General features: G+C 71.7%; 42 protein-coding genes, 1 tRNA gene and 1 pseudogene (1 of these 44 running past the window's edge). 19 read left to right on the top strand and 25 right to left on the bottom strand.

Features of this window, described 5'->3' with window-relative positions:
- Positions 1-45: 45 nt before the first annotated feature.
- A tRNA-Tyr gene (locus tag ABH937_RS29780) sits at positions 46-127 on the bottom strand.
- Between the two features lie 192 nt (positions 128-319).
- On the opposite strand from ABH937_RS29780, the gene ABH937_RS29775 reads away from it, so the two are divergent.
- From ABH937_RS29775 to ABH937_RS29755, 5 genes are all read left to right on the top strand, one after another.
- The gene (locus ABH937_RS29775; RefSeq protein WP_280693280.1) at positions 320-808 is read left to right on the top strand and encodes a YajQ family cyclic di-GMP-binding protein; all 489 of its coding nucleotides are present in this window, start codon (positions 320-322) and stop codon (positions 806-808) included.
- 312 nt (positions 809-1,120) lie between these two features.
- Complete coding sequence (locus ABH937_RS29770; RefSeq protein ID WP_370220051.1) at positions 1,121-2,377, top strand: phosphatase PAP2 family protein; 1,257 nt, start codon at positions 1,121-1,123, stop codon at positions 2,375-2,377.
- A gap of 42 nt (positions 2,378-2,419) precedes the next feature.
- The gene (gene mug / locus ABH937_RS29765) at positions 2,420-2,989 is read left to right on the top strand and encodes a G/U mismatch-specific DNA glycosylase (RefSeq protein WP_280693282.1); all 570 of its coding nucleotides are present in this window, start codon (positions 2,420-2,422) and stop codon (positions 2,987-2,989) included.
- 98 nt (positions 2,990-3,087) lie between these two features.
- Complete coding sequence (locus tag ABH937_RS29760; RefSeq protein WP_280693283.1) at positions 3,088-4,209, top strand: aminopeptidase P family protein; 1,122 nt, start codon at positions 3,088-3,090, stop codon at positions 4,207-4,209.
- Between the two features lie 137 nt (positions 4,210-4,346).
- Entirely contained in the window at positions 4,347-5,348 is a 1,002-nt protein-coding gene (locus tag ABH937_RS29755) for an NADP-dependent oxidoreductase (protein ID WP_280693284.1), read from the top strand.
- Between the two features lie 23 nt (positions 5,349-5,371).
- Here ABH937_RS29755 and ABH937_RS29750 read toward each other — a convergent pair whose 3' ends face one another.
- Positions 5,372-6,616, bottom strand: coding sequence for a citrate synthase (locus ABH937_RS29750; protein ID WP_280693285.1), 1,245 nt, complete (start codon positions 6,614-6,616; stop codon positions 5,372-5,374).
- 116 nt (positions 6,617-6,732) lie between these two features.
- Here ABH937_RS29750 and ABH937_RS29745 point away from each other — a divergent pair, with 116 nt between their 5' ends.
- Positions 6,733-7,914 (top strand): citrate/2-methylcitrate synthase, encoded by a 1,182-nt coding sequence (locus ABH937_RS29745; protein WP_370220050.1) that lies wholly within the window; start codon positions 6,733-6,735, stop codon positions 7,912-7,914.
- Positions 7,915-7,989: 75 nt separating this feature from the next.
- Here ABH937_RS29745 and ABH937_RS29740 read toward each other — a convergent pair whose 3' ends face one another.
- Positions 7,990-8,394: a YccF domain-containing protein gene (locus tag ABH937_RS29740; protein WP_280693287.1), complete on the bottom strand. Its 405-nt coding sequence runs from the start codon at positions 8,392-8,394 to the stop codon at positions 7,990-7,992.
- A 101-nt stretch (positions 8,395-8,495) separates the two neighbouring features.
- Positions 8,496-9,020: a DUF4142 domain-containing protein gene (locus ABH937_RS29735; protein ID WP_280693288.1), complete on the bottom strand. Its 525-nt coding sequence runs from the start codon at positions 9,018-9,020 to the stop codon at positions 8,496-8,498.
- Positions 9,021-9,286: 266 nt separating this feature from the next.
- Between ABH937_RS29735 and ABH937_RS29730 the strand changes: the two genes are divergently transcribed.
- From ABH937_RS29730 to ABH937_RS29705, 6 genes are all read left to right on the top strand, one after another.
- A complete protein-coding gene (locus ABH937_RS29730; protein WP_280693289.1) occupies positions 9,287-11,023 on the top strand; it encodes an ABC transporter permease subunit in 1,737 nt (578 codons plus the stop codon).
- A gap of 11 nt (positions 11,024-11,034) precedes the next feature.
- A complete protein-coding gene (locus ABH937_RS29725) occupies positions 11,035-12,363 on the top strand; it encodes a nitrate/sulfonate/bicarbonate ABC transporter ATP-binding protein (protein WP_280693290.1) in 1,329 nt (442 codons plus the stop codon).
- A gap of 108 nt (positions 12,364-12,471) precedes the next feature.
- Complete coding sequence (locus ABH937_RS29720) at positions 12,472-12,936, top strand: DUF6542 domain-containing protein (protein ID WP_370220049.1); 465 nt, start codon at positions 12,472-12,474, stop codon at positions 12,934-12,936.
- Positions 12,929-14,545 carry an LCP family protein gene (locus ABH937_RS29715; RefSeq protein ID WP_370220048.1) on the top strand — a complete coding sequence of 539 codons (1,617 nt, stop codon included), beginning with the start codon at positions 12,929-12,931 and terminating at the stop codon, positions 14,543-14,545. Before ABH937_RS29720 ends, ABH937_RS29715 begins: the two co-directional genes overlap by 8 nt.
- A 111-nt stretch (positions 14,546-14,656) precedes the next feature.
- Positions 14,657-15,490 (top strand): PP2C family protein-serine/threonine phosphatase, encoded by an 834-nt coding sequence (locus ABH937_RS29710; protein WP_280693293.1) that lies wholly within the window; start codon positions 14,657-14,659, stop codon positions 15,488-15,490.
- Positions 15,491-15,538: 48 nt separating this feature from the next.
- Positions 15,539-16,552 (top strand): MASE1 domain-containing protein, encoded by a 1,014-nt coding sequence (locus ABH937_RS29705; RefSeq protein ID WP_370220047.1) that lies wholly within the window; start codon positions 15,539-15,541, stop codon positions 16,550-16,552.
- Positions 16,553-16,568: 16 nt separating this feature from the next.
- On the opposite strand, the pseudogene ABH937_RS29700 reads toward ABH937_RS29705, so the two are convergent.
- A pseudogene (locus ABH937_RS29700) lies at positions 16,569-17,687 on the bottom strand (CehA/McbA family metallohydrolase); the annotation flags it as partial.
- A gap of 153 nt (positions 17,688-17,840) precedes the next feature.
- Here ABH937_RS29700 and ABH937_RS29695 point away from each other — a divergent pair.
- Together ABH937_RS29695 and ABH937_RS29690 are read left to right on the top strand one after the other, a co-directional pair.
- On the top strand, positions 17,841-19,271 hold the full coding sequence (locus ABH937_RS29695) for a recombinase family protein (protein ID WP_370220046.1): 1,431 nt from the start codon (positions 17,841-17,843) through the stop codon (positions 19,269-19,271).
- 362 nt (positions 19,272-19,633) lie between these two features.
- Entirely contained in the window at positions 19,634-20,362 is a 729-nt protein-coding gene (locus ABH937_RS29690) for a hypothetical protein (RefSeq protein WP_370220045.1), read from the top strand.
- A 61-nt stretch (positions 20,363-20,423) separates the two neighbouring features.
- On the opposite strand, the gene ABH937_RS29685 is transcribed toward ABH937_RS29690, so the two are convergent.
- The gene (locus ABH937_RS29685; protein ID WP_370220044.1) at positions 20,424-21,260 is read right to left on the bottom strand and encodes a recombinase family protein; all 837 of its coding nucleotides are present in this window, start codon (positions 21,258-21,260) and stop codon (positions 20,424-20,426) included.
- A 460-nt stretch (positions 21,261-21,720) separates the two neighbouring features.
- Between ABH937_RS29685 and ABH937_RS29680 the strand changes: the two genes are divergently transcribed.
- The 3 genes from ABH937_RS29680 to ABH937_RS29670 all read left to right on the top strand — a co-directional run bounded on the left by ABH937_RS29680 (position 21,721) and on the right by ABH937_RS29670 (position 23,644).
- Positions 21,721-22,941 (top strand): helix-turn-helix domain-containing protein, encoded by a 1,221-nt coding sequence (locus tag ABH937_RS29680; RefSeq protein WP_370220043.1) that lies wholly within the window; start codon positions 21,721-21,723, stop codon positions 22,939-22,941.
- A 293-nt stretch (positions 22,942-23,234) separates the two neighbouring features.
- A complete protein-coding gene (locus ABH937_RS29675) occupies positions 23,235-23,450 on the top strand; it encodes a hypothetical protein (RefSeq protein ID WP_370220042.1) in 216 nt (71 codons plus the stop codon).
- The gene (locus ABH937_RS29670) at positions 23,447-23,644 is read left to right on the top strand and encodes a hypothetical protein (RefSeq protein ID WP_370220041.1); all 198 of its coding nucleotides are present in this window, start codon (positions 23,447-23,449) and stop codon (positions 23,642-23,644) included. The genes ABH937_RS29675 and ABH937_RS29670 overlap by 4 nt, the downstream gene beginning before the upstream one ends.
- 233 nt (positions 23,645-23,877) lie before the next feature.
- Here the strand turns inward: ABH937_RS29670 and ABH937_RS29665 are convergent, their stop codons facing one another.
- The 13 genes from ABH937_RS29665 to ABH937_RS29605 all read right to left on the bottom strand — a co-directional run bounded on the left by ABH937_RS29665 (position 23,878) and on the right by ABH937_RS29605 (position 35,519).
- The gene (locus ABH937_RS29665; protein ID WP_370220040.1) at positions 23,878-24,396 is read right to left on the bottom strand and encodes a hypothetical protein; all 519 of its coding nucleotides are present in this window, start codon (positions 24,394-24,396) and stop codon (positions 23,878-23,880) included.
- Positions 24,397-24,513: 117 nt separating this feature from the next.
- The gene (locus tag ABH937_RS29660; RefSeq protein WP_280693295.1) at positions 24,514-24,810 is read right to left on the bottom strand and encodes a YciI family protein; all 297 of its coding nucleotides are present in this window, start codon (positions 24,808-24,810) and stop codon (positions 24,514-24,516) included.
- A gap of 40 nt (positions 24,811-24,850) precedes the next feature.
- Complete coding sequence (gene htpX, locus ABH937_RS29655; RefSeq protein WP_280693296.1) at positions 24,851-25,708, bottom strand: zinc metalloprotease HtpX; 858 nt, start codon at positions 25,706-25,708, stop codon at positions 24,851-24,853.
- Between the two features lie 150 nt (positions 25,709-25,858).
- Positions 25,859-27,415: an NADH-quinone oxidoreductase subunit N gene (locus tag ABH937_RS29650; protein WP_370220038.1), complete on the bottom strand. Its 1,557-nt coding sequence runs from the start codon at positions 27,413-27,415 to the stop codon at positions 25,859-25,861.
- A 3-nt stretch (positions 27,416-27,418) separates the two neighbouring features.
- Complete coding sequence (locus ABH937_RS29645) at positions 27,419-28,978, bottom strand: NADH-quinone oxidoreductase subunit M (protein ID WP_280693298.1); 1,560 nt, start codon at positions 28,976-28,978, stop codon at positions 27,419-27,421.
- A 58-nt stretch (positions 28,979-29,036) separates the two neighbouring features.
- Positions 29,037-31,040: an NADH-quinone oxidoreductase subunit L gene (locus ABH937_RS29640; RefSeq protein WP_280693299.1), complete on the bottom strand. Its 2,004-nt coding sequence runs from the start codon at positions 31,038-31,040 to the stop codon at positions 29,037-29,039.
- On the bottom strand, positions 31,037-31,414 hold the full coding sequence (gene nuoK, locus ABH937_RS29635; RefSeq protein WP_370220037.1) for an NADH-quinone oxidoreductase subunit NuoK: 378 nt from the start codon (positions 31,412-31,414) through the stop codon (positions 31,037-31,039). The genes ABH937_RS29640 and nuoK overlap by 4 nt, the downstream gene beginning before the upstream one ends.
- Before the next feature lie 6 nt (positions 31,415-31,420).
- Positions 31,421-32,062 carry an NADH-quinone oxidoreductase subunit J gene (locus ABH937_RS29630; RefSeq protein ID WP_280693301.1) on the bottom strand — a complete coding sequence of 214 codons (642 nt, stop codon included), beginning with the start codon at positions 32,060-32,062 and terminating at the stop codon, positions 31,421-31,423.
- Entirely contained in the window at positions 32,059-32,544 is a 486-nt protein-coding gene (locus ABH937_RS29625) for a 4Fe-4S binding protein (RefSeq protein WP_280693352.1), read from the bottom strand. Before ABH937_RS29625 ends, ABH937_RS29630 begins: the two co-directional genes overlap by 4 nt.
- Before the next feature lie 50 nt (positions 32,545-32,594).
- A complete protein-coding gene (locus ABH937_RS29620) occupies positions 32,595-33,551 on the bottom strand; it encodes an NADH-quinone oxidoreductase subunit H (protein WP_280693353.1) in 957 nt (318 codons plus the stop codon).
- 2 nt (positions 33,552-33,553) lie between these two features.
- Positions 33,554-34,489, bottom strand: coding sequence for an NADH-quinone oxidoreductase subunit C (locus ABH937_RS29615; protein WP_370220036.1), 936 nt, complete (start codon positions 34,487-34,489; stop codon positions 33,554-33,556).
- Positions 34,486-35,112, bottom strand: a complete 627-nt coding sequence (locus ABH937_RS29610; protein ID WP_280693302.1) for an NADH-quinone oxidoreductase subunit B family protein — start codon at positions 35,110-35,112, stop codon at positions 34,486-34,488. The genes ABH937_RS29615 and ABH937_RS29610 overlap by 4 nt, the downstream gene beginning before the upstream one ends.
- The gene (locus ABH937_RS29605) at positions 35,103-35,519 is read right to left on the bottom strand and encodes an NADH-quinone oxidoreductase subunit A (protein ID WP_280693303.1); all 417 of its coding nucleotides are present in this window, start codon (positions 35,517-35,519) and stop codon (positions 35,103-35,105) included. The genes ABH937_RS29610 and ABH937_RS29605 overlap by 10 nt, the downstream gene beginning before the upstream one ends.
- Positions 35,520-35,749: 230 nt before the next feature.
- Between ABH937_RS29605 and ABH937_RS29600 the strand changes: the two genes are divergently transcribed.
- Positions 35,750-36,961: a sensor histidine kinase gene (locus ABH937_RS29600; RefSeq protein ID WP_280693304.1), complete on the top strand. Its 1,212-nt coding sequence runs from the start codon at positions 35,750-35,752 to the stop codon at positions 36,959-36,961.
- Between the two features lie 34 nt (positions 36,962-36,995).
- On the opposite strand, the gene ABH937_RS29595 is transcribed toward ABH937_RS29600, so the two are convergent.
- On the bottom strand, positions 36,996-38,051 hold the full coding sequence (locus ABH937_RS29595) for a S1C family serine protease (protein ID WP_370146734.1): 1,056 nt from the start codon (positions 38,049-38,051) through the stop codon (positions 36,996-36,998).
- Positions 38,052-38,254: 203 nt separating this feature from the next.
- On the bottom strand, positions 38,255-40,774 hold the full coding sequence (locus tag ABH937_RS29590) for a PQQ-binding-like beta-propeller repeat protein (protein WP_370220035.1): 2,520 nt from the start codon (positions 40,772-40,774) through the stop codon (positions 38,255-38,257).
- 426 nt (positions 40,775-41,200) lie between these two features.
- Here ABH937_RS29590 and ABH937_RS29585 point away from each other — a divergent pair, with 426 nt between their 5' ends.
- On the top strand, positions 41,201-41,848 hold the full coding sequence (locus tag ABH937_RS29585; protein ID WP_266296667.1) for a TetR family transcriptional regulator: 648 nt from the start codon (positions 41,201-41,203) through the stop codon (positions 41,846-41,848).
- A 186-nt stretch (positions 41,849-42,034) separates the two neighbouring features.
- Here ABH937_RS29585 and ABH937_RS29580 read toward each other — a convergent pair whose 3' ends face one another.
- The 4 genes from ABH937_RS29580 to ABH937_RS29565 form a co-directional block, all read right to left on the bottom strand.
- Positions 42,035-42,979 (bottom strand): beta-ketoacyl-ACP synthase III, encoded by a 945-nt coding sequence (locus tag ABH937_RS29580; protein ID WP_280693306.1) that lies wholly within the window; start codon positions 42,977-42,979, stop codon positions 42,035-42,037.
- Between the two features lie 184 nt (positions 42,980-43,163).
- Entirely contained in the window at positions 43,164-44,120 is a 957-nt protein-coding gene (locus tag ABH937_RS29575; protein WP_370220034.1) for a L,D-transpeptidase family protein, read from the bottom strand.
- A 139-nt stretch (positions 44,121-44,259) separates the two neighbouring features.
- Entirely contained in the window at positions 44,260-45,423 is a 1,164-nt protein-coding gene (gene mqnE, locus ABH937_RS29570) for an aminofutalosine synthase MqnE (RefSeq protein WP_280693307.1), read from the bottom strand.
- Between the two features lie 158 nt (positions 45,424-45,581).
- A protein-coding gene (locus tag ABH937_RS29565) for a threonine/serine dehydratase (protein WP_370220033.1) crosses the window boundary here: on the bottom strand, positions 45,582-45,664 show its 3' end. It continues 874 nt past the right edge of the window; the window shows 83 of its 957 coding nt (coding positions 875-957); the start codon falls outside the window, past its right edge — the gene reads right to left on this strand; it ends in the stop codon at positions 45,582-45,584.

Genomic DNA, 45,664 nt, shown 5'->3' with positions numbered 1-45,664 from the left:
CCCCTGACCTACGTTTTCGCAGGTCAGGGGCCTTCTTTTATCCTGTGGCTGGTGTAGGGTTCGAACCTACGTAGGCATAGCCGGCAGATTTACAGTCTGCTCCCTTTGGCCGCTCGGGCAACCAGCCAGGATGTTCGTCTCGCGGGGCTGCGCCCCGTTCGACTGGATAAACCTTACCTGATGGCAGGGGGTGCTCCGCCACTTGATTGGTCACGTGATGATCAAGGGGGTCGGGCGGGGTGGCGCTGGATAGGCTGGGGGCGTGAGTGCCCCGCTTGGGTGGGGCTGTGCTGCCGACATCGCAAGGAGACCACCACAGATGGCCGACTCCAGTTTCGACATCGTCTCGCAGGTCGAGAAGCAGGAGGTCGACAACGCGATCAACCAGACCTCGCGTGAGATCGCCACCCGCTACGACTTCAAGAACGTCGGCGCGACCATCGGCTGGTCCGGCGAGCGGATCGAGATGAAGGCTGACGGCGAGGAGCGGGTGAAGGCCATCCTCGACGTGCTGCAGAGCAAGCTGATCGCGCGCAAGATCTCGCTGAAGGCGCTGGAAGCGGACGAGCCGCAGCTGTCCGGCAAGGAGTACAAGATCTTCGCGACGATCAAGGAGGGCATCTCCCAGGAGAACGCCAAGAAGATCTCCAAGATCATCCGCGACGAGGGTCCGAAGGGTGTGAAGGCGCAGGTCCAGGGCGAGGAGCTGCGGGTCTCCTCGAAGAGCCGGGACGACCTGCAGGCCGTTCAGGCGCTGCTCAAGGGCAAGGACCTGGACTTCGCGATCCAGTACGTCAACTACCGCTGACCCAACCGGTCGAGGGTGACACCCGAGGGGCTCCGCGCAAGCGGGGCCCCTCGGGCGTTCCGGTCGCGAGTGGAGAAGTTTCCTGAGAATTTGATGTATGTCCGCTGGACGTAGGTGCACCTCCGCAAAGAGGTGATAACCGGTCCAGTCCAAGCTTGGCGGCACCGGGGGGGGTATGCGCGATGCCATGCGCCGGGGCAGGATCGGGGGCGCGCGGGCCACAGGCCCGCGCCCGGGCTCAGCAATTCTTAAAAGTTGAGCATTACGTTGACCCGGCTTGCCCCACCAGAACTCTCGAAGGGGACGCCACCGGTGACCAGCCCGCTCCACCTCGTCCGTCCCGCCGCCGACACGAGCCGTTCGGCGCCGGTCCGCACCCCGTCGACCGCCCAGACCTCGAATGCGAGCCCGACCCTACGCCCGAGCGAGAACACGGGTTCGGGAACGGGCGCGGATGCGGGCGCGGGCGCCGACGAGAGCACGGGGCCGCGCGGCGCCTCCGGGCTCAGCGGGAAGAGGCAGGGACCCCCCAGCGGCTGGCGTGATCGGCTCGCCGCGACCTGGGACGGCCTCGCGGGGGTGCGGCGCAGAGCCCGGTACGTGCGGCTGCTGGCCTGGCCGGTGTACTTCCTGCTGCTCTGGCGGTACATCGCGGACAACGGGCTGCCCTACCAGAACGACGTGGTCTTCTGCTGGCTGATCGGCGCGCTGATCGCCGCTGCCGTGCAGAGCGGCCACCGGTTCGGCTGGCTGCGGGTGCTGCGCGACTGGCTCCCGGTGATGGGCGCCGTCTACGCCTACTCGCTGCTGCGCGGCTACGGCGCGCACACGCCCTGGGCCGTGCACTGGCGGCCGCAGCTGGAGATCGACAAGGTGCTCGGGTTCGGGCAGGTCTGGAGCGTGCGGCTGCAGCACTGGCTGTACACGCCGGGGCACCCGCACTGGTACGACTACCTGTTCACCGTCGTCTACATGTCGCACTTCTTCGCGATCTTCATCGTGCTGGCCGCGCTCTGGCAGCGGCGGCACGACCGCTTCACCCGGCTGCTGGTGTTCTACCTGGCGCTCACCTTCGCGGGCTTCGCGACCTACATGCTCTACCCGGCCGACCCGCCGTGGCTGGCCGCGCAGAACGGGCACCTGCCGGGCCTGACCCGGGTGGTCTCGGACGTGCTGGCCCAGAGCCACCTGCCGGAGGCCGGATCGATCTTCGAGAACGGCAGCCAGTTCGACAACGACGTGGCGGCGATGCCCTCGCTGCACGCCTCCTACCCGATGCTGCTGGCGCTCTTCTTCTGGCCGACCGCCGGACGCAAGATGCGGGTGCTGCTGGCCGCCTATCCGCTGCTGATGGCCTTCACCCTGGTCTACGGCGCCGAGCACTTCGTGATCGACGTGCTGATGGGCTGGCTCTACACCGCCGCCGTGTACTACGGCCTCGGGCGGCTGCTGGACCGGCGGGCGGCGAAGCGGGCGACCCGGCTGGCCGACCGGGAACTGGCCCTGGCACAGGAGTCGCAGCGGGACCCGGCACTCGAGCCCGTCGGCGCCACCGCGATGACCGCGTAACGCGGGTACCTACGGGGAACGGCAGGACGGCAGACTGGCCCCGTGCCGAACTCCCCCGCCACCCCCGCCCCGTTCCGCCCGAACGCCGCGCAGCTCGCCGCGGCCCAGGACGTGACCATCCCCGATGTGTCAGGCCCCGGGCTGCGGGTGCTGTTCTGCGGGATCAATCCCGGGCTCTGGTCCGGCGCCACCGGCCACCACTTCGCCCGCCCGGGCAACCGGTTCTGGCCGGCCCTGCACCGCTCCGGCTTCACGCCCCGGCTGCTGCGCCCGGACGAGCAGGGCGAGCTGCTCGCGCTGGGCCTGGGCATCACCAATGTGGTGGCCCGGGCCAGCGCGAAGGCCGATGAGCTGACCCGCGCCGAGCTGAAGGAGGGCGGCGCGGCCCTGGTCGAGCGGGTGGACCGGCTGCGCCCCAGGGTGCTGGCGGTGCTCGGGATCGGCGCGTACCGCACGGCTTTCGGCCACCCGCGCGCTGCGGTCGGGCGGCAGCCCGAGGGGGTGGGCGCAACGGAGGTCTGGGTGCTGCCCAATCCGAGCGGCCTGAACGCGCACTACTCGCTGGACGCGCTGGCGGCGGAGTTCCGCACCTTGCGCGAGGCTCTGGGCTGACAGCGAGGTTCTGGGCTGACAGCACGCCGCCCGGGCCCCCACCGCACTAGGCTCGCCCCACCAACGCGCGGCGACTCCCGGAAGCAGGTGGCTCACCCATGCCCCGTCCGTTCACCAGTGAGCAGTACGCGACCCGGATGGCCCAGGCCGTCGAGGCGGCTTCCGCCGCGGGCCTGGCCGGGCTGGTGATCGCGCCGGGCCCGGACCTGGTGCACCTGTGCGGCTACCGCCCGACGGCCGCCACCGAGCGGCTCACCGCGCTGGTGCTGGCCCCGGAGCGGGAGCCGGCCCTGGTGGTCCCCCGCCTGGAGCGCCCGGACGCGGCGGCGGCCCCGGGAGCGAGCGCGCTGCGCCTGGTGGACTGGGTGGACGGCGTGGACCCGTACGCCGTCACCGCGCCGCTGCTGGGCCCGGCCGACGGACGGTACGGGATCTCCGACTCCGCCTGGGCGATGCACCTGCTGGGCCTCCAGCAGGCGCTGCCCGGCGCCGCCTTCGGGTCGCTGACCGCCGTGCTGCCGATGCTGCGCGGGGTCAAGGACGCCGAGGAGCTGGCCCGGCTGGCCGCCGCCGGGGCCGCCGCCGACGCCACGTACCAGGAGATCCTCCAGGTCGCCTTCGCCGGGCGCCGCGAGCGCGAGGTGGCCGCTGATCTGGCCGCGCTGCTGCGGGCGCACGGGCACGAGCAGGTGGACTTCACCGTGGTCGGCTCCGGCCCGAACGGCGCCAACCCGCACCACGAGGCGGGCGAGCGGACGATCGAGGTCGGCGACACGGTGGTGCTGGACTTCGGCGGCCTGAAGGACGGCTACGGCTCGGACACCACCCGCACCGTGCACGTCGGGCAGTCGGCGCCGGCCGAGGTGCGCGAGGTGCACGAGGTGGTGCGGCTGGCGCAGCAGGCGGCCTTCGAGGCGGTCCGGCCCGGGGTTGCCTGCCAGGAGATCGACCGGGTGGCCCGCCGGGTGATCACCGAGGCGGGGTACGGCGAGTACTTCATCCACCGCACAGGGCACGGGATCGGCACCACCACCCACGAGCCGCCGTACATGATCGAGGGCGAGGAGCTCCCGCTGGTGCCCGGGATGTGCTTCTCGATCGAGCCGGGCATCTACCTGCCGGGGCGGTTCGGGGTGCGGATCGAGGACATCGTCACGGTGACCGCGACGGGCGGCGAGCGGTTCAACAGCACCTCGCGGGAGCTGGCCACGGTGGCCTGAGGCGGCATGAGTGGGCGAGTGGGATCCATGAGCGGCATTCATGGCTGCCCCCGTTCCATCGACCGCGGCCCCTGCTTCCGGCCGCCCCCGACTCCTAGCGTGATCAGCACACCCACCGATCACGCCAGGAGCAGTCGATGTCCCGTCAGTACCAGGCCGTCCACCAGGTCTCCCGCCCCACCGGGCGCGCCGTCGCGGAGAACTTCGCCTTCGTCGAGGGCGAGTTCCCGCCGCCGGCCGCCGGCACCGCGCTGGTCGAGAACGTCTACCTCTCGGTCGACCCCTATATGCGCGAGGCGATGGACGAAGGGCACTGGGAGCTGAACGCCCCGCTGGAGGGCCGTGCGATCGGGCGGGTGATCGAGTCCAGGACGCCCGAACTCGCGGTCGGCGACCTGGTCTTCCACCGGCACGCCTGGCGCACCCACGCGGTGCTCACCCCGTCCGAGGCCCGACTGCTGCCGGCCATCGACGGCGTGCCGCTGAGCACCCACCTGAGCCTGCTCGGTGGCACCGGCCTGAGCGCGTACGTCGGCCTGACCCGGGTGCTGCGGCTGCAGCCCGGCGAGTCGATCTTCATCTCGGCCGCGGCCGGCGGAGTCGGCAGCGCGGCCGGGCAGTTCGCCCGGCTGCTCGGCGCCGGGCGGATCATCGGCAGCGCCGGCTCGGCGGCCAAGGTCGCCCACCTCACCGAACGGGCCGGCTTCGACGCCGCCTTCGACTACCACGACGGGCCGGTGGCCGAACTGCTGGGCGCGGCCGCACCGGAGGGGATCGACACCTTCCTCGACAACGTCGGCGGCGACCACCTCGAAGGCGCCCTGGAGGTGCTGCGCGACCACGGCCGGATCGCCTGGTGCGGCGCGATCGCCCAGTACAGCACCGAGCCGCCCCCCGCCCCGCGCAACCTCTACAACGTGGTACACAAGGCGCTCCGGATGGAGGGCTTCCTGGTCCGCCAACACCTGGACGCCCAGCAGGAGTTGACCGACTTCCTGGTGCCGCACCTGCGGGCCGGACGGGTGCGCGCGGACGAGACGGTGGTGGCCGGCTTCGAGAACGTGGTGGGGGCGTTCCTCGGCATGCTGGACGGCGCGAACATCGGCAAGATGCTGGTCCAGGTCGCCGACCTCGGTTGACCCGAAGTCAACTTGACGCATCGTCAGTTCTCCGGTCGCGGGCCGACGTAGTCGGCGCGGGCCCGCATCCGCAGCGGCGCCTCGCGGTACTCCTCCATCGCGTGGGCGAGCCAACCCGCCGTCCTGGCAACCGAGAAGACCACCTCGCCGGCCTCGGCGGCCATCTCGCCCAGGTGCGCGAACGCGGCCAGCGCCAGGTCCACGTTGGCCGCCTCGGCGGCCGGCGCGTGCTGGCCGCCGGCCGCCCGAACCACCGCGTCAACGGCCGCCAACACCGGCTCGTATCCTGGCAGTTGCCGCATGGCATCGAGCAGGGCCACGCTCCGCGGGTCGCCCTGTGGGTAGAGCCGGTGGCCAAGACCCGGGATCGACCGGCCGGTGCGCAGGTACTCGGAGACCACCGGCACGGCGTCCCCGGCCGCCAGCACCTCGGCGAGCATCCGGTACGCGAGCGCGCTGGCGGCGCCGTGCAGCGGACCGTCGGACGCGCCGAGGCCGGCCGAGACCACCGCGTACGGGTGGGCCCGCGCGGAGGCGGCGACCCGGGCGGCGACGGTGGAGACCGCCAGCTCGTGGTCGGCGAGCAGCACCAGCGCGCGGTCCAGGCAGGCCACCGCCGCGGGGGTCGGCGCGGCGGGCGCCAGCCGGGTCCACAGCCGGGCGGCGAGCGAGGCGTCCGGCGCGGTCGGCGGGCCCGGCAGCGCCTCCACCAGGGCGGCGATCAGCGCCGCGCCGGTGGCCCGCACGTTCGCCTCGCGCAGGTCGAAGCGGAGCGGGTCCAGCGAGGCGGCCACCGCCGCCGAGACCCGCAACCGGTCGGGCAGCCGGGTCGCGGCGGGCAGCGTCCCCGCACTGCGGCGCAGCGCGGCGACCAGCTCGGCGGGCGCGCGCAGTTCCACGCCCGGCTCGGCGCCGACGCCCCAGAGCCAGCCGACCGCCGACTCGAAGCCGTACCGCTCAGCGAGTTGGACGGCGTCGCGGCCGCGGTAGTAGAGCCGGCCGTCCTCGATCAGGGTGAGCGCGGTGCGGACGGTGACCGGCGCTACCGACGGCAGGCCGTCGGCCGCAGTTGGGGACGCGCCACGGGGCGGGCGGCGGCGCTGACCGACGGCCAGCGCGTCCACCTCGCGGGCGTCGAAGGTGCTGCCCTTGCCGCCGGGCACCCGCTCGCTGCTCAGCAGGCCCCGACTGGCGTACGCGTAGACGGTCTCCACCTTGACCCCGAGGATCTCGGCGACCTGCTGCGTCGTCAACCTGCCATCGCTCATCCCATGACCTCCTCAGTCGCCCCGTGGGCAGTATCTCACATTGATTTCAGTCAACATTGACAACATCGATCAATGCTCGCAGAGTTCTGACTGTCAGCCGTTCCGAGGAGGTAGTCATGTCGACCGCGATAACCCCACCCCAGGCCCCCGCGCAGTCGCCGGGCATCGAGGTGCCCCGCGGCCTCAAGGGCGTCGTCGTCACCGAGACCGCGCTGAGTGACGTGCGCGGACTCGAGGGCTTCTACCACTACCGGCAGTACTCGGCGATCGAGCTGGCCGAGCGGCGCAGCCTGGAGGACGTCTGGCACCTGATGCTGCTCGGCGAGCTGCCGGATGCCGCCGCCCGTGCCGCCTTCCACGCCCGCACCGCCCCGCTGCGCCGGCTGCCCGAGGCGCTGCGCCCGCTGCTGCCCGCGCTCGCTGCCGCCACCAAGGAGGCCGGACCGCTGGCCGCGCTCGGCCCCGCGCTCTCCATCGCGGCCGCCGACCGCGGCATCCGCCCGCTCTACGACACCGCACCCGAGCAGCGGATCGAGGACGCGCTCTTCGCCACCGCGCTGGTGCCCACCATCCTCACCGCGCTGCACCGCCTGCAGCACGGCGAGCAGCCCGTCGAGCCGCGCGAGGACCTGCCGTACGCCGCCAACCACCTCTACATGCTGACCGGCCGGGAGCCGGCGGCGGCCGAGGCCCGGGCGATCGAGCGCTACCTGATCGCCACCGTCGACCACGGCTTCAACGCCTCCACCTTCACCGCCCGGGTGATCGCCTCCACCGGCGCCGACCTGGTCGCCTGCCTGGTCGGCGGCCTCGGCGCGCTCTCCGGCCCACTGCACGGCGGCGCCCCCAGCCGGGCCCTGGACACCCTGGACGAGATCGGCACCCTCGACCGGATCGACCCCTGGATCCGCGCCCGGGTGCTGGCCGGCGACCGGATCATGGGCTTCGGCCACCCCGTCTACCGCACCGACGACCCGCGCTCGCGGATGCTGCGCGGCGTCGCGGAGGGCTTCGGCGGCGAGCTGGTGGACTTCGCCGTCGAGGTGGAGCGCCAGGTGCTGGCGATCCTCGCCGAACTCAAGCCGGGCCGGGAGCTGCACACCAACGTCGAGTTCTACGCGGGCGTGGTGATGCACCTCTGCGGCCTGCCGCGCGAGATGTTCACCCCCACCTTCGCCGCCGCCCGCGCCATCGGCTGGAGCGCCAACATCCTGGAGCAGGCCGCCGACAGCAGGATCATCCGCCCCGCCGCCCGTTACGTCGGCCCCCCGGTCCCGCAGCCGGTGCCGAGCGCCTGAGCCGCCGCCCCCGCCTGCGGGCGCTCCACCGTCGGGCGGCCGAACGGCCACCCGACCCAGCCGGCAGGGCGAACGTCAGTAGCGGTGCCCGAACCCCTCGTCGGTGGAGACGATCTCGCGGCCGAGCGGCATCAGCGAGACCGGGATCATCTTCAGGTTCGCCCAGCCGAACGGGATCCCGATGATCGAGAGGAAGAGCGGGATGCTGGTGGCCAGGTGGGCCAGCGCCAGCCACCAGCCCGCGAAGACGAGCCAGATCACGTTGCCGACGCAGGACGGCGCCCCCGCGTCCGGGCGCTGCACAGTGGTCCGGCCGAACGGCCACAGCATGTAGGAGGCAAGGCGGAAGGCCGCGATGCCGAAGGGAATGGTGATGATCAGCACGCAGCAGATGACGCCCGCGATCGCATAGGCGATAGCCATCCAGAGGCCGCAGAAGATCAGCCAGAGGACATTGAGGATCAGGTTGACGACCTTCATGCTTTCAGCCTTGCACGCCCCCCGTTCGATGGCCCCCGCAACGCGCGGTGGGAGTCCCGGGGCAACGCCCCGGGACTCCCACCGGTGCCGTTCCGCTGCTGTCAGCGGGCGTTGGCCAGGCAGTCGTTGACCTTGGCGAGGTGGTCCGCGAGGAGCGGACGGGCGGCCTTGGCGAGCTCCCGGGCGTCACTGTTCCTGCCGTTAGCGATCTCGTTGTCGAGCAGCTTCAGCGCCTGCGTGTTGCCCGCCTTCTCGTCCTTGAGCCAGCCCGCGTCATAGCTCTTCGTGCCCGCGCTCTTCGCCAGGTCCTTCAGCGTGTTCTGCTGCTTGACGGTCGGGGACGTCGGCAGGGTCACATCCAGCCGGCGGGCCAGGTCGGTGGTCTGCTTGTCCAGCCGGGTGTTGTCCCGCACGAGCACCGCCGCGGTGTCCTTCACGCACCGCGAGACCGCACGCTTCGACGCCTCGTCGCCCATCGCGATGGCGGTCAGGCTGCCCTGGTGGAAGGTCTTCAGGAAGACCGCGTCAGTCGGGGGCTCAGCCGCGGGTGCCTGTCCTGCCGACAGCCCGACGCCGACGCCGGCCCCGGTCACAGCGAGGGCAGCTACCCAGAGTCGAATTCGCACGCTTCTGCTCCAATTCCTTGGTCAAGGGCACCCGATGGCCCTCACAAGATCAGAGTCTGCCGTGATCACACACGCATTCCGTTACCATCCGTGGCCGGCCAACCCGAACGGGTGACGGATGCGGCGGCATCGCGGACCGGCCGGGCCCGTTGGGCCGTGTCGGTGAGTGTTCGGAACACGGCCATCCCGGCGTGGTGTCACGGTGGGGCGCCGGTGGTTGAGTGGCCCGGTGACCGAGGAGTGGCGCGCGGCGGGCGGTGGTGCGGGTGGCGGGTAACGGCGGGTTCCCGTCCCGGGGAGTCTGGCGCCGGCCGGCGCTGCGCTGGGCGGACGTGCTGGTCGCGGCGGCGATCCTGGCGCTGTTGTACGGGCTGCTGCTGCTGGCACCGGAACTGAACGCGCCGTTCCTGCCGAACCAGGCGCCGGAGACGGTCTCCACCGATCCGGTCAACCTGCCGTACTACGCAGTCCGTTCGCTGCTGCGGATGTTCGTGGCGCTGATCGCCTCGGTGCTCTTCACCTTCGTCTACGCGACCGCGGCGGCCCGGATGCGGCGGCTGGAGAAGGTGCTGCTGCCGGTGCTCGACATCCTGCAGTCGGTGCCGGTGCTCGGCTTCCTCTCGGTCACCGTGACGGCGTTCATCGCGCTCTTCCCCGGCTCCACGCTGGGCCTGGAGTGCGCCTCGATCTTCGCCATCTTCACCGCGATGGCCTGGAACATGACCTTCGCCTTCTACGCCTCGCTGACCAGCCAGCCGCGCGAGCTGGACGAGGCGGCGCGGGTGATGCGGCTGACCAAGTGGCAGCGGTTCTGGCGCCTGGACGTGCCCAGCGGGATGATCCCGCTGGTCTGGAACGGGATGATGAGCTTCGGCGGCGCCTGGTTCTTCCTGGCCGCCTCCGAGTCGATCAGCGTGCTCAACCACCACTACGCGCTGCCCGGCATGGGGTCCTACGCGGCCGCGGCGATCGCCGCCGGCAACCTCGGGCAGGTGGGCATCGCGATCGCCGTCATGGTGGTCATGGTGATCGGCGTCAACGTGATCTTCTGGCGGCCGCTGACGGCCTGGTCGGAGCGGTTCCGGGTGGAGGAGTCGGAGGCCGCCGACCGGCCGCGCAGCGTGGTGCTCGACCTGCTGCGCCGCTCCAGCGTGCCGGCCCGGCTGGGGCGGCCGCTGCGCCCGGTCGGGGCTGCGCTGGACCACGGGATGCGGATCTTCGGGCTGGCCGAGCACCCGCTGGCGACGCCGGCGGTCCGGGAGCGCACCGGGGACGTGTTCTTCGCCGGCGCGGTGAGCGCGGTCTCGCTGTTCGGCGCCTGGGAGGCCTTCGACTACGTGCGCACCACGGTGGGGCTCGGCGAGTTCGTGCACGCGTTCTACCTCGGGGCCGCCACCTTCGGGCGGGTGGTGCTGCTGCTGATCCTGGCGACCGTGGTCTGGGTGCCGATCGGGGTGTGGATCGGGATGAACCCGAAGGTCCTGCGCTTGGCCCAGCCGGTGGTGCAGGTGCTGGCCAGCTTCCCGGCGAACTTCGTCTTCCCGTTCGCCACCGCCGCCTTCATCGCGATCGGCATCTCGCTGAACATCGGTGCGGTGCTGCTGATGGCCCTGGGCGCCCAGTGGTACATCCTGTTCAATGTGATCGCGGGGGCCTCGGCCGTCCCGTCCGACCTGCGCGAGGCGATGACCGGCTTCCAGGTGGGCGGCTGGCTGCGCTGGCGGGCGTTCATCCTGCCGGCGATCTTCCCGTACTACGTGACCGGCGGGATCACGGCGGCCGGCGGCGCCTGGAACGCCTCGATCGTCGCGGAGGTGGTCAGCTACGGCTCGCACCACCTGACCGCGTTCGGCCTCGGCGCCTACATCGCGGACGCCACCGGGACCGGCGAGTTCCCGAAGATCCTGGTCGGGGTGAGCGTGATGAGCCTCTACGTGGTCGCGCTGAACCGCCTGCTGTGGCGGCGCCTGTACCGCCTCGCCGAGACCCGCTACGCACTGTGACGGAGAACCTGATGAGCACCCCTGCCCGGGCCACCATCGTCGAGGCCGACGGCGTCACCAAGACCTTCAGCACCCCCGACGGCCGCGCGCTGCCGGTGCTGGACGACATCAGCCTGCGGCTGGTCGAGGGCGAGATCGTCGCGCTGCTGGGCAAGTCCGGCTCCGGCAAGTCGACCCTGCTGCGCTGCCTGGCCGGGCTGATCGCCCCGTCCTCGGGCACCGTCTCCTACCGCGACACCCCGCTGCTCGCCGCCAACCCCGGGGTGGCAATGGTCTTCCAGTCCTTCGCGCTGCTCCCTTGGCTGACGGTGCAGCAGAACGTGGAGCTGAGCCTGCAGGCCCGCGGCGTGGGCGAGGCCGAGCGGCGGGAGCGGGCGCTGAAGGCGATCGACCTGATCGGCCTGGACGGCTTCGAGGGCGCCTACCCCAAGGAGCTCTCCGGCGGCATGCGCCAGCGGGTCGGTTTCGCCCGGGCGCTGGTGGTCGAGCCGGACTCGCTCTTCATGGACGAGCCGTTCTCCGCGCTGGACGTGCTGACCGCCGAGAACCTGCGCAACGAGCTGGTCGGCCTGTGGGACGGGCACGAGGCGCCGGTGAAGTCGATCCTGATCGTCACCCACAACATCGAGGAAGCGGTGCTGCTGGCCGACCGGATCCTGGTGCTCTCCTCCAATCCGGGCCGGATCATGGCCGAGCTGCCCGTCGACCTGCCGCGCCCGCGCGATCGCCGCACCCCGCAGTTCGAGGCCCTGGTGGACACCGTCTACGGCATCCTGACCGGTCGCGAGGAGCGCGAGGCGGCCGCGGCCACCGAGGCGGCGGCGAGCCGGCCGCCCGCGACCCCGATCACCACCCCGCTGCCGGTGGCCAGCGTCGGCGGGCTGGCCGGTCTGCTGGAGATCCTGCAGTCGATGGGCGGCGAGGAGGGCCTGGCGGAGATCGCGGACGAGCTGAACTTCGAGATCGACGACCTGCTGCCGCTGGTCGACGCCGTCGTGCTGCTGGGCTTCGCCGACACCGCCCGGGCCCGGATCGCGCTCACCGAGGCCGGGCGCGAGTTCACCGCCGCCGACATCCTCACCAGCAAGCAGCTGTTCGCCCGCAACGCGGCCCGCCGGGCCCCGCTGGTGCGCGCCATCGTGCAGGCGCTGGCGGCCACCAAGGAGCATAAGCTGCGCGAGGACCTCTTCCTCGACCTGCTGCGCCGCGGTTACGACTCCGAGGACGCCAGGCGCCAGCTGGAGATCGCGATCGACTGGGGCCGCTACGGCGAGCTCTACGACTACGACGCCGACGACGGCGAGTTCACCCTGGAGCCCGGCGCCGAGGCGGCGCTGTGAGCCGCCGGTAGCGCGCCCGGGTAAGGCTTCCGGGTGGCCCCTGGCACGACCTCAAGGAACACTTGCTAGATTGCGCAACCAAGCAAGTAGCGAGGGAGTGCGAAGCAGGTGGCAGAGCAGTGGGCCGAGCGGCCCGACGATGAGATAGCGGCGTCACCGCGGGCCGGCAGACGCCGCTCGAAGCCCGCGCCGGCGGCCCGGCACAGCGGCGCCGTCGCCCTGCTGCTGGTCGTCCTGCCGCTGGTGGGCGCGCTGGGCGACGAGGCGATGGGCCCGGGTCTTGGCCTGCTCTTCCAGCTCTGCGCCGTGCTCGGCACGGCCGGGGCGGCCGCCCTGGCCACCCGCGCGGGCTGGTGGTGGGTGCTGGCGGCGCCACCGGTGGTGGTGCTGGTCGCCTGGGCCGGCGGCGAACTGCTCGGCGATTCCGCCAAGTACCAGGGGTCCAAGGCGCTGGCCACCGGATCCGTGCGCTGGCTGGTGCACGGCTTCCCGGTGATGGCGGAGTCGATCGCTGCGGCGCTGGTGGTCATCGTGGTCCGGATCATGTTGGAGAAGAGGAACCGTCGTGGCTGACCACTCCCCCGCCGACCCGGGCCGCGCCGCCCGCCGCCAGGCCGCCGCACCGGCCAAGCCCCGGCGCACCTCGCCGCTGGTGGTGGCCGGCCGCACGATCGCCTGCGCCACCTCGCTCGCGGTGCTCTGCGGCAGCGGCTTCTCCTGGTACGCCTACACCTCGCTGACCACCGGCCTGACCACCTCGACCGCGCTGAGCGCCGTCAAGAAGTCCGCACCGCCGCACCTGGACAACTCGGTCAACATCCTGCTGATCGGCCTGGACAGCCGCAAGGACATGAACGGCAACGACCTGCCCAAGCAGTTCGTCCAGGACGAGCTGAACGCCGGCTCCAGCAGCATCGGCGGCTACAACACCAACACCCTGATCGTGCTGCACATACCCGCCAACGGCGGCAAGGTCACCGCGCTCTCCATCCCGCGCGACGACTACGTCCAGACCCAGGGCGCGGACGGCAGGATGCACAAGATCAAGGAGGCCTACGGCATCGCCAAGGCCGCCGCCGACGCCAAGCTGGCGAACAAGGGGCTCTCCAAGGCGCAGGAGGAGCAGCAGAGCCGTGAGGCGGGCCGGGCGGCGACCCTGGCGACCGTGCAGAACTTCCTCGGGATCCCGATCGACCACTTCGCCGAGGTCAACCTGCTCGGCTTCTACGACATCGCGCAGGCCCTCGGCCCGATCCAGGTCTGCCTGAACCACGCCACCAGCGACCCCGCCGAGACCGGTCAGGGCTCCGGCTTCTCCGGCACGGCCGGGATCAACACGCTGAACGCCTCGCAGGCACTCGCCTTCGTCCGCCAGCGCCACAACCTGCCGGGCGGCGACCTCGACCGCACCCACCGCCAGCAGGCCTTCATCTCCTCCGCCGAGTACAAGCTCAAGCAGGAGGGCGTCTTCGGCGACCTCGGCAAGATGCAGAACCTCTTCAACGTGGTGAAGAAGGACGTGGTCATCGACGACCAGTGGAACATACTGGACTTCGCCCAGCAGGCACCCAACCTGACCGGCGGCAACGTCGAGTTCAACACCCTGCCGATCGCCGGCTTCGAGACCGTCGGCGGCGAGGACGTCAACAAGGTCAACCCGGTGCAGATCAAGCAGATCATCCAAACCCTGTTCGGCCATGACCCGGCGCCCGCCCCCGCCGACACCTCCTCGCCCGCGCCCGCCTCGGCCGCCGCCCCCAGCAGCGCGGCGCCGGCCGCCCAGCTGAGCGGGACGGTGGACGTGTACAACGCCTCCACGGTCACCGGAGCCGCCGCCGACGAGTCCAAGGCGCTGGTCGGCATGGGCCTCAAGGCCGGGCGGGTCACCGAGGCGAGCAGCCACCCGAAGACGACCACGGTCAGCTACGGCGCCGGTGAGAAGGACAGCGCCGACGCCGTGGCCGCCCGCTACGGGGTGAGCGCGAGCCCCTCCTCGGCGGTGGCCGCCGGGCACATCCAGGTGATCCTGGGCACCGGCTACACCCCGCCGGGCGGCCCGGCCGCCGCGCCGCCCGCCGCGAGCAGCCCGGGCGCCGGCGGCGGTGCGAGCGCGGATCCGGCGGCGAGCCTGCCGATGCAGGGGCCGCCGGTCAAGATGGGCGGCATTCCCTGCGTGAACTGAGCCGGCCGGCCCGAGGTGAACTGGGCCGACCGGGCGGGGCGGAAATAGGATGAGTTTGCCCTATGTCCGCCCCGCCTCCGCCGGGACCCGACGCAGCACCTCGGAGGGTCGATGACCCGACGCCGCCCCACCCGCCACGCGAGCGCCGATGAGCTGCTGACCGAGCTCGGCCGGCTCACCGAGCAGGTGCTGGAGCGCGCCGAACTGCAGCAGGCCCGGGTGGAACTGGCCGAGGCCCTGCAACACGAGCTGCTGCCCGCCGTACTGCCCGAGCTGCCCGGACTGCGCGCCGCCGCCTGCTACGCGCCCGCCCGGCACGGCCTGAACATCGGCGGCGACTGGTACGACGGCTTCCGGCTGCCGGACGGTTCGCTGGCCTTCTCGATCGGCGACGTGCAGGGCCACGACGTGGAGGCCGCGGCCTTCATGGGCCAGGTCAGGGTGGGCCTGCGCGCGGTGGCGGCGACCGCGGCCGACCCGGGCGAGGTGCTCAGCCGGGCCAACAACCTGCTGCTCTCGATGGACACCCGGCTCTTCGCGACCTGCAGCTTCCTGCGCTTCGACCCGGTCACCCGGGAGCTCTCGCACGCCCGGGCCGGCCATGTGCCCTGGGTCTGGGCCACCCCCGACGGCCGCTGGGGCCTCACCGAGGACGAGGGCGGCCTGCCGCTCGGCGTGCTGCCCGACGAGCGCTACCCGGTGACCCGCCGCCGGCTGCCGCCGGTGTGCGCGTTCGTCCTGGTCACCGACGGGGTGATCGAGGGCCCGGCGTTCCCGCTCGAGGCCGGCCTGGAACAGGTGGCCAGGGTCACCCGGGCGGGGGTCTGGGCCGACCCGGCGGAGCTCGCCGCCGAGGTGATCAAGGTGGCCGACCTCACCGGGCACCAGGACGACGCCGCCGTCCTGGTGCTGCGCCACGACGAGCCACCGACCGGCGGACGCTGACGGCCTCCGAGCGTGTCACGGCCGCCCGGGCCACTCCGGCGTTGTCTGATGGCTGCTGTGGTGCGAAACGGTGTGCAGCTGTCCTGGGACCTGAGGCGTTCGGCCGCCGCGGTCCTGCGGATGCTCGCCGTCGCGGCGGCCTACTTCGTGTCCGGGCGGCTCGGCCTGCTCCAGCAGATCGTGGTGGCGGACGCCAAGGTCACCCCGCTCTGGCCGCCCACCGGCATCGCGCTGACCTGCCTGCTGCTGCTCGGCGTCGGCATCTGGCCGGGCATCGCGCTCGGTGCCTTCCTGGTGATCGTCTCGATCAGCCCGCTGCACCCGGCCTCCTTCGGGATCGTCGCGGGCAACACGCTGGCCCCGGTCGCCGCCTACCTGATGCTGCGCCGGGCCGCCTTCCGGCTGGAGCTGGACCGGCTGCGCGACGGCCTGGCCCTGGTCTTCCTCGGCGCGCTGGCCGGAATGCTGATCAGCGCCACCGTGGGCAGCGGCGTGCTCTGGCTGAGCGGGTCGGTGCCCGGCAAGGAGTTCCTGGCGACCTGGTCGGCCTGGTGGACCGGGGACGCGATGGGCGTGCTGGTGGTCACCCCGCTGCTGCTGGCGCTGCGCGCCTTCCGGCCGCCCGAGGAGCGGGAGCCGTTCGACTGGGTGGAGCCGCTGGCCCTGCTGGCCGGCACGGTGGGGGTCACCCTGGTCGCCACCAACAGCTCGCTGGGCCTGCTCTTCCTGGTCTTCCCGGTGCTCATCTGGGCGGCGCTGCGCTTCCAGCTGATCGGCGCCACACCCTGCGTGCTGGTGGTCTCGGTGCTCACCATCGGAGCCGCCGTCGACCACCGCGGCCCGTTCGCCCACCACGGCGTGCTCGCCACCATGACGATCCTTCAGGCGCTGAACGGCTCGGCCGCGCTGACCGGCCTGCTGCTCTCCGCCATCATCACCGAGCAACAGGGGATGTACCGCAGGATCGAGCAGGCCTGCATCGGGCTGACCCGGGTGGTGGCCCGGCTGGCGCCGGGCGAGAACGGGACGCACTGGCCGCCGCCCGAGGACGGCGGCCAGTAGGCCCGGGCCTGCCCCGTCAGCCGACCGACAGCAGGATCGGGTTGGTCAGCGCCGCCATCGGGCCCCAGGGCAGCGCGGGGCCCATGGCGTTGCCCTGCCCGGCGGTGCCGTCCGCCAGCGGGTGGCGCACCTCGGCCCGCACGTAGCTCGCGAGCGAGGCGGTGGTGCGCCAGACCACGGTGCCGGAGCCGTCGGCGGGCAGCGACTCCTGGTGCAACTGGCCCTCGTCGGTGATCAGCCGCACGGTGCCGTGCGGCACCCCGGCGACGGTGACCGTGACGTCCACCGGCGCGTCCACCGGCACGGTCAGCCGCTCGCCGATGCCGGCCTGGCGGCCGTGCCCGGCGGCGCTGAAGTCGAGCCGCACCGCCTGGGATTCGGCCAGCCAGCTGCGGCCGGCCTTCACCCCGGCCAGGATCTGATCGCGGGTCAGGTCGTCGGCCAGCACCACGTTCTGCGGCGAGCCGATGACCTGCGGCACGCTGTGCGCGTCGCTGTTGCCCATCGCGGGCAGCCAGGGCCGGCCGGCCCGCAGGTCCTCGGCCAGCCGGGAGTCCCAGGTGTCGACCGCGGACTCGTCGTCGTAGGTCCACGGCCCGTTCCACACCTCGACCGCGTCCGCGCCCTGGTAGCCGAACTTGAACTGGCAGGCCACGTACGGGCAGTACGGGTGCGCGGGCACCACCAGGCCGCCGGCGCCGTGCACCTGGCGGACGAACCGGGCGTAGGCGTTGTCCCGGGACCGGTAGCGCCAGTCGATCCACTCCCCGGGCCGCAGGCCGAGCGCGAGCCAGTGGCCGTTGCGGGTGGTGACCTCCTCGCCCGTGATGATCAGCAGGTCGGGGCCGGCCAGCGGGCCCCAGATCCCGTGCGAGGCGGGCGTGTTGTGGTCGGTGCTGACCATGAAGTCCAGCCCGGCCGCGCGGGCCCCCGCCGCCACCTCCTCGGGCAGCCGGCGCCCGTCCGAGTACACCGTGTGCAGGTGGCAGTCCCCGCGGTACCAGGCCCGCCCGCGCCCCTTGGCCCGGTCGGCCGGGTACTGCGGGGTGAAGGCCGGTCCGGGGTCGCCGTAGGTCAGCAGCACCTGGACGGAGTAGTCGAGTCCCTGCGGCGCCACCTGGTACGGGCCGAGGGAACTGTTCACCCCTCAGGACCCCCGGGCAGGCAACCCTTGCGCTCCATAAAGAACGTGAAGACGACCACCGTTCCCGCGCCCACATCCGGCACAACTGCTCTGATCAGCGCAAGGACGCGCCCTCGCAGGAATTCCACGCGCCCTAGTACGGCCGTGAAGACCACCCCTGCCACCATGTCCACCGCCCGCCCGGAGCTTGCGTTCAGCCTCCGCCTGTCCCGCGCCTCTGACGACTCGTCGTCGATCGATGTCCAGCGCCGTGCCTGCCGTGCTCAGGCCATCGCACTGGGGCTCGATCCGGACACCGCCGTTGAGTACATCGACGAGGACGTATCCGGGGCGTCTGAGCTGGAGTCCCGCACGGAGGGCATGGCGCGCATCCTCGCCGACCGGCCGCGCGTGGTGATCGCGTGGAAGCTCGACCGGTTCGCCCGGTCCGTCTCGGAGTTCCTGAAGCTCGTCGCGTGGTCCAAGGAACATGGCGTCACGCTGGCCACGACAGACGGTGAGCTGAACACCGGCAGCACCAACGGCAAGCTCATAGCTACGATCCTGGCCGCGCTGGCTGAGTGGGAGCGCGACACCATCACGGACCGGATCAAGGACGCGCACCAGGAGCGGCGCGCTCAGGGTCGATGGAGTGGCGGCCCCGCCCCCTTCCCGTACAAGCTGACGCGCGAGTACGCGAAGGCTCCGGCCTACCTAGCGTTGGATGACGACAACGTTGCCCTGTGCCGCAAGCAAATAGACGCGCTGCTGGCCGGTGGCAAGGGTGGGTCTCTGGCTGCCACGGCCCAGCCGTTGCCGATCGGACGGGCACAGTGGCGCAATCTGCTTCGTGGGGTGGTGCTGCGCGGGTGGCGCCAGTACAAGGGCGAGCTTGTAGTCGATGAGGACGGTGTGACACCCGTTCGGTTCGGCCCGGAGGTCGTTGACGCTGCCACTTATCGCCGGATTCAGGATCGACTGGCGGAACTTGAGGTGGGAGAGCGGACTGAGCGACAGGACGCACCGTGGCTCGCTGGCGTGATGTACTGCGGCCGTGGCTGCAAGATGACCGGTGGAGTCACCCGCAAGACTCAGGGCGGGAAAGGCCCAAGGAATCGCGTCTACAAGTGCGAGAAGGGCCACAGTTCGATCCGGGCGCACATGCTCGACCCCATGGTGTTCGCCGAGTTTCGCGCCGAGTACGGTAACGAGCCCCTGTACGAGGTCACCTACTCCGGCGGGGTTGACCACAGTGCGGAAATGGCCGACCTTGACGCGTCGCGGGAGCGGGTCACGAAGGCCGTGGCGAAGGTGGGCGGCCCGGCACTGGAGACCCTCGTTGCCAAGCTCACCGAGCTTGAAGCCACGTACGCCCGCCTAAGTGCTGAGCACGCCCCTGAGGTGACTGAGACGAGGACCCTCACGAACACGCTGCTGCGGGAAGCATGGGACGGCGCGACACAGGATCAGCGGCGCGCGATGCTCGCCGACTACGGCTGCAAGATCACCGTGCACCCCGCCGGACAGCCCGGCGGACGTGTGGCGATCACATGGGGGAACGACTCAGCCGCCGACGCGGTAGCCCTTGCCGCTTAGCCAGTCCCGGCCTGTAGCAGCCCGTATAGCCCCGTCTGGCCCCCGTGGTCGGGCGGGGTTCTCTCGTGCCCGCAGACGCCCGCACAGGGCTTCCGTGGAGGTGCTTCGTTCAGTCTTCGCCGCCGCTCCCTCGTCACATGACGCACGCGGTGACGAATGACGGTTGTGGAGCGCGTTTCGGTTTCACAGCAGGGTAATTATTTATTTGACCCTCTCTATTCACCTATAGTGGCTTTGACCTGCCGTTTCTTGCCTCTGGAGAGTCACCTAGAGAGTGCTGTCAGTCCTTGATGGTTCACTTCTGGCTCACCTCTGGAAAGACAGCGGGGGTGAAATGGCATAGACACTTTCGAGGAGTTCGGTTGGGGAAGTACGTAGATGACGCGCTCGCGCTCCGGGTCTGGGAGGCTGCCGCCGCTGTGGCCTCGGGCCCGGAAGTGCCGGTGGTGCCGTTCGTGTGGGATGGGGGCCAGTGGGTGACGCAGGGTGGCGAGTACCGTGACTTGCCGCTGATCCGCCGGGGCATGGGTGAGTGGCTGCTTGCCGTGGCGGTCGAGATGGATGCTGCTGGTAGCGCTGCCGCCCGGCGGACGAAGCTGCGCGACCGACTTTCCGAGCTTTATGAGGCAATGCCAGATGCCCGGACGGAAGACGAAGAGGACCGCCTGAGCGCAGAGATGGGCGAGGTTCGCCGACTGCTGGATCTTGAGGATGCTCGGATGCGCATCGCTGTTGACTACGTGACTGCCCACCGCACTCGGGACATTGCCGAAGAGATGCGGTCTGCCTCGGTTGGCCGTGCAAATCAACTCCTCTCGCAGGCTTCACAGTTCGACGCGTTTCGCGCTGCGATGAAGGATCCGGCGGACTGGGTCGCGCGCCTGTCCGCTGCGCCGCGAACTGAGCATGTGCGCACGTCGGCCGTGTGGGAGGCATTCAGCGTGGCTGAGCCTGCCCTTGCTCGGTCGCTGGGGGCCCGTACGGGCAAGAGCGTGCTGTTCGCTGCGATGGACAGGCGGTTTGGTGCTCGCCGGAAGCTGTCCGGCTATGAGGGCTGGCGGGGCGCTGCGCTCCCGGTGACTGCCAGCTGACCAGGAAATGACTGAGGACCACTTACCGACTCGGTAGGTGGTCCTCTTGCCTTGCTGCGCCCTACTCGGCGGCCAGCGCCCGGTACAGGGTCGCTCGGCTGATCTCCAGGGCCTTGGCAATCGCGGTCACGCTCTCGCCCTTGGCCTGCCTGGCGCGGGCAATCGCAAGCTTGTCCTCGGTGATCACGGTCGGCCGTCCGCCGTGCCTGCCGTTGCTCGCTGCCGTGTCGAGCCCTTCCATGGTCTTCTCGCGGATGCCCTCGCGCTCTACCTCAGCGCTGACGGCCAGCACGGCGAATACGATCGCTCCGGCGCCGTTGGGGTCGTGGATGCCCTGGAGCGGGCCCGACAGGATCTCAAGCTGAATGCCGTCAGCCTGGAGAGCAGCGCTGAGAGCCATCAACTCGGCTGCGCTGCGGGCAAGACGCTTCATCTCGTGCACGGTGAGGATCACAGCCTGATCGGGCGCTGCGGTCTTGATCTCACGAGCCAGCGTAAGTGCGGCTTCGAACTCGGGGCGGACCTTGATCCGGGTGCTGATCTTCTCGGAGAACACGCGCTTGCAGTTCGCTCGGCTGAGCGCGTCAAGCTGGCTCTGAAGCTCCTGACGGGCCGTGGAGCAGCGCGCGTATCCGATCCGGATGGCAGCACCAGGAGCAACGTCAGCGACCCGCACAACCGGCGCTGCGCCTGCCGTCCACGGCTTACCGGGGTTGCGGTCGGCCGGGGTCTTCACGGTCAGCTCGGCCTTAAGCGAGGGAACGAGCGTGAACCGTCCCGTGTGGTAGCTGGCTGCCACCTTGCCCGCTGTCGTCCGGCAAGGGCTACCAGCCGGGGCGGTGCACTTCGGGCAGTCGTGGCGTTCGACCTGGGTAGCCGCTTCGGCGTTCGTCGTCATGCAGAGATCGTCTCACAAACGTGTCTCAGAACATAGATCTCACGAGGATCTTTTGAGACGAGTATTGAGACTGGCGATCCTGACCAAAACGGACATGGTCGCAAGCTGCACCATGCCGTCTCATATTCGATCGATTGTGAGACGGCTCGTGCTGGCGACTCTCCGTCACTTGCAGCTGTGCCGACGGCTTCCAGCCCAAGCCCGAGCGACCTAGCCTGACCGACGGGACGCGCTCCCTGGACTCTGCGGGGGTGGGGGTGCTGCACCAGGGTGGGCGCTGCGTATGGCGGTGTGACTCCCTGTGCGGACGTATGGGGGTACCGGGGGGTAGGTCAATCTCTAGCGCATGAGCACTTGCGGACCCGGCCCCAAGGTCCGCGCACGCCGCCGCGAATTAGAGGGTGGGGGGGTATCCCAAGGCGCACCGTCAGGTGGCCCCGGATGGCCCTACTCTGAGCGCATGGCGATGGCTCTTGATCCGGCGCTGCCTGTTGGCAAGCGCATCAAGCTGTTTCGTGAACGCGCGGGCAAGTCTCGCGCTGTGCTGGCCGGACTGGTGGGACGCTCGGAAGGCTGGCTTAAGGCGGTGGAGTCCGGCCGCTTGCTCCCGCCACGGCTGCCAATGCTGGTGAAGATTGCGGGCCACCTGGACATTGATGACCTGTCGATGCTGACCGGCGACGTGTCGATGCCTCGGGCGCTCTTCTCGGGCACGGAGCATCCTGCTCTTGCTGTGGTCCGTCGCGCGGTCGATGCTGCGCCATTGGGGCTTGCGGCAGGACCGGTGCCCAACGTTGACCACGTGGCGGCGCAGCTGGCCGGGGCGTGGCGAGCGCGAGACTCCCGTGGGGATCACCGGACGGCCCTCGGAGACCTTCTACCGTCACTCGTGGCGACAGCATCGGTTGCAGCGTCGCACCCGGAGTGCCCCGACCGGAGGAGGGCGGAAGCGGCCTACGCCTCCGCACTCAACCTGGTTCAGATGTTTGCGTCGTACCAAGGGGATGGCAACCTGGTCTGGCGTGTCGCTGAACGCTCTCTGGCGACCGCCCGAGCCTCTGGGGACCTAGTGGCAGTCGGCCAAGCCTGCTGGTTCCTGGTGGAGGCGTTCCGAAAGTCCGGGCAGTGGGATAGCGCGCAGACGCTGACCGAGGAGGCGTTGCGGCTGCTCGACCCGGTGAGGCGGGACTCCGCACGGTTGGCTGGGGCATGGGCGGACATGGCGTTCCATGCGGCAATCACGCACGCCACAGCTGGTGAGGCTGGCGAAGCGTGGGGCTGGTTCGACCGTGCGGAGGAGGCTGCGGGGTCCTTGCCAGCTGACTTCTGGAACTCGCCAACTTCCGGTTCTGCTCGGGTAATTCCTCTTCACGCTGTGACCGTTGCGGTTGAGCTTCGCCAGGCTGGCACGGCGCTCCGCTGGGCGGATCGACTGACACCCGAGGCTGTACCGGCGCTACCTAGGCGGGCAAGGCACTTGATCGAAGTTGCCCGCGCCCATGCGATGCGGGGGGAGCATGACCAGGTGGCGACGATGCTTAACAGTGCGGTCGAGGTGGCCCCCGAGACGGCTCGCTGGAACCAGGAGACTCATGCGATGGTCCGAGCACTGCTCGACGGGCCTCCGTCTGTCCGGAGCAGTGCGCGTGAGCTAGCCACCGCAACGGGAGTCGCTGCCTAGCTGGACCTCTAGGGGGTACAAACTGTGCCCCTCGCACCCTCCGAGTGCCCGTACCGTCTTCCCGACGTGACGGGCACTCACCTATGGAGGGGCGTAGCCAGTGGAGAGGCAAGACAGCCAGCAGCGATGGACCGTGCCCCGAAAGTCGGCCAGCGCCGCCGTGTCAGCGGCCATCCTGGCAGAGTACGACCCGCTGTGGTTCGAGCGCGCCACGAACGGTGGGCGCGGATTACCGGTCGACTGGCCGTTCTGCGAGTGCGGCGGCGAGAAGTGCCCCGACAGGGGGCTGACCGATGACGCTGCCTGAGGCAACCCCCGAACCCGGAGCCACCACGCCACCCGACTGCACCGTCTGCGCCGAGTTGGACACGCAGGCCGAGCAGGCACGACAAGTGCTGCTCGGGAAGGGCCGGTTTTACCGGGACGAGTCGGCGCTGGCCGATGTGCGGATCAAGCGCGACAGGCACCGCTGGCAGGGCACGTGCACGCGCGTGGGGGAGGCCAGGTGACCGCCACCGAGCGCCCGGCCGGAACCACGGTCAACAACTGCCGAACCTGCCAGTACTTGGATGCGGCAGCGTGCCAGTACGCCGGGAACGGATACCAGCTGGGTGCCGTCGCCCGGCTGCGGGAGAAGCACGCGCCGGAATGTCCGGACCCCCGGGGAGGTGCCACCGATGAACAGTGCGGCGGTGTGGTCTGAGCCCCCGTCGGACCCTGAGCCGGAAAGCCAGGCTGAGCCTTCTACACCCCCGTTGGAGCCCGCCGAGTCCGACACCACCGCGCGCTTGCGGGAAGCTGTACGGAAGCTCAACCAGGAGAGCCGCCACTGGCACCCCTGAACCCCCGTGGAGAGGCGGAAAGGGTTCTCCCTCCCCACGGGCCTGCCCCGTTCGTGCGTTGCCCCCGTGGCGCATGGGCGGGGCGTTTCGCTGCTCAGGCGAACACCGCTTGCCCTGCATCCCGAGGGGTGTACAGTCCGAGCACCACATGCCAGGTCCCGGCCCGGACCGGCCCCGGCAGGTAGCCGGGGGTCGCCGTGCCGTTGCTGATCGCGAAGGAGGTGCGGAACCCGCCGGACCAGCCGCGGAAGCCCGCCCCGCCGAGCTCGGTGCCGCGCTCGTCGAAGATCCCGATGTCGCAGGAGTTGCCCGGGACGCCGGCCGGCACGGTGGGCTTGTCGTAGCTGTAGGAGACGGCGATCTGCTGGACGCCGTGCGGCACCTCGACCGGCAGGTGGACGAAGTCGGCGACCCCGGTGTCCAGGTGCCCGGTGATGGTCCGGCTGTCGGTGCCGGAGGTCGGGGCCGGTGCGTCGGCGGCGGCGAAGGAGATCGGTGCCAGGGTCAGCGCGGTGGCTGCCCCGGCTATCAGGCCGGTCCGCAGCAGCGCGCGGCGGCCGGGGTCCGGGTCGTCATCGGCGGTGTGGTGCCGGCAACTCTCGTCGTTGCACACGGTGCGGTCCTCCCTTGACGGGTCCTTCTCCGCTGCCTTCCCCGCCCGGTGACGCCATGACGAGCGGGGCACGACCGACGGGCAACCGACGGGCAACCAGTTGGCCCCGGCCCGCCGTCAGTTCGGGTGCACCGCCAGCGACTCCAGCGCGGGCGCCGTCTTGGTCGGCAGGAACTCCACCACCTGGTACTCGGCAGCGCCCGCCTTCTTGAACGGGTCCTCGGCCAGCACCGCGTCCAGCGCCGCCGGGCTCGCCGCCTGCGCCAGGATCACCCCGCCGGTGCGCGGGACCCGGCGGCCGGAGGCGAGGAAGGCGCCCGTCGCGTAGTTCCGGTCCAGCCACTCCACATGAGCCGGGATCAGCTCGTCGATCCGCTCCAGCGAGGCGGTGTAGGTCAGGGTGACGACGAACATGAGCGGGCCTCCGGCGGCTCGGGGTGCGGTCGGGGCCACGTTACCGCCCGGCCATCCGCTCCAGCCTGGCGATCCGCTCGCCCATCGGCGGGTGGGTGGCGAACAGCCGGGTGCCGGCGTCGCCGGTGCGGAACGGGCTGGCGATCATCATGTGGCTGGCCGTCTGCAGCTGGGGCTCGGGGGGCAGCGGGAGGCGTTGGGTGCCGGTCTCCAGCTTGCGCAGCGCGCCGGCCAGGGCGAGCGGGTCGCCGGTGATCCGGGCACCGTCGGCGTCGGCCTGGTACTCGCGGGAGCGGCTGACGGCCAGCTGGATCATGGTCGCGGCGAGCGGGCCCAGGATCATGATGGCGAGGACGCCAAGGAGCCCGGGTCCGTCGTCGTCCTCGCTGCGGCCGAACGGGATCAGCCAGGCGAAATTCACCAGGAACATGATCACCGAGGCCAGCGCTCCGGCCACCGAGGAGATCAGGATGTCGCGACTGTAGACGTGGCTGAGTTCATGGCCGATCACCCCGCGCAGCTCCCGCTCGTCCAGCAGGCGCAGGATGCCGTCGGTGCAGCAGACGGCCGCGTTGCGCGGGTTGCGGCCGGTGGCGAAGGCGTTGGGGGCCTCGGTCGGCGAGAGGTAGAGGCGGGGCATCGGCTGCCGGGCGGCGGTGGAGAGCTCGCGGACGATCCGGTAGAGCCCGGGGGCCTCGATCTCGCTGACCGGGCGGGCCCGCATCGCGCGCAGCGCCAGCCTGTCGCTGTTCCAGTAGGCGTAGCCGTTGGTCGCCAGGGCGACGAACAGGCCGATGAGCAGGCCCGTGCGACCGAAGAAGCTGCCGATCAGCAGGATCAGTGCCGACAGTCCACCGAGGAGGACGGCCGTCCTCAGTCCGTTGTGCTGGCGGTGCACGGCAGCCCCTCCAAGTGGTGCGGTGGGAAGCCCTCTGTTCACATCCCTCTGTGCTTGGTCAACGGTGGACGTCGGGGCCCAGGTTCCCTTCCTCGCACGGCAGCGGGCCGTGCGCATCCCGACGATTCGCACGCACGAGCTGGACGCCAGCTAGAAGAGGCTCCCCGAGACCACCTGGAGCACCAGCTGCGGCGCCGCCGAGAGCACCACGGCGGCCGCCGCGGTCAGCCCGAGGGTGGCGGCCAGCGGCCTGGGCACCCGGCTCGTGGCGGCCTCGGCGCCGGGCACGAAGAGCTTCGCCAGCCAGAACAGGTAGTAGTACAGGGCGATCACCACATTGACCGCCATCAGCACCGCGAGCCAGCCCAGACCCGCGTTCACGGCGGCCTGGAAGACCACCACCTTGCCGAACAGTCCGACCACGCCCGGCGGCAGTCCGGCCAGGCAGAGCAGGAAGAAGGCCAGTGCCAGCGCGGCCCAGCGGTTGCGGGCGAACAGGCCCCGGTAGTCGTCCAGCCGGTTGGCCGGGCTGGTCCTGGCCACCACCGCCGCCACCCCGAAGGCGCCCAGGTTGACCAGGCCGTAGATCAGCGCGTAGGCCGCCGTGGCGCCCAGCGGATGGGCCGTCCCCGCGTAGCCGGCGGCGGCCAGCGGGACCAGCAGGTAGCCCGCCTGGGCCACCGAGGACCAGGCCAGCAGGCGCACCGCGCCCTGCGCCGAGTCGGACCGCTGGCGCAGCGCGGCCACGTTGCCGGTCGTCATGGTGACGGCGGCGACCACCGCGAGCAGCAGGCCCCAGGTGTGGCCGTAGGGGCGGAAGGCGAGGTTGGTGACCAGCGCCAGGCCCGCGAAGCCGGCCGCCTTGCCGACCACCGACAGGTAGCCCGCCACCGGCAGCGGGGCGCCGGCGTAGGTGTCGGGCACCCAGAAGTGGAACGGGACGGCGGCGACCTTGAAGGCGAAGCCGACCAGGGTCAGCGCGGCGCCCACCTCGGCCAGCGGCCCGAGCCGGCCCGGGACGTGCCCCAGGCCCTCGTTGATGGCGGCCAGGTGCAGGCTGCCGGTGGCGGCGTAGACGAAGCTGACGCCGAGCAGCATCACGGCGGTCGCGGTGACCGAGGAGAGGAAGAACTTCAACGCGGCCTCGCCACCGCGCCCGTCGCGCTTGAAGGCGACCAACGCGAACGAGGGCAGCGAGACCACCTCGAGCGCGATCACCAGGGTGGCCAGGTCCCGGGCGGCGGGCAGCAACGCGGCCCCGGCGGCGCTGCTGAGCAGCAGGAACCAGTACTCGCCGGCCGGCAGCCGGTCCTCGTCGACCGCGTGCAGCGAGAGCAGCGCGGCGATCAGCGCGCCGCCGAGCGCGAGCAGCTGGAAGACCAGTGCGAAGTGGTCGGCCACGTAGGAGCAGCTGCCGACACCGCCCGGCAGGCAGAAGGTCGCACGCGGCGCGCCGCCGGTCAGCGGCAGCAGCGCGAGCAGCGCGAGGGCCAGGCCCCCGATGCTGAGCGGGCCGAGCAGCCGCTTGCCGGATTCCGGCAGCAGCAGGTCGGCGAGCAGCACCAGCAGTGCGGCCACCGCGGCGATCAGCGGCGGGGCGATCGCCACCCAGTCGATGGACTGGATCAGCGCGCCGGGGTGGGCGACGGCGAGCAGCGAGGTCGGGTTCACGGCGGAGGGCCCCAGGGGGTGAAGGGTGCTGATCATCGGTCAGCCACCTGCCAGCAGCTGCTTGACGGCCGGATCGAAGAGCCCGAGCAGCAGCGCCGGCCAGAGCCCGGCCGCCAGGGTCAGCGCGGCCAGCGGGGTCCAGCTGACCGCCTCGTACGGGCGCAGCTCGGCCGGCTCGGCGACGGCCGGCTGGGCCGGATCGCCCATGCAGACCCGGCGCACCATGGTCAGCAGGTAGGCGGCGGTCAGCAGGGTGCCCAGACCCGCCAGCACCATGAAGGTGACGAAGGCCCGCCGGGAGAGACCCGCGGCCGGATCGAAGGCGCCGAACATCGCCAGCACCTCGCCCCAGAAGCCGGCCAGCCCCGGCAGGCCGAGGCTGGCCACCGCGGCGAAGGCGAGCAGCGCGCCCAGTCGCGGCGCGCGCCCGTAGAGCGCGGCGCCGGTGGCCCCGGCCAGGGTGTCCAGGTCCGCCGTCCCGTAGCGGTCCTTCAGCGCGCCGACGATGAAGAAGAGCAGGCCGGTGATCAGGCCGTGGGCGATGTTGGCGAAGAGCGCGCCGTTCACCCCCACCGGGGTGAGCGAGGCGATGCCCAGCAGCACGAAGCCCATGTGGCCCACCGAGGAGAAGGCGATCAGCCGCTTCAGGTCGCCCTTGCGGCCCGGCCGGGCGAGCGCGAGGCAGGCCAGCGAGCCGTAGACGATGCCGACCGCGGCCAGCGCCCCGAGGTAGGGGGCCAGCGTGTGGGCGCCCTGCGGCACCACCGGCAGCAGCACCCGGACCAGGCCGTAGGTGCCCATCTTGAGCAGCACGCCGGCCAGCAGCACCGAGCCGACGGTGGGCGCCGAGGTGTGCGCGTCCGGCAGCCAGCTGTGCAGCGGCCAGGCCGGCGCCTTGACCAGCAGGCCCAGACCGATCGCCAGCGCGGCCAGCACCTGGGTGCTGTGCGAGAGCCCGTGGCCGTGCGCGGCGGCCAGCGCCGTCATGTCGAAGGTGCCCGCCTTGAGGCCGATCAGCAGGAAGCCGAGCAGCATCACCGCGGAGCCGAGCAGGGTGTAGAGGATGAACCGGTTGGCCGAGGCCGTCCGGGCGCCGCTGCCCCAGCGCGCGATCAGGAAGAACATCGGGATCAGCACGATCTCGAAGGCGACGAAGAAGAGCAGCAGGTCGAGCACCAGGAAGGTGCCCAGCATGCCCACTTCGAGCAGCAGGAAGAGCCCGGTGAAGACCCGCGCCGACGGGGTGCCTTCGCCACTCGGAAGCCGCTTGGTCGAGTAGAGCGCGCAGAGGAAGGTGAGCAGCGCGGTCAGCACCACCAGCGGCAGCGAGATGCCGTCCACGCCGAGGTGGAAGCGGACTCCGAGGGCCGGGATCCAGGGCAGGTTCACCGTGCCCTGCATCCGGCTCGGGTGGACGTGGTCGAAGACGGCGGTCAGCGCCACGGCCAGCGCCAGCACCAGCCCGGTGACCACGGCGTTGAAGCGCAGCGCGCGGCGGTCCTGGGTCTCGGCGTCCGGGCCGAAGAGGCCGGCCGGGGCCAGCGTGACGGCGGCGCCGAGCAGCGGTAGCACCAGGAGGGCGATGAGGAGCGCGTTCATCGGGGACTCCCTGAGCGGGCCGGGGCGGACGGGTGACGGGTGATCAGCTGAAGGTGCCTCATGTACCGACCGCCACGAAGACCGCGATCAGCACCACGCCGGCCAGCAGCGCGCTCAGATAGGTCTGCGCGTTGCCGGTCTGGCTGCGCCGCACCACCCAGCCGAGCAGCTTGGCCGTCCCGCCGGAGGCCTGGACGTAGCCCTCGACCACCTCGCGGTCCAGGAACTTGACCAGTTCGGCGGCGGCCACCGTCGGGCGCACGAAGGCCAGGCTGTAGAGCCGGTCCAGGTGGAAGCCGTGCTGCGCCGGGCCGTGCAGCGGGCCGAGCAGCACCCGGCCCGGGTCGGGCACCGGCGCGGCCGCCTCGGCCGGACTCCGCCGGGCCTTGGCGGTGGCGGTGCGCCAGGCCGCGTAGCCGATCAGCACACCGGCCAGCGCGACCCCGGTGCCGAGCACGGCGGTGGGCAGGCTCGGCCGCAGCGAGCCGCCGTCCAGCAGCTTGGGCAGCCAGTCGGTGCGCAGGCTGCTCACGCCGAAGCCGATCGTGGGCACCGCCAGCACCCAGAGCGGCCAGCGCATCGCGGCCGGCTCGCTCTGCCCGGGATCGGCCTCGTCGAGCTCGGGCGAGTACGGTGCGCCCGGCTCGGCGACGGGTGCCGCAGCAGTTGCCTGGGCCTTGGCCGCCTGGGCCGCCCGGCGGCTCGGGAAGGCGAGCAGCCAGAGCCGGGTCGCGTAGACGGCGGTGAGCAGCGCGGTCAGCAGTCCCGTGACCAGCACGATCCAGCCGGCCACCTGCGGCACCGCGGCGGCGGGGCCCACGCCGTTGGTCAGCGCGTCCCCGGTGGCCGCGTGCTCGGCGGCGGTGAGCACCGACTCCTTGCTGAAGAACCCCGAGAACGGCGGCAGGCCGACCAGCGCGACCAGGCCGATGCCCAGCGTCCAGCGGGCGTCCGGCACCCGGTCGCGCAGCCCGGGCAGCCGGGACATCGCGGAGAGCGAGTTGGTGTGCGCGGCGTGGATCAGCACGCCGGCGGCCAGGAACAGCAGCGCCTTGAAGGCGCCGTGGCTGACCAGGTGGAAGACCGCCGCCTCACGGTCGCCGCTGGCCAGCGCGCCGGCCATGTAGCCGAGCTGGCCGACCGTGGAGTAGGCGAGCACCCGCTTGATGTCGTCCTGGGCCAGCGCGCAGAGCGCCGAGCCGACCATGGTCACCCCGGCCATCACCGCCAGCACCACCAGCGCGGCGCCGGAGAGCAGGAAGACCGGCAGCAGCCGGGCCACCAGGTAGATGCCGGCCGCGACCATGGTGGCCGCGTGGATCAGCGCGGAGACCGGGGTGGGGCCGGCCATCGCGTCCGGGAGCCAGGTGTGCAGCGGGAACTGCGCGCTCTTGCCGGCCACACCGGCCAGCAGCAGCAGCGCGATCAGCGTCGGGTGGTGCAGCTGCCCGTGCGCGGCGGCCGCCAGCACGCCCTGGATCCGGAAGGTCCCGGCGTCGGCACCGAGCAGGAAGATGCCGAACAGGAACGGCACGTCGCCCAGCTTGGTGACCAGGAAGGCCTTGAGCGAGGCGGCCCTGGCGTCCGCGGTCTCCCAGTGGTGGCCGATCAGGAAGTACGAGCAGATGCCCATGATCTCCCAGCCGACCAGCAGCAGGATCAGGTCGCCCGAGTAGACCACCAGGAACATCGCGGCGGTGAAGAGCGAGACCAGCGCGGCGTAGGACGGGTAGCGCGGGTCGGTGCGCAGGTAGGCCGTGGAGTAGATCTGGACGCAGGTGGCGACCACGCCGACCAGCACCGAGATCAGCGAGGTGTAGCCGTCCAGGTGCAGGCCGAGCCAGATCTCCGGGCCGCCAGTGGGGGTGAGCCGGGTGGCCACGTCCAGGGTCGCGCCGGTGCCCAGCTGCAGCGCGGTGACCAGGGCCAGCACGGCGGCGGCGGCCACCGGCAGGATCGCCAGCGGCCGGGCGTAGCCGGGGGCCCGGCGCCCGGTGGCGAACGTGGCGGCAGCACCGAGCGCTGGCAGCGCCGGGACCAGCGCGGGGAGGGCGATGTTCACTTGACGGCCTGACCCTTCGCCGCGTTGTCGGTGGCCGCGCCGTCGAACTGGGCCGGGACCTCGGCGGCGCGGTCGCCGAGCGCCCGCAGCCGGTCCACGTCCGCGGTGCCGCGGGTCCGGAAGACCAGCAGCACGATCGCCAGGCCGAGGCCGATCTCGGCGGCGGCGACGGTGATGGCGAAGAGGGTGAGCGCCTGCCCGGCGTGCAGCGCGTCGCGCAGCCAGGCGTCGAAGGCGATCAGGTTGAGGTTGACGGCGTTGAGCATCAGCTCGACCGACATCAGCACCAGGATGGCGTTGCGCCGGGCGAGCAGGCCGTAGACGCCGATGCTGAAGAGCAGCGCGGCGAGCACGGCGGGGTAGGCGAGGTGCATCGGCTGTCAGCGCTCCTGCTGCTGGGGGGCGGCGGTGGCGCCGGCGGGGCGCCGGGTGCGCAGCTTGCCCGGGCGGGGCTTGGCGTCACCCTTGCCGGTCCGGGAGATCACGATCGCGCCGACCAGCGCGGCCAGCAGCAGCACCGAGAGCGCCTCGAAGGGCAGCACCCAGTACCGGAACAGGCTGGCGCCGGTCACGGCGGTGCTGCCGCCGCCCGCGCCCAGGTCGATCCAGGAGGTCCGGAAGGCGTCGACCACCAGGGTCACCAGGGTGCCGGCCGAGGCCAGCGCGACGCCGAGGGCGATCCAACGGTTGCCCGAGTCGGCGTCCGGCGAGCGGCCGATCGGCGCCCGGGTGAGCATCAGGCCGAAGAGCACCAGGACGACCACCGAGCCGAGGTAGATCAGCACCTGCACCCAGGCCACGAACTCGGCGGTGAGCAGCAGGAACTCGATCGCCAGGCCGCCGAGCGTGACGACCAGCCAGAGCGCGGCGTGCACCAGTTGCTTGGTGGTCACCGAGATCAGCGCGGAGCCGAGCACGGCGAGGCCGACCAGCACGAAGACGATCTCCACGCCGGTCGGCGAGAGGAAGCCGCGGGCCGCGGGGCTCAGCGAGCCGGTCGCGGCGAGCAGGGCGGAGCTCATGCGCCGTCACCCCCGGCGGCGGCCGCCAGCTTCTCGGCGGCCTTGCGGGCGCCGGCGATCTCCTTGGGCTCCTCGGCGGCCGGGTCCAGGGCCGGCGGGGCCGGCACGGTCCACATCCACTCGCGCAGCTTCTCCCGCTCGTGGGTCAGCTCGAGGATGTCGGTCTCCGCGTACTCGAACTCGGGCGACCAGAAGAGCGCGTCGAACGGGCAGACCTCGATGCAGATCCCGCAGTACATGCAGAGCGAGAAGTCGATGGCGAAACGGTCCAGCACGTTGCGGGTGCGGGCCCGGGCGTTCGGCTCGACCGCCGGCAGGGTCTCCTTGTGCGAGTCGATGTAGATGCACCAGTCCGGGCACTCCCGGGCGCAGAGCATGCAGACGGTGCAGTTCTCCTCCAGCAGCCCGATCACGCCCCGGCTGCGCGGCGGCAGTTGCGGCTGCACCTCGGGGTACTGCGCGGTGACGGACTTGCGGGTCATGGTCCGCAGGGTGACGGCGAGGCCCTTGGCCAGGCCGGAGCCAGGAAGGTTCACTGGGAGATCGCCACCTTGATGATGCCGGTGAGGGCGAGCTGGAGGAGTGCGAGCGGGATCAGCACGGTCCAGGCGAAGCGCATCAGCTGGTCCTCGCGCAGCCGCGGGAAGGTCACCCGGGCCCAGATCACCACGAAGGCGAGCGCGAAGGTCTTCAGCAGCGTCCAGAGCCAGCCGAGGGTGTGCGGCAGCGGGCCGTGCCAGCCGCCGAGGAAGAGCACCGTGGTCAGCGCGCAGAGCACCAGGATGCCGGCGAACTCGGAGAGCAGGAAGAGCGCGAAGCGCAGCCCGGTGTACTCGGTGTAGGCACCGAAGATGATCTCGGAGTCGGCCACCGGCATGTCGAAGGGCGGGCGCTGCAGCTCCGCGAGGCCCGCCGTGAAGAAGACGAAGGCGCCGATCGCCTGCCACGGGATCCACCACCAGTGGAACTGGCCCAGGATCCCGGGCAGCGAGACGGTGCCCGCCGCCATCGCCACCGAAGCGCCGGCCAGCAGCATCGGCAGCTCGTAGGACATCAGCTGGGCCGCCGAGCGCAGGCCCCCGAGCAGCGAGAACTTGTTCGCCGAGGCCCAGCCGGCCATCAGCGAGCCGAGCACTCCGATGCCCATGACCGCGAGCACGAAGAAGATGCCCGCGTCGATCGCCTCCCCGACGAAGCCGCCAGGGCCGACCGGGACGGCCAGCAGCACCAGCAGGTACGGCAGCAGCGCGACGGCCGGGGCCAGTTGGAAGACCCGCCGGTCGGCGCCGGCCGGGACGATCTCCTCCTTCTGCGCGAACTTGACGCCGTCCGCGACCAGTTGGGCCCAGCCGTGGAAGCCGCCGGCGTACATCGGGCCGAGCCGGCCCTGCATGTGGGCCATCACCTTGTGCTCGGTCTGACCGATGATCAGCGGGAAGGTGAGCAGGACCACCAGCGCGGCGAGGCAGCGCAGCAGCGTGTCGAGCAGGTTCACGCGCGCTCTCCGTTCTGGCCTTCAGGCGTCTCGCTGTCCAGGGGCTGGGGCGAGGATGCGTCGGACGTCGGTTCGGCCGACTTCTCGGGCTCGGGGTCGTGCGCCGGCACCGGGGCGTGCCACGGCGCGTCGGCGCCGCGGGTGCGCGCGGGACGCTCCGGCGCCGCGGCCTGCGTCTCGGCCGGCGTCTCGGCCGGCGTCTCGCCCTGCTGCGCCGACTGGCTGGCCGACCCCTCGGTGATGCTGCGGGTCCGGCGCGGCCGGTCGGCCCGTACGGCGGGCGCGCCTTCCGCCCCGGCCGCCGCCGCCCGCGGACCGCGGGCCGCGCGGCCCGGACGCTCCGCCACCGGCGGCAGGGCGCCCTTGAGCGGACCCCACTCGTTCGGATCCGGCACGCCGGGCGGCTGCATCTTGCGCCGGGCCGGCCCCGCGTGGTCGTGGTCGCTCTCGCCCGGCTCCTTCGCGCCCGGCCAGGCCTTGGCGACCCGGGCGGCGAGCACGAACTCCTTGCGCAGCGGATGCCCCTCGAAGCCGTCGGGCAGCAGCAGCGGCACCAGGTGCGGGTGGCCGGTGAAGTCGATCCCGAACATCTCGTGCGTCTCGCGCTCGTGCCAGCCGGCCCCCGGGTAGACCCCGGCGGCGCTCGGCAGCGCGGCGCCGGCCCGCGGCACCCGGGTGCGCAGCAGCAGGTGGCGCACCGCAGCGCCGTCCCCGACGGTGGCCAGGTGGACGCAGACCGAGAAGCCCTCGGCGAGCTCGTCCACCGCGCTCAGCCAGTCGAAGAAGCGCAGGCCGAGCCCGTCCCGGGCGGCGGTCAGCGCCTCGATCCAGTGCTCGGCGGGCACGTCCACGGTGAGCAGCTCATAAGCCTGGGCCGCGCTCGCCCACGGGCCGATCGCGGCAGCGGTCTGCTCGGGATCCACCGCGTTCACTGCGCGCCTCCGGGCCCCGGCACCAGCGGCCGGCGCAGCGCACCGGCCGACGGGCCGCTGTAGCGCTCCGGCAGCGACTCGGCCGCGATCTTCTCCTGCAGCTTGAGGATGCCCTGCAGCAATGCCTCGGGGCGCGGCGGGCAGCCGGGCACGTAGACGTCGACCGGGATGATCTGGTCCACGCCCTTGGTCACCGAGTACGAGTCCCAGTAGGGCCCGCCCGAGTTGGAGCAGGCGCCGAAGGAGATGACGTACTTGGGCTCCGGCATCTGCTCGTAGAGCCGCCGGACGGCCGGTGCCATCTTGTCCGTCACGGTGCCCGAGACGATCATCAGATCGGCCTGGCGCGGCCCGGGCGCGAACGGGATGACTCCCATCCGGATGAAGTCGTGCTTGGCCATCGAGGCCGCGATGAACTCGATCGCGCAGCAGGCCAGACCGAAGTTGAAGCACCACAGGCTGTACCGGCGGCCCCAGTTGAGCACCACCTTGACCGGGTCCGGGGCGAGCCGGGCCAGCGGGCCGAGCCGGCGCGCCTCCAGTGCCCCCGGACCGGGGTTGGCGGGGTCGGGCAGACCGAGCGGGACCGGTCCACCGGAGCCGTGGCTGTGGGTCACGTCCATTCCAGGACCCCCTTCTTCCAGGCGTAGAGCAGTCCGATCGCGAGGAAGCCGAGGAAGACGAACATCTCCACCAGCGTCGCCATGCCGTATCCCGCGGCGGCGAAGACCGTCGCCCACGGGAAGAGGTAGATCGCGTCGACCGCGAAGATCACGTAGAGGAACGCGTAGATGTAGTACCGGACCTGGGTCTGCGCCCAGCCCTCACCGACCGGGTCGACCCCGCACTCGTAGGTGAGCAGCTTCTCCGGGGACCAGACGACCGGGCGCAGCAGGCGGTTGGCCGTGAATCCGACCACCAGGAAGAGCATGCCGACAACCGCGAGCAGGCCGACGGCCGCGTACGCGTCGAAGTAGCCGCTGCCCAGCGCGGGGTTTGCCGCGAGAGCGGTGGCCCGGGGGCCCTGCATGCGTTCGCCTCCAGCGGTCTTTACCCGTCCATAACCTCGTTATGGACGTGAGTCTATGGCCACCGCTGTGCGACCCCGGCACCCCGCCCGACCCTTAAGACGACTCCTGGACCACGGGGGTGGGGTTATCCCCCGCTGAGAACTCGTCCTGGCCCCCGTGCGCTGGGCCCCCGCCACCCGCCAAGCTGGTACTCCCCAGCGCCCCGACCACGAACGGAACGGACCTACCGATGAAGCTCCGCGGCGACCGCCGACCCGAGGCCAGAGCGTTGTACGGCGCCCAGATGTGGCGCGAGGCCCGGCACCACCTGGTCGGGCTGCCGTTCGGCATCCTGGTCTTCGTCGTCACGGTGGTCCTGCTGTCGGTGGGCGTGGGGCTGAGCGTGACGGTGATCGGGCTGCCGGTGCTGGCGCTCGGGCTGCGCCAGGCCCGCTGGTTCGGCGCCCTGGCCCGCAGCCGGGCCAGGGCCTCGCTGGGCGCCCGGATCGAGGAGCCGGAGCCGCTCACGCCCACCCGGCCGGGGGTCATGAGCCAGGTGCTGGCCGCCGTCACCGACGGGCTGTGCTGGCGCTCGGTGCTCTACTGCCTGCTGATGCTGCCCTGGGGCATCATCACCTTCACGCTGACCCTGGTCTTCCTGGTAGCCGGCTGGCCGCTGCTGCCGTTCGTGGTGCGCTACCTGGCCGTCGTGCACCGCGTGATGGTGGAGGCGCTGCTCGGCCCGGGCCGGCTCTCGGTACGGGTGCGCGAGCTGGAGGAGGACCGCGGTGCCGTGGTCGACACCGCCGCCGCCGACCTGCGCCGGATCGAGCGCGACCTGCACGACGGCGCCCAGGCCCGGCTGGTCGCCCTGGCGATGGACCTGGGCCTGGCCAAGGAGAAGCTGCTGGACACCGAGCTGACGCGGGAGCAGGCCTCGGCCGCCCGGATGGTCGACGCCGCGCACGGCGAGGTCAAGCTGGCCCTGCAGGAGCTGCGCGACCTGGCCCGGGGCATCCACCCCGCCGTGCTCACCGACCGCGGGCTGGACGCGGCGCTCTCCTCGGTCGCCGCCCGCTGCACCGTCCCCGGCGGGGTGCGGGTGAACGTGGACCTGGCCGGCCCCGGCGGCGTCCAGGAGCGCCCGGACTCGGCGGTCGAGGGCATCGCGTACTTCACCGTCAGCGAGCTGCTCACCAACACCTCGAAGCACGCCGGGGCCCGCAGTGCCAGCGTCGACGTCTGGCGCTCGGCCGAGCGCCTGATGGTCCAGGTGGGCGACGACGGCCGGGGCGGCGCCACCGTGCCCGGCGGCGGTTTCCGTCCGGGCGGCGGCCTGGCGGGCCTGGCCGAGCGGATCGGCGCGGTGGACGGCGTCTTCCTGGTGGAGAGCCCGGCCGGCGGCCCGACCACGGTGACCGTGGAACTCCCCTGGCGCACCCGGACCGCCCGGCCGCTCTGACGCCCTGCCCCGGGGGCCGAGCCGGTGGTCCGGCTCAGGCGCCGAGCGTCCCCAGCGTCACGTCGGCGGTCTTGGTCGCCCCGGCGCGGGTGTAGGTAACGGTGACCTTGTTGCCCGGTGAGAGCGAGGCGAGCGCCGTGGTGAGCGAGTTGACCGTGGTGATCTGGGTGCTGCCGACCTGGGTGATCACATCGCCCGCCTGCAGTCCGGCCGAGGCCGCCGGGCCGCCGGCGGTCAGGCTGACGATCACCACGCCGGCCGGCTGGTAGCTGGCGGTGAAGTACGGGCGGACCACGACGCCCAGCGCGGCCCGACCCGAATTGGTCACCTTGCCGCTGGCGATCAGCTGGTCGGCGATGTTGGTGATGGTGGCGCTCGGGATCGCGAAGCCGATCCCGCTGGCGGCCGAGCCGTTCAACTCGGGGTCGACGGCGGCCAGCGTGTTGATGCCGATCACCTGGCTGGAGAGGTTGACCAGCGCCCCACCGCTGTTGCCGGGGTTGATCGCGGCCGAGGTCTGCACCATGTTGGCGATGGTCGCGCCCGGCGAGCCGCCGCCCTGCGGCTCGGTGACGGTCCGCCCGGTGGCCGAGACGATGCCCTGGGTCACGCTGCTGGAGAGCCCGAGCGGGCTGCCCATCGCCAGCGTGATCTGCCCGACCGCCACCTTGCCGCTGTCCCCGAAGGTGGCCGGGCGCAGGCCGCCGGGCGGGCTGCTGAGCTTGATCACCGCGAGGTCGTCGTCGGGGTAGCTGGCGACCAGGGTGGCGTCCAGCAGGTTGGTGCTGTTCGCCAGGCTCACCTGGAAGGTGGTCGCGGTGCCCACCACGTGCGCGTTGGTGACGATGTCGCCCTTGTCGTCGTAGACGATCCCCGAGCCGAGCCCGCTGGTGGTGGTGATCTGCACCACCGAGGGCAGCACGTTCGAGATCACCTGCTGGTACTCGTCCTGCAGCTGGTTGGTCACCGAGGGCGCGGCGGTCGCGCCGGTGGCGCTCGCGGCCGAGGCCGAGGAGCTCTTCGTGCCGCTGCTGGTGCAGCCGCTGACGGCCAGTGCCGCACAGAGCACCACCGCCCCCGGCCCGGCCAGCCGGGCGGCGACGGCCTTGGGCCCGGTGGGTCGCGGGCCGGACGGGCACGGGCGGGTGTGATCCTTCGTGGGGTGCACCTGGGCTGCCTCCGGTTCCGTACATGCGGGACTGCTGCCCGACTTTCGCCAGGCTTTGTCAGCATTTCACCGCTATGTCCGAATCCCCGTCATCGGCGCGCCGCGCCCCCGCCCGGGCCGCCCGGCTATCGCTGCTCGGGCACCGCCGTCCCGAAGACCGCGTCCAGCGCGTACACGCAGCGGTCCTTGCTGCTCACGAAGACCCGGCCGCCCACCGCCACCGGAGAGCCCGTCAGCTCCCCCTTGGTGCCCAGCTCCCAGCGCAGCCGCCCGCTGGCCAGCTCCAGGGTGTGCAGCGAGTGGTCCCGGCTGCCCAGGTGGACCAGCCCGTCGGCGGCCGCCGGGGCCCCGACGATCTCGCCGCGCGCCGCGTACCGCCACTGCTCCTGACCGCTCGTGGTGTCGAACGCGAAGAGCGTGTCGCCGCTGGCGATCAGCGCGCTGCGCCCGGCCAGCACCACCGGCTCGGCGCCCTGCCGGCTCGCGGTGCGGCCCTGCCAGCGCACCCGGCCGCTCGCGCCGTCCAGCGCGTAGAGGGTGCCCAGGTAGTCGGCCACGTAGACGGCCGGAGTGGCCGAGTCGTCCAGCGTCGGCGGGGTGAAGAGCACCACCGGCGCCTCGAACCGCCAGCGCTGCGCCCCGCTGGCCGCGTCCAGCGCGTACACCGAGGTCCCCGCCGTCACGTAGACCAGGCCGCCGCGCACCGCGGGCCGGGACGGCACGTCCTCGCCGACCGGGAAGGTCCAGCGCGGCAGCCCGCCCCGGGCGTCCACGCAGCGCAGCCGCCCGCCGCCGTAGTAGTAGACGGAGCCGGCCAGCAGCGCCGGCCCGGACTGCGGGTTCTCGTAGTCCTGCTGGGCGTCCTCGGCCCGCCACAGCTCCGCGCCGTTGGCGGTCGAGCGCACCTGCACCCCGCCACCGCGCAGCCCGCAGCAGAGCACCCCGTCGGCGGCGTCCAGCGAGTAGACCCAGCCGTCCAGCGAGGTGCGCCAGCGCTCGGTGCCGTCGGCCACGTCCACGGTGTAGAGGTGCGGACCGTCGGCGGCGTGCAGCCGGCCCGCGTCCACCGCGACCGCCCAGGCCACGTCGCGGGTCTTGTAGCGGCGCCGGCCGGAGGCGATGTCGAGGGCGTGCACCTCGAAGCTGGAGATGAACAGGGTGCCGTCGGCGACCACCGGCGTGCCCCAGACGTCGTTGGACATCCGGAACCGCCACGGCCGCCACCGGCCCTGGCCCTGCTGCTCGGCCGGCGCGGCCTGGCCGGCGGGCGCGGCGACGGGCACGGCGGTGCCGCCCGAGCGGCGCACCCACTCGGTCCCGGCGGGCGTCGGCCCGGTGGCCGGCCGCTCCTGCTCGGCGGCGTGCACCTGCGGCCCCGGCCCTATCCGTACCGAGGCGCCGGGCAGCTGGATCTCTTGGGCCGGCTCGCGCCGGTGCCGGCGCCCGGCGCCCAGCTTGGCGGTGGCCGCCTCCACCTCCGCCCCGGCCGTACCGGCGGGCTGACCCACCGCCGACCGGCCCGCGGCCTGCGCGACCGCCGCCTGCCCCAGCGGCCCGAGTGCCCCGGTGCGCGGGTCCACCGGCGGCGGCCCCCAGTGCCCCTCGGGCCCGGCGGGCCCGCTCTGGCGACCCGCCAGGTAGGGCGCGGGCACCGGCGGCGGTCCCACCGGCACCGGCGGCACCGCGGGCGGGACCGGCGGCACGGCGGGCACGGACGGCTGCGCGGGCGCCGTGGCCCGGGGCCCTGGCAGGTTGCGCCGCCCCCGCTTGCGCTCGATCAGCTCCAGCGCGTTCGGCGGCAGCCAGTCCCCGCCCTCCTCCCCCGCGTCGTCCCGGGAGAAGAGGTGCGGTGCCAGCTCCGCCTGGATCTGCGCGGGGGTGGGCCGGTGCTCGGGCGCCGGCCGCATGCAGGCCCGGACCAGGTCGACCAGTTCCACCGGCAGCCCGGACAGGTCCGCCTGCTCGCGCAGCAGCTTGAAGACCGTCTCCACCGGATTGCCACCGTGGTACGGAGCGTGCCCGGTGGCGCAGAAGACCAGCAGCGAGCCGAGCGAGAAGACGTCGCTCGCGCCGGTGACGCTGCGACTGTCCTTGGCCTGCTCCGGCGACATGTAGGCGGGCGTGCCCACCGCCACGTTGGTCATGGTGAGCCGGGTGTGCGAGACCCCGGCGGCGATCCCGAAGTCGATCACCCGCGGGCCGTCCTCGACCACCAGCACGTTGGACGGCTTGAGGTCACGGTGCACCAGACCGGCCGCGTGGATGGACTGCAGGGCCTCGGCGATCCCGGCGATCAGCCAGCGCACCGCGTCCACCGGCAGCGGTCCGCACTCGCCGACCAGGTCCTCCAGCGAGGGCGCCGGCACGTACGCGGTGGCCAACCACGGCACCCGGGCCTCGGCGTCCGCGTCGACCACGGCCGCGGTGTAGAAGCCGCCGACCGTCTTGGCCGCCTCGATCTCGCGGGCGAAGCGCACCCGGAACAGCTCGTCCTCGGCGAGTTCGCCGCGCACCGTCTTGATCGCCACCCGCCGGCCGGAGGTCGACCGTGCCAGGTACACCAGCCCCATCCCACCGGCGCCCAGCCGCCCGAGCACCTCGAAGGGCCCGATCCGTCTCGGATCCTGCGCCGTCAGCTGGTCCACTCGGCTGCCACCTCCCCGTCCGCACGCCACCCTCCCCCAGCCTTCGGCCGGGAGGTACCCCCATGGGGCCGGAGTTGATTCTCCAATGCGTCCGCCCCTTGAGCCAATCTCCCCCCGCCTCAGCATCCCGGTCGTGTCGCGCCGCACCGACGGCTTCCGGCCAGCGCGGCCCCCGTCGAGCCCGACGGCCCGTCGAATCCGCGACCGGCCAGCGGATCTGACGCCGACTCGGAAGTCACCGCATTCATGCGCGGGGCTACGCAGAGCGACCCGAGAGGCCTTCAGCCCACTCGCCGTCACTCTGTGCCGTCATCAGCACACGGGGGGGCTTCGAATATCGCTATCCCGGCCCTCAATACCCGCCCGTGCGGACTAATAGTCGCATCACCGAATCGCGCCATGATCGGTGCGCGGTAAGCTGACGGCATGACAGGACAAGTTCGCACCGTCGACGGTCGCGTCGCCGGGCGACGCGGACAGGAGACGCGGCAGAAGCTGCTCGACTGCCTCCGCGAGATGCTCAGCACGTCGCCGTACCGGGACGTCAAGGTCATCGACGTCGCCCGTATGGCGGGTACCTCCCCCGCGACCTTCTACCAGTACTTCCCGGATGTCGAGGGCGCTGTCCTCGAGATCGCCGAGGAAATGGCCAAGGACTCCGTCGAGCTCAAAGAGCTGATCGACGGAAAGTCCTGGGCAGGAAAGTCCGGCGCCACCACGTCTGAAGAACTGGTGGACGGATTCCTCGCCTTCTGGCGCAAGAACGACGCCATTCTGCGTGTGGTCACGCTTGGCGCCGCGGAAGGGGACAAGCGGTTCTTCAAGATCCGCATGACTGTCCTCAACTCGGTGGCCAAGCCGCTCGCGGATGCCGTCAAGGACCTTCAGGCCAAGGGCCAGGCCGACAAGGCGCAAGACGCCGCGGCGGTGGCCGGCTCGCTGATCTCGTTGCTCGCCTCGGCGGCCGAGCATCAGAAGGCCTTCACCTCGTGGGGGGTCAAGGTCAAGGACCTGAAGCCCACCCTCGCTCCCCTGGTGTACTTGGGTGTCACCGGCAAGAAACCTCCCAAGTAGACCGTCCTTCCACCCAGCAGTTCTCCATATCGTGTGCTCGCGCGTGGCCCCGGCCTCCTGTCCGGTGGACGTCGGGCGGCGGCCGTGTCCTCGGGGGAGGTTCGCCGACGTACCGCAGCGCGCTGGCCGACACATGACGGTGGGCGGGATCCCGATCGGGATCCCGCCCACCGTTTCTTCTTGCCCTCAGGGGCAGCGCACCACCTGGCCGGCGTAGGCCAGCCCGCCGCCGAAGCCGAAGAGCAGCACCGGGTCGCCGCTGACGAGCTCCCCGCGCTCGACCAGCTTGCTGAGCGCCAGCGGGATCGAGGCGGCCGAGGTGTTGCCGGAGTCGACCACGTCGCGGGCGATGACGGCGTCGGTGGCGCCGAGCTTGCCGGCGATCGCGTCGATGATCCGCAGGTTCGCCTGGTGGGCGACGAAGCCCTTGAGCTCGCTCGGCTCGATCCCGGCCCGCTCGCAGGTCCGCCGGGCCAGCGGGGCGATCTGGGTGGTGGCCCAGCGGAAGACCGCCTGGCCCTGCTGGCTGATCACCGGCTTCCAGCCGGTGATGGTCACCGCGTCGGTCTTCTCCGGTTCCGATCCCCAGACCACCGGGCCGATGCCGGGCTCGGCGCCCTCCGGCTGGGCCTCGACCACGGCCGCCCCGGCGCCGTCCGCGAAGATCACGCAGGTGGACCGGTCGGTCCAGTCGATGGTGTCGGACATCCGCTCGGCGCCGATCACCAGCGCCCGGCTCGCCGCACCGGCCCGGATCGCGTGGTCGGCGGTGGCCAGCGCGTAGGAGAAGCCCGAGCAGACGGTGTTGATGTCGTAGGCGGCGGGGCTGGGGATGCCGAGCCGGGCCGCGACCGCGCAGGCGGTGTTGGGGCTGCGCTCGATCGCGGTGCAGGTGGCCACCACCACCAGGTCGATGTCGCGTGCCGCCAGACCACTGTTGGCCAGCGCCTTCTGCGCCGCCTCGGTGGCGAGGTCGACGAGTGTCTCGTCTTCGGCGATGTGCCGCTGCCGGATGCCCACCCGGCTGCGGATCCACTCGTCGTCAGTGTCGACCAGTGCGCTCAGGTCGTCGTTGGTGAGGACCTTGGGAGGCTGGTAGTGGCCGAGCGCCACGATGCGGGAACCGGTCATGTTGCCACTCAACCCGGTTACCGGTGCGTCAACTGCTCACCACCGGTGACAGGATCCGGCCTCCGAAGCTGTAGGAGGCGAACAACAGCCCTTGTGCCGCAACGCGGACCAGCCGCCATTTGGTGACATAAAGAGAAATCTCAGGTTGACGGCAGGACGTTCGAGCGTCGGCCGGCCCCGATCCTCAGGTGGCCAGCGAGGCCGCGTCGCCCATCACGATCACCGGCTGGGCGGCCGGGTCCAGGGTGCGGATCAGCTGGGTCATGTCGTCCTCGGAGACCGAGACGCAGGCGTGGGTCGGGCCGCCGTGGTCGACGTGCAGCCAGATGCCGCCGCCCTTGGCCTCGCCGAGCGGTTCCCGGGTGTCCAGCGGTGAGCTGCCGATCACCCGGTTGTAGTCGATCGCCACCACGTAGTCGAAGGACCCGGCCAGCTGCTCGCCGTTGAACCCGGTGCCGGTCGCCACGAAGCCGCTGTCCTGGTGGTACGGCAGCTTGCTGCCCGGGTCGGGCTTGAGGCCGCCCGCGTCACTCAGCGTGAAGACGCCGATCGGGCTGCGCAGGTCGCCCGAGCTGTGGTCGGTGGTCCAGCCCGCGTCGCCGTTGTGCCCGCTCCAGCTGGTGCCCGGGCGCCAGCGGCCGTCGGGGGTGCGGCTCCACAGCGTGACGGTGGAGGTGGTGGCGTCCTTGCCGGCGCCGGTGGCCAGCACCACCTGGGTGCTGCCGGCCGGTATCCGGGCGGCGAAGCCGGGGCCGAGGCCGGGTATCGCGGCGAAGCTGCCGTCCGCCCGGTCCGAGCGGTCGGCGGTGGGCGCCTCGGTGTGATCGGCGGCGGCACTGCCACTCGGCTGGGGTGAGCCGGACGGTGTGGCCGCGGTGGACGGCACGGGGGCGGGCAGCGGGACGAGGTCCTGGCCCAGCGCCGTGCCGGCGCCGCGGTGCGCGGCGAACGCGCCGCCGGGGCCGAAACCGAGCCAGCCGACGGCCGCGGCGATCAGCAGCACCGTGGTGCCCGCGCTGGCCACGCGGCGCCGGCGACGCGCCTTGCGCCGCCGGCCACGGCGGGCCTGGGCTCGGCCGCCGGACGCGGGCCCGGCGGCGCTGGGTTCCGCGTTGGTCGGCCGCGGCGGCTTGGTTCGCACGGCCCGATGGGATCCGGACATGCGGTCGATCCTGCCAAAGGCGGCCACGGACGGTAAACCCGGGCCACCCTAAATCCGCCTGAAGAGGCGTCAGGGCTGGTGGAGCGGGCGCGGCCGACCCGTCAGACAGACCTGAGCGTCACAGGCGCATCGCCTGCGGGGTCTCCCGGCGCAGCGGGTCCGGGCCGTCGTACTCGCGAATGACCTCGTAGCGGGTGTTGCGCTCGACCGGCCGGAAACCGGCGTCCCGGATCAGGTCGAGCAGGTCCTGGCGGCCGAGCTTGTTCGGGGTGCCGAAGTTGTCCGCGTCGTGGGTGATCTTGTACTCGACCACCGAGCCGTCCATGTCGTCCGCGCCGTGGCTGAGCGCCAGCTGGGCGGTGGTGACGCCGTGCATCACCCAGAAGACCTTGACGTGCGGGACGTTGTCGAAGAGCAGCCGGGAGACCGCGAAGGTCTTCAGCGCCTCGGCGCCGGTGGCCATCTCGGTGCGGGCCATCAGCCGGTTGCGGACCACGCCGTCCTTGGAGTCGTGGAAGTCGTGCTGGTAGCGCAGCGGGATGAAGACCTGGAAGCCGCCGGTCTCGTCCTGCAGTTCGCGCAGCCGCAGCACGTGGTCGACCCGGTGCCGGGGCTCCTCGATGTGCCCGTACAGCATGGTGCACGGGGTCTTCAGGCCCTTGGAGTGCGCGAGGCGGTGGATCCGCGACCAGTCCTCCCAGTGGGTCTCGTGGTCGACGATGTGCTGGCGGACCTCCCAGTCGAAGATCTCCGCGCCGCCGCCGGTCAGCGACTCCAGGCCGGCGTCGATCAGCTCGTCGAGGATCTCGGAGGCCGGCAGGCCGCTGATCTTCTCGAACCAGTGGATCTCGGTGGCGGTGAAGGCCTTCAGCGAGACGTTCGGCAGCGCGGCCTTCAACTCGCGCAGCGAGCGCGGGTAGTAGCGCCACGGCAGGGTCGGGTGCAGGCCGTTGACGATGTGCAGCTCGGTCAGCGAGTCCGACTCCATCGTCTTGGCCAGGCGCACCGCCTCCTCGATCCGCATGGTGTACGCGTCCTTCTCGCCCGGCTTGCGCTGGAACGAGCAGTAGGCGCAGGAGGCGGCGCAGACGTTGGTCATGTTGAGGTGGCGGTTCACGTTGAAGTGGACGACGTCGCCGTTCTTGCGCGTCCGCACGTGGTGCGCCAGGCCGCCCAGCCAGGCCAGGTCGTCGCTCTCGTAGAGCGCGATGCCGTCCTCGCGGGTGAGCCGCTCGCCCGCGTAGACCTTTGCCTCCAGCTCCCGCTTCAGCCCTGCGTCCATGCGGTGAACCGCCTCCTACGTCTTCGATCCAATGGCCGTTTCGCGCCGGAACCGAGACTACGCCTAAGACCGACCGTCGGATGATGGGTGGGTCAAGGAGAAGCCGTCCAGGCGACAGCCCGGGCGTCGCGACGCCGCCCATCATCCGACTGTCGGTCTCACATCAGGAGTTCGGACAGCAGCTTCGGTTCCAGGTTGCCGCCGCTCACCACGGCCGCGAAGACCCTCCCGCGCAGCTCGC

Origin of the sequence: Kitasatospora sp. GAS1066B (genome assembly GCF_041262605.1) — a bacterium.
Taxonomy (GTDB): domain Bacteria; phylum Actinomycetota; class Actinomycetes; order Streptomycetales; family Streptomycetaceae; genus Kitasatospora.
This window is presented reverse-complemented; position numbering and strand designations above follow the sequence as displayed.

What these genes read in the sequence shown, in the direction of transcription:
- ABH937_RS29750 (WP_280693285.1), bottom strand. Translation starts at nt 6,616, where the DNA reads ATGAGCGATGGCAGGTTGACGACGCAGCAGGTCGCCGAGATCCTCGGG.
- ABH937_RS29705 (WP_370220047.1), top strand. Translation starts at nt 15,539, where the DNA reads ATGGCTGCTGTGGTGCGAAACGGTGTGCAGCTGTCCTGGGACCTGAGG.
- ABH937_RS29685 (WP_370220044.1), bottom strand. Translation starts at nt 21,260, where the DNA reads ATGACGACGAACGCCGAAGCGGCTACCCAGGTCGAACGCCACGACTGC.
- ABH937_RS29725 (WP_280693290.1), top strand. Translation starts at nt 11,035, where the DNA reads ATGAGCACCCCTGCCCGGGCCACCATCGTCGAGGCCGACGGCGTCACC.
- ABH937_RS29625 (WP_280693352.1), bottom strand. Translation starts at nt 32,544, where the DNA reads ATGACCCGCAAGTCCGTCACCGCGCAGTACCCCGAGGTGCAGCCGCAA.
- ABH937_RS29660 (WP_280693295.1), bottom strand. Translation starts at nt 24,810, where the DNA reads ATGTTCGTCGTCACCCTGACCTACACCGCCTCGCTGGAGCGGATCGAC.
- ABH937_RS29580 (WP_280693306.1), bottom strand. Translation starts at nt 42,979, where the DNA reads ATGACCGGTTCCCGCATCGTGGCGCTCGGCCACTACCAGCCTCCCAAG.
- ABH937_RS29630 (WP_280693301.1), bottom strand. Translation starts at nt 32,062, where the DNA reads ATGAGCTCCGCCCTGCTCGCCGCGACCGGCTCGCTGAGCCCCGCGGCC.
- ABH937_RS29650 (WP_370220038.1), bottom strand. Translation starts at nt 27,415, where the DNA reads ATGATCAGCACCCTTCACCCCCTGGGGCCCTCCGCCGTGAACCCGACC.
- ABH937_RS29755 (WP_280693284.1), top strand. Translation starts at nt 4,347, where the DNA reads ATGTCCCGTCAGTACCAGGCCGTCCACCAGGTCTCCCGCCCCACCGGG.
- ABH937_RS29740 (WP_280693287.1), bottom strand. Translation starts at nt 8,394, where the DNA reads ATGAAGGTCGTCAACCTGATCCTCAATGTCCTCTGGCTGATCTTCTGC.
- ABH937_RS29585 (WP_266296667.1), top strand. Translation starts at nt 41,201, where the DNA reads ATGACAGGACAAGTTCGCACCGTCGACGGTCGCGTCGCCGGGCGACGC.
- ABH937_RS29605 (WP_280693303.1), bottom strand. Translation starts at nt 35,519, where the DNA reads ATGCAGGGCCCCCGGGCCACCGCTCTCGCGGCAAACCCCGCGCTGGGC.
- ABH937_RS29675 (WP_370220042.1), top strand. Translation starts at nt 23,235, where the DNA reads ATGACGCTGCCTGAGGCAACCCCCGAACCCGGAGCCACCACGCCACCC.
- ABH937_RS29610 (WP_280693302.1), bottom strand. Translation starts at nt 35,112, where the DNA reads ATGGACGTGACCCACAGCCACGGCTCCGGTGGACCGGTCCCGCTCGGT.
- ABH937_RS29775 (WP_280693280.1), top strand. Translation starts at nt 320, where the DNA reads ATGGCCGACTCCAGTTTCGACATCGTCTCGCAGGTCGAGAAGCAGGAG.
- ABH937_RS29600 (WP_280693304.1), top strand. Translation starts at nt 35,750, where the DNA reads ATGAAGCTCCGCGGCGACCGCCGACCCGAGGCCAGAGCGTTGTACGGC.
- ABH937_RS29645 (WP_280693298.1), bottom strand. Translation starts at nt 28,978, where the DNA reads ATGAACGCGCTCCTCATCGCCCTCCTGGTGCTACCGCTGCTCGGCGCC.
- ABH937_RS29745 (WP_370220050.1), top strand. Translation starts at nt 6,733, where the DNA reads ATGTCGACCGCGATAACCCCACCCCAGGCCCCCGCGCAGTCGCCGGGC.
- ABH937_RS29680 (WP_370220043.1), top strand. Translation starts at nt 21,721, where the DNA reads ATGGCGATGGCTCTTGATCCGGCGCTGCCTGTTGGCAAGCGCATCAAG.
- ABH937_RS29710 (WP_280693293.1), top strand. Translation starts at nt 14,657, where the DNA reads ATGACCCGACGCCGCCCCACCCGCCACGCGAGCGCCGATGAGCTGCTG.
- mqnE (WP_280693307.1), bottom strand. Translation starts at nt 45,423, where the DNA reads ATGGACGCAGGGCTGAAGCGGGAGCTGGAGGCAAAGGTCTACGCGGGC.
- ABH937_RS29760 (WP_280693283.1), top strand. Translation starts at nt 3,088, where the DNA reads ATGCCCCGTCCGTTCACCAGTGAGCAGTACGCGACCCGGATGGCCCAG.
- nuoK (WP_370220037.1), bottom strand. Translation starts at nt 31,414, where the DNA reads ATGCACCTCGCCTACCCCGCCGTGCTCGCCGCGCTGCTCTTCAGCATC.